Here is a 41,571-nt window from a genome sequence, read left to right as displayed (position 1 = left end):
GGCCCGCCATCTGTCGGGGCGGCGTGGCCTCGGCGGTGTGGGTGTTGCTCGGTCGTACGCAGGGTGTAACGACCCCGCCCCGGCCACGATTCCGCCCCCACGATGCCCCCGGTCACACCCCCAAACCGGACATCCCACCATCCGGTGACCCCGACGAGCACAGACCGGGCCGCAGCGAACGTGCCGATGGGCCACCGACCCTGCGGCGAGGCCCCATCCGGACGCCGCGGCCTGCACCGGACGCCACCCGCGGACGCCTCATCGGCGGCGCGGACGCCTCATCGGCGGCGCGGACGCCTCGTCGGCGGCGCGGAGACCTTGGCAGATTCGGGCCCCTGGCGGGGCCTGTTCCTTCCAAGATCGGCTAGTGGCCGGCCGGAGGCGCAGGCGGACGGATCCGAGCCCGACCAGGATCGGCGAGTGGGCGGACGGAGGCGCAGCGGACGGATGTGAGTGCAGGGACGCCGGCGGCCCGGTCACCGGTGGAACACCATGGGTGTCTCGCGGCCCCGGTGACACCCATGGTGTTCCACCGGCGCCCCGGACGACAGCGCGAGCCCGGGCGGGAAGGTGGTCTCGTGAACGGGGCAGCTCGACAGGGCCCCAGGTGGTCACCCACGACAAGACGCTGCGCCGGCTGCGGCCGCACCGGCAGACCGCATGCGGGGCGTCGTCGGCGTGGACGCGACCGCCGGACCGGATGCGGGCGTCGTCGGCGTGGACGCGACCGGCCGGCCCCCGAGGCGGGGACCGGCCGGTGTCACGCGGGTGTCACCAGAGCTGGGAGACGATGTCCGCCGCCTGCTCCTCCCACTGCGCGTACGCGAAGGGGTAGGCCGAGACCTGCACCGTCTGCGCGGCGGAGGTCAGCGGCAAGTCCTGCCAGCCGCCCACGTTCTTGAGCGCGCTGAAGAACGCCTGCGAGGCGTACTCGGGGTCGGTGATCTGGTCGGGCGAACCCCAACCCGACGACGGACGCTGCTGGAACAGGCCCTGCGAGTCGTGGTCGTTGTACGCGCCCAGGTGGCCGAGGTTGTAGAGCTTCGACTCCTGCAGCGAGGTGGCGATCCCGATGACGGCGCCCCGCTCCCCCACGCCGGTCTCCTTGGCCTCCTCGATGATGGCCTTGGCGTTGGCGAGCTGCGCGTCGTCGAGCGGGATGCGCGACTGGGCGCCCTGCACGCCGTGCGGGACCAGCTCCTCGCGGCTGGGCTTGTCGGCGGACGGCTTGGTGGTGGTGCCGCCCGTGGTCAGAGCCGACTCCTCGGCCGCGCCCGGCCTGCCCTTACCGGTGGCCTGCTCGATCGCCGCCACGGCGCCCTCGTGGGGCGCGGTGGTGACCGGGGCGGCCACGGCCGTCGGCCCGAGGGCCAGGCCGCCGAGGGCGGCGACACCCACCACGCTCAGCGCGACCTTGCGGTTCGAGTCCTTCGAGTCCTTCGCGATGGCCGGGAGCCATCGAGTGAAGTCGTACTTCACGATGGTTGCCCTTTCGGTCAGGCGAAGCGCTCCCTGGATGAGCACTCCTTCGGGGGAAACTTCCGCGCCGGACGGGGTTTCGGTTCCGGCGGTACGGGGGACACAACCAGCCCGCCCTGTCGGTCATTCCGGATATGAGCGGGTGCTGGTCGGCTGCGACCCGGGTCACTCGACACTCGTGACGGGCAGGCACGGGCGATGGCGCCCCGGAGGCTCACCGTGCAACCGGACGGCCGGAGACGATCCACCGGTCGAGGCGGCGGCTCACCCGACGACAGACGCCGACGGTCCGGCTGGCCGACCCGACAGCCGCCGATGGTCCGGCTGGTCACCCGACGACAGACGCCGACGGTCCGGCTGGCCGAGCGGCCCGTCCGGGCCCCGACGACGGGCCCGCCAGCTCCGGGGGTCCGCTCGTCCTAGGCGTCGCGGGGGCGCCCGAAGCGCACGAGGCTAGGCGTCGCGGGGGGCGCCGAAGCGCACGAGGACGTGCCAGAGCTGCTTGAGGTGTTGGAGGGTGACCTCCGTCGGCCCACGGTCGGCCCAGCGGGAGGGCTCCGTGACCAGCGAGACCGCCGCGCGGCCGATCAGGGCGGCGTCGACCAGGTCGCCCGGCCGGGCGAACTCGGCGTGCACCCGGGCGGCCAGCGGCGGGATGGCCGGCCCCCGGAACTCCGCGTCGATCCGGTCGACGGGCAGCGCGAATCCGGCGTGCCAGCGCAGCGCGAAGCCGTGCCGCTGGGCGAGCGCGGCGAGCGTCGCCCCGGTCTCGGTGCCCCGGAAGGACGGGTCGACGACCATCGCCTCCACGTCCCGGGCGAGGCTGAGCTCGCCGTGGACCTGCGCCTCGATGTAGTCGTCGAGGGCGCGACCCGCCGCGCCGGGGGCCCACGCGGCGTCTTCGCGCCGGCGCAGCAGCGCCCGGGTCAGGGTCACGACGTCGCCCGGCACGCCGAGGCTGACCCCGGTGCCGTCGGTCGCGGCCAGCAGGGCCGCCAGCACCGGTTCGAAGACGTCCACGGTGCCCAGGTCGCGGGGCCCGAGGTGGCTGTCGCCGAAGCAGAACGTGGCCCGCGCCAGCACCTGCGGACGCAGCCGCAGGTGGCAGGAGCCGAACCGGGGGCACGCGCCGTCCGGGTGGTCGAGCAGGTTCAGGCCGCCGTACTTCGGCCGGTCGGCGGGGCGTACGCCGGCCGTCTGGTAGGCGCCGCCGAAGAGCGTCTCCTCCCAGCGGTCCCGGTCGCCGCCGGGGAAGGCCGTCAGGCCGCCGTTGGAGATGCCGGTCTCGAACTGGCTACGGTAGACGCCCTCGGCGGTGAGGGCGTCGACGACCGTACGCCCGTCGGCGAGCAGCCGGTCCGGGTGGAAGTTCAGGGTGAGCCGCCCGTTCGCGCCGACCGCCGCGATCAGGTGCTCCGGCCCGTGGGCGACGCCCGAGCCGGCGAGCGCCCGGGCGATGGCGGCCAGGGCGGCGGGGCGCTCGCGCAGCGCCGCCTCGCGTACGTGGGCGAGGGCGGCGCGTTGGGCGGGGGTGAGTGCCGGCGACGCGTGCGTGGCGGCCGGTTCGGTGGTGGGTCGCACGGCGACGAATCTCCCCCATCAGCGGGCCGGGACGCACCCCGTTTTCGGGTGCCGGAGGGCGACGCGTCGCGGCTGTCGTCCACCCGCGAAGGCCACCCGGAGGTCGCCACCGGACGCGATCGTGACCCGTGGTCCACGGCCGTGGGCGGGCGGTGCCCGGCCCGTGCCGGGCCGGATGGGCGGCGGCGTTCACCCGGTGGGCCGGCACCCGGACCGGCGATTACAGTGGGGCCCGAAGCGGAAGGCGACGGATGACTGGTGGTGCGGTGGTCGAGCAGATGCCCCGCCGGATGGGCGCGTGGTGCCGCCACCACCGGCGGCCGCGCGAGACCGGGTCCGCCACCACCCCGGGACAGCCGGCATGACCGGGGCGCGGCACGCGCGGGCGGCGGGCGCCTTCGTGCACGAGGGGCTCTTCTACCACGACCGGGAGGGTCTGCTCGCGGGCACGGTGCCGTTCATCACCGACGGTCTCGCCGCCGGGGAGCCGGTGCTGGTCGCGATGCCCGGCGCGAACCTGCGGCTGGTCCGCGACGCCGTCGGCCCCACGGACGCGGTGCGCTGGGCGGACATGTCGGAGGCCGGCCGGAACCCGGGACGGATCATCCCCTGGGTGTTGCAGGCGTTCATCGACCAGCATGCCGGCCGCCGCGCACGGATCATCGGCGAGCCGATCTGGGCCGGGCGCAGCGACACGGAGTATCCGGCGTGCGCCCAGCACGAGGCGCTGATCAACATGGCGTTCGCCGGCCGCGAGGCGACCATCCTCTGCCCGTACGACGTCGCCAGGCTCGACGCCGACGTGCTCGCCGACGCGTACGCCACGCACCCGATCCTCGTCGACGACGCCGGGCGGCGGCCGAGTGCCCATTACGCCCCGGCGGACGTGGTCGCCCGCTACAACAAGCCCCTGGCCAGCCCGACGGAGCCCGTCTCGGCGCTGGTCTACGAGGTCGACACGCTGTCCGCCGTGCGCCGGTTCGTGGCCGGGCACGGCGCGGCCGTGGGACTGGACGAGGACCGGCTGGCCGATCTGCAGATCGCGGTGACCGAGCTGGCGACGAACAGCGTCGCGCACGCCGGCGGCACCGGCGTGCTGCGCGTGTGGCGTACCGCCGAGCACCTGGTCTGCGAGATCCGCGACGACGGCTGGCTGGCCGACCCGCTGGCCGGGCGGCTCACCCCGGCCGCGAACGGCATCGGCGGCCGGGGGCTGGTGATCGTGCAGGCGCTGTGCGACCTGGTCCGCGTGCACACCACCGCCACCGGGACGACCGTCCGGATGTACGTGCGGCACCCGGCGTGACCTTCGCTCGACGGCGTCACCCCGGCAGGTGACCGGGAGAGCGCCGGCGTGACCGCACGCGGCGACGCCGGCCGCGAAGCGGCCCCGGACAGTCGCTGAGCGGCTGCCGGGACCGCTGATGGCTGGGCGCGCGCAGGTCAGTGTCCGCGGGCCAGCCACTCGTCGAGGTGGGGAGCCTCCGCGCCGACGGTGGTGCTCTCCCCGTGCCCGGTGTGCACGACCGTCTCCGGCGGGAGGGTGAGCAGCCGGTCCCGGATCGAGGCGACGATCGTGCCGAAGTCGCTGTACGAGCGTCCCGTCGCCCCCGGCCCGCCGGCGAAGAGCGTGTCGCCGGTGAACACGACGCCGAGCTGCGGCGCGTGGAAGCTGCACGCCCCGGGGCTGTGGCCGGGCGTGTGCAGCACGGTCAGCGCGGTGCCGGCCACCTCGACGGTCTGCCCGTCGCGCAGCTCCCCGCCCGGCGCCTCGTCGGGGTGCACCATGTCCCACAGCACCCGGTCGGCGGGGTGCAGCAGCACCGGAGCGCCGGTGGCCCGGGCCAGCGCCGGGGCCACCCGGACGTGGTCGTCGTGCGCGTGGGTGGCGAGGATCGCCCGGACCCGTCGGTCGCCGACGGCGGCCAGGATCGCGTCGACGTCGTGCGGGGCGTCGACGACGACGCACTCGGTGTCGTCGCCGAGCACCCACACGTTGTTGTCGACGTCGAAGGTCTGGCCGTCGAGGGAGAACGTGCCGGAGGTGACGGCGTGGTCGACGCGGGCCGCCATCAGAGGACCACCACCGAGCGCAGCACGTCGCCCCGGTGCATCCGGGCGAACGCCTCCTCGACCTGGTCCAGGGCGATCTCCTCGGTGACGAAGGCGTCCAGGTCGAGCCGGCCCTGCAGGTAGAGCTCGGTGAGCATGGGGAAGTCGCGGCTGGGCAGGCAGTCGCCGTACCAGCTCGACTTGAGCGCGCCGCCGCGGCCGAAGACGTCGAGCAGCGGCAGGTCGACGGTCATCTCCGGGGTCGGCACGCCGACCAGTACGACGGTGCCGGCCAGGTCGCGGGCGTAGAAGGCCTGCTTCCAGGTCTCGGGGCGGCCGACCGCGTCGATCACCACGTCGGCGCCGAAGCCGCCGGTGGCGGCGCGGATCGCCTCGACCGGGTCGTCGTCGCGGGCGTTGACAATGTGCGTGGCCCCGAACTTGCGGGCCCAGTCGAGCTTGCGGGGGTCGGTGTCCACCGCGACGATCGTCGTCGCACCGGCCAGCACGGCGCCGGCCACCGCCGCGTCCCCGACGCCGCCGCAGCCGATCACGGCCACCGAGTCGCCCCGGGTGACTCCGCCGGTGTTCATGGCGGCACCGAGACCGGCCATCACGCCGCAGCCGAGCAGTCCGACGGCGGCGGGCCGGGCCGCCGGGTCGACCTTGGTGCACTGCCCGGCGTGGACCAGGGTCTTCTCCGCGAAGGCACCGATGCCCAGCGCGGGCGTGAGCTCGGTGCCGTCGGTGAGGGTCATCTTCTGCGCCGCGTTGTGGGTGGCGAAGCAGTACCACGGGCGGCCCCGGCGGCAGGCGCGGCACACGCCGCAGACGGCCCGCCAGTTGAGCACCACGAAGTCGCCCGGCGCGACGCCGTCGACGCCCGGCCCGACCTGCTCGACGACGCCGGCGGCCTCGTGGCCGAGTAGGAACGGGTAGTCGTCGTTGATGCCGCCCTCCCGGTAGTGCAGGTCGGTGTGGCAGACCCCGCAGGACTGGATCCGTACGATCGCCTCGCCCGGCCCCGGGTCGGGCAGCACGATCGTGGTCACCTCGACCGGCGCGCCCTTGCTGCGGGAGATGACTCCCCTGACCTCCTGGCTCACGCTTCCTCCTGCTCCACGCCGACGCGTCGCGCCGCCGTCCGTCGGTGCCCTGACGCGGCACCCGATCACGGTCCTCGGGCCGAACCTACTCCCGATCGTCGCGGACGACCGGGGCCGGGCGGGCGGTTATCGCGGGCGGCGAGGGGTAGGCGGGGGCACGGTTCGACGCTCGGACGGGAGTGCGCCATGAGGATCAGCCATCTGCCGCTGCGGGTCAGCATCGGCGCGTTCGTCCTCAACTCGGGGATGGGCAAGCGGTCGCTGGAGGGGGAGGCCGCGCAGGGCGTGCACGGGATGGCCGTGGGCGCCGTCCCGCAGCTCGGCAAGCTCGATCCGGACCGGTTCGCCCGGCTGCTCTCCCGGGCCGAGATCGCCCTGGGCGCCGCGCTGCTCGCCCCGTTCGTACCGTCGGCGCTGGCCGGTCTGGGGCTCGCGGCGTTCGGCGCGGGCCTGGTGCAGCTCTACCTGAGGACGCCGGGCATGCGCGAGGCGGGCAGCCTGCGGCCCACCCAGCAGGGCATCGGCCTGGCCAAGGACGTCTGGCTGCTCGGGGCCGGCCTGACCCTGGTGCTGGACGACCTCACCCACGGCCGCCGGCGGCGCTGAGGTCCCGCGCCGGCGGCCGCCTCCACGCTTCGGGCCGCGACGCGCCGGAGACCACGCCCGCGCCGCGCCCCGGCCCGGGAGGCGGTGGGCGCCACGCGGCCGGCGTGGCGGTCAGGTCGGCGTCGCGGCGGGGGTCCGCGCGGCGAGCTCGCGGCGGGCCGCGTTGCGGTAGCGCAGCACCTGGACCGCGCCGAGCGCCCAGAGGACGTACTGCACGGCGAAGGCCCACCGGAAGGCCGTCAGGTCCGGGGTGGCCCGGCCGGCCGGGGTGGCCAGGTCGAGCACCACGCCGACGGCCAGCACCAGCACGATCGAGGCGACGAAGCCGCCGACGTTGACGACCCCGGTGGCGCTGCCGATCCGGTTGACCGGGTTGAAGCTGCGCGCGTAGTCGAAGCCGATGAGGGAGGCCGGGCCGTTGACCGCGAGCACCAGCACCAGCGTGACCAGCAGCCAGCCCGGCGCGCGTCCCGGCCAGGCCAGCACGACGGCCCAGACCACGGCGGTGGCGCCGGTGATCGCGAAGACCAGCACCGAGCGATGGAACGGGTGCCGGGCGCAGAGGTGCGCGACCACCGGCCCGGTCAGCAGCATGGCGGCGGTCATCAGGGTGAGCAGCGACGCCGCCGTGGTCGGGCTGAGCCCCTGCCCCTGCACCAGGAACGGGTACCCCCAGAGCAGGGCGAACACGGCGCCGGAGAACTGGGTGACGAAGTGCGTCCAGAGCCCCAGCCGGGTGCCCGGCTGGGCCCACGCGGCGGCGAGTTCCCGGCGGACGTCGGTGAGGGTGGGCGCCGCGCCGGCCGGGACGGGCCCGCCCGGGGTGTCCCGGACGGCGACGACGACCATCAGCAGTACGGTCGCCCCGACCGCCCCGGCGGTGAGGAAGGCCGGGGTCCAGCCCGCCGAGTGCAGCAGGGCCACCAGCGGTACGGCGCCGAGGATCGCCCCGAGCTGGCCGAGCGTGCCGGTGAGCTGGGTCATCATCGCGTAGCGCCGCCCCGGGAACCACAGCGCCACGATGCGCAGCACGCTGATGAACGTCATGGCGTCGCCGAGCCCGATCAGCACGCGGGCGCCGATCGCCAGGGGCACGTCTGTGGCCACGGCGAAGCAGAGCTGGCCGGCGACCATCAGCGCGCCGCCGGCGATGAGCAGTCGCCGGGACCCGAACCGGTCGAGCAGCACGCCGACCGGCACCTGCATCGCCGCGTACACGGCGAGCTGGGCGACGGAGAAGGTGGCCAGCGCCGAGGCGTTGACCTCGAAGCGGTGTGCCGCGTCGACGCCGGTGACGCCGAGCGAGCTGCGGTGGAACACGGCGGCCACGTACGCGGACACGGCCACGCCCCAGACGAGGCCGCCCGTCGAGCGGAGCGGGGCGGGCGGCGGGGTCAGCACCCTCACCGCAGGGACCGCAGCACGGCCGCGGCGTTGTCGATGTGCGCGGCGACGGCAGCGAGCCAGCGCCCGGGGTCGTCGGAGTCGAGGGCGGCGAGCTGGTCGGCGTGCTCGGTGAGCGCCGTCTCGGCCCAGCCGGGCGAGAGCCGGAAGCTGGCCTCCCCCATCCGCAGCTGCCGGTCGCGCAGCCGCTGGTACAGCTCGGCGAGGATCTCGTTGCCGGCGGCGTCCACGACGGTGGCGTGGAACGCCCGGTCGGCCTGCATCAGCGCGGCCAGGTCACCGGCGGTGTGCGCGTCCCGCATCTCGGCCAGCCGGGCGGCGAGGTCGCCCCGCAGCGCCGCGCGCCGGGGCCAGACCCGTTCGGCGGCGTGCAGCTCGACCAGCCGCCGCGCCTCGATCACGTCGGTGATCTCGCGGGCGGAGACCGGGCGGATCAGGGCGCCCCGCTTGGGATAGAGCCGGACCAGTCCTTCCGCCTCCAGGCGGAGCAGCGCCTCCCGGACCGGGGTGCGGGAGACCCCGGTGGCCTCGGCGATCTCCCCCTCGCTGACCAGCGCCCCGCCCGGGTGGATCTGCTCCAGGATCTCGCGCTTGAGGTGCCGGTAGGCGCGTTCGGCGGCCGAGGGCGTGGCCGTCCGGCCCGACGGGGAGGGATGCGTCATGTATCTATGGTGGGCACCGCCTCCTCGCCGCGCCCCGCGCCCCCGCCGGGGGTGGCGCGGGCCACCGTCAGCGCGGGTGGAGCGTCAGCACCCCGTCGGCGTCGACGGCGAACCCGCGCGCGAACGGTGGGCCGAAGCCGCCGAGCAGCCCCGCCAGCCAGCCGGCCTCGTCGGGCGCGGCCCGCTCCAGCCGCATCCGGCGCATCCGTACCGGGGCCGCCCGCAGGCGCCGCAGCGCCCCGGTGGCCGCGTCGAGGGTCGGCAGCCAGAGCAGCCGCAGCTCCGGGCGGTACGCCGCCCGCCCGCCGATGCCCTCGTAGTCGTCGACGAGGTCGCCGCAGCCGTAGAGGATGAGCCGGTCGCGGTACACCTCGACGGGGCGGGGGTGGTGCGACGAGTGGCCGTGCACCACGTCCACGCCGGCGTCGACCAGCCGGTGGGCGAAGTCGACGTGCGCGGGCGGCACCTCGTACGCCCAGTTGGTGCCCCAGTGCACGGAGACCAGCACCCGGTCCCCCGGCCCGGCCACGGCGGCGATCCGTCCGGCCAACGCGTCCGCCGAGGCGGCCGAGACCTCCGGCAGGTACGCCACGCCGGGCGACCCGGCGGTGGCCGCCCAGGGCGGGGGCACCTCTTCCTCGGCGGCGACGTGATGACCGGCCGGGGCGTGGACGCGATCCTGCCCGCGCCGGGCCCGCCCGAGCTGCGGGAACCGGCGGTACGCGACGCCCGCGACTACGTCGACCTCGCCCGGGTCGCCAACGGCCCGGTTCCGCGCCCGGCGCCGCCGGCCTGGCCGTGGGGCGAGGCGCTGCACCTGCTCGACGAGCTGCGGCCCGACGCCCGCGTGGTCAACCTGGAGACCGCGGTGACCGGCCGGGGCGAGCACGCACCGGCCAAGGCGATCCACTACCGGATGCACCCGGGGAACCTGTCCTGCCTCGCCGCGGCCCGGCTCGACGTCTGCGCCCTGGCCAACAACCACAGCCTCGACTTCGGCCCGGTCGGGCTCACCGACACCCTCGACGCGCTGGCCGCCGCCGGCATCGCCACGGCCGGCGCCGGCCGGGACGCGGCGTCGGCCTGGCGACCCGCCCGGGTGCCGCTCGGCCGGGGCGGCCGGCTGCTCGTCTGGTCGGTGGCCGTACCGTCCAGCGGGGGGTCAGCTCGGGCACCCGGCCCGCTTTCCCCGTCGCGCCGCCGGCTCACCTGCCGGCGGCCTCCGCGCCGGCCTCGGCCCAGAAGTCGACGAGCAGGCGGTGGAACTCCTCGGCGCACTCGATCTGCGGCATGTGCCCGCAGTCGGCGAACAGGTGGGTGCGGGCGCGCGGCAGCCGGGACCGGGCGGCGTCGAGGTGCGCCGCCGGCAGGATCAGGTCCCGGTCGCCCCAGACGACCAGGGTGGGCACGTCGAGCCGTTCCATCTCGGCCAGCAGGTCCTCGCGCCACTGCGGGCTCACGCCCCGGAAGGTGCCGAGGCTGCGCGCGGTCTCCAGCATCACCCGGGCGGCGTACGGCTGGCGGGCGACCGCCAGGGCGTGGGCGACGCGTTCGGCGGTGGCGAGGGCCGGGTCGTGGAAGAGCGACAGCTCGGCGCGGCGGGCGGCCCAGCGGGTGGGCCGCAGCAGCAGCCGGCCCAGCGGGCGCAGCGCCAGCAGCCGCAGCGCGATGGTCACCTCCCGGCCGAAGCCGGCGCTGTTGACCAGCGTCAGGCTGGCCACCCGGGCCGGCTCGGACGCCGCGAGGCGCATGGCGACCGCACCGCCGAGGGAGTTGCCGACCACGTGCGCCGGCTCCTCGACGCCGACGGCGTCGAGGTAGTGGGCGGCGAACTCCCCCAGCGCCGGCAGGGTGCAGGGGCGGGCCATCGGCAGCGAACCGCCGTAGCCGGGCAGGTCGACGCTGTGCACCCGGAACCGCCCGGCGAGCAGTTCGTGCAGCTCGGTGAAGTCGCGCAGGGTGCGGCCGATGCCGTGCAGCAGCAGCACCGGCGGCCCGTCGCCGTCGACGCGGTGGCACACCCGCCGGCCGTCCACGCTCACGTGCCGGCGTCCGGCCGGGGCGCTCACGCCGGCTCCCCGGCCGGGTCGGCCGCCGGGGGCGCCTCGGGCTGCCGCTGCGCCGGGGCGGGCGACCCGGTGGTGAGCCGGCGGGTGGCGTCGCCCGCGACGCGGTCGAGCGCGAAGGCCAGGACCCGCTGGTACGACACGGGCGCCACCCGGGCCAGCAGGTCGGGCAGCTTCGCCGACCAGCCGATCAGCACCCGGCCCCGGCGGCGGTGCACGCCGCGCAGGATCACCTCGGCGGCCCGGGCGGGGTCGATGGTCAGCAGCTTCTCGAACTGCCGGCGGCCGGTCTCGAACTCCTCGGCGGGCACGCCGGCGCCCACCCGGGCGTTCTGCGCGATCCGGGTGCGGATGCCCCCCGGATGCACGCAGGTCACCCCGATCCCCTCGCCGGCCAGCTCCTGGCGCAGCGCCTCGGTGAAGCCGCGGACGGCGAACTTGCTGGCCGAGTAGGCCGTCTGCCCGGCCGGGGCGATGATGCCGAAGAGGCTGGAGACGTTGACCAGGTGCGCGCCCGGCTCGACCCGCAGGGTGGGCAGCAGCGCGTGGGTCAGCTGCGCCACGGCCCGGAAGTTGACGTCGACGACCCAGCTGAACTCGTCCAGGCTCACCTGGTCGAACCGGCCGCCCAGCGCCACCCCCGCGTTGTTGACCAGCAGTCGCAGCGCCGGGTGCCGCCGGCGGATCTCCTCGGCCACCCGGGCGGTGGCGGCGGCGTCGGCCAGGTCGACCACGTAGGCGGTGAGCTGCCGGTCGGGGTGCGCGGCGCGGACCGCCGCGACGACGGCGTCGAGGCGCCCGGCGTCGCGGTCGACAAGCACCAGGTCGCTGCCCCGGCGGGCCAGCCCGTGTACGAGGGCCTCGCCGATCCCGCTGGCGGCGCCGGTCACCACGGCCGTGCCGCCGGTGAAGACGAACCTACGCACGGGCGGTCCTCCGTTCCGGTGTGCCGGCGCGGGAGAACCGCACGCCGGGGTCGGTGAGCCGGCCGTGCCGCATCAGCAGGACGTCCCGGGGATAGTTCTGGTGCAGCCGCCACGGCGCCCGGGCGCCCTGCTTGGGCAGGGCGTCGACGCTGCGCAGCACGTAGCCGGCCGTCAGGTCGATGATCGGCTCCAGCTCGCCGTCGGGCGGCGGCAGCGGGGTGACGACCTGCTGGCCGGTGCGGTCCAGGTGCCGCAGCAGCCGGCAGACGTAGGTGGCCACCAGGTCGGCCTTCAACGTCCACGAGGCGTTGGTGTAGCCGAGGGTCATCGCGAAGTTCGGCACCCCGGAGAGCATCATCCCCTTGTAGGCGACGGTGTCGGGCAGCTCCACCTCGGCGCCGTCCACGCTCAGCGTCATGCCGCCGAGGGCGAGCAGGTTGAGCCCGGTGGCGGTGACGACGACGTCCGCGGCCAACTCCTCGCCGGAGCCGAGCCGGACGCCCCGCTCGGTGAAGGTGTCGACGGTGTCGGTGACCACCGACGCCCTCCCCCGCGCCACCGCGGTGAACAGGTCGCCGTCGGGCACCACGCACAGCCGCTGGTCCCAGGGGTCGTAGCGGGGCGAGAAGTGCCGGTCGACGTCGTAGCCGGCCGGCAGCCGGCCCCGGGCGGCGCGCAGCAGCAACCGCCGGACCAACGCGGGCGCCCGCCGGCTGAGCTGGAAGTTGGCGGTGGAGAGCAGGACGTTCTTCCAGCGCACCACCGGATACGCGGCCTTCGCGGGCAGCCAGCGCCGCAGCGCGTCGGCCAGCACGTCGCGCGACGGCAGCGCCAGGACGTACGTGGGTGAGCGCTGGAGCATGGTGACGTGGGCGGCCCGCTCGGCCATCGCGGGCACCAGGGTCACAGCGGTGGCGCCGCTGCCGATCACCACCACCCGCTTGCCGGTGTGGTCGAGGTCGGCGGGCCAGTGCTGCGGGTGCACGATCCGCCCCGCGAACCGTTCGGTGCCGGGGAACCTCGGGGCGTACCCGGCGTCGTAGCGGTAGTAGCCGGCGCAGGTGAACAGGAAGGCACAGGTCAGCACGACCGTCTCGCCGGTGTCGTCGCGCTGGGCGTGCACCGTCCAGCGGGCGCTTGCGCTGTCCCAGTCGGCCCGCAGCACCCGGTGCCGGAAGCGGATGTGGTCGGTGACGCCGTACTCGTCGGCGGTGCGGCGGACGTAGTCGCGGATCGCGTCGCCGTCGGCGATGGCCTTCGGGTCGGTCCACGGCTTGAAGGAGTAGCCGAGGGTGAACATGTCGGAGTCCGACCGGACGCCGGGATAACGGAACAGGTCCCAGGTGCCACCGATCGCGGCGCGGGACTCCAGCACCGCGTACGTCTTCTCCGGGCAGTTGCGGCGCAGGTGGCAGGCGGCACCCACGCCGGACAGGCCGGCGCCGACGATGAGCACGTCGACGTGTTCGGTGGCCATCTCGTCTCCGTCCGCCGGTGTGACCGGACACTAGCCACGGCTGTCGAGGCTCGTCAACACCCTGTCGAGTCGGATCGACACAGTGTTGATCCGGTGTAGAGTCACCCGGCATGACACCCGCCCGTACGGCCACCGGAAACGCGACCGGGCGCGGACGGCGCGCGGCGCGCTCCGTCGGCGACGAGCGGGAGCTGGCCATCCTGGCGACCGCCGAGCTGCTGCTGGGGCAGCGGGCCTTCGCCGACATCTCCATCGACGACCTGGCGCGCGGGGCGGGCATCTCCCGGCCCACCTTCTACTTCTACTTCCCGTCCAAGGACGCGGTGCTGCTGACGCTGCTGGACCGGGTCATCGAAGAGGCCGACGCCGCCGCCGGGAACGTGCTGGAGCGGCTGGCCGAGGACCCGCCGGCGCGCTGGCGGGAGCTGATCGACCGGTTCCACGAGACGTTCGGCGCGCACCGCGCGGTGGTGCTGGCCTGCGCCCAGGTGCGCGGCACCAACGACGAGGTGCGCCGGCTCTGGGCAACCGTGCTGGAGCGCTGGGTGCACGCGATCGAGACCGCGATCGTTGCCGAGCGGCGGCGCGGGGCCGCCCCCGACGGCGTGCCGGCCCGCGACCTCGCCATCGCGCTGAACTCGATGAACGAGCGCGTCTGGTACGCCACCTTCGCCGGCGACGGGCCTGCGGTGGCCGAGCGCGACGTGGTCGACGTGCTGCGCGACGTGTGGCTGGCCGCGATCTACCGCGGCACCGCTCCCCCGCCGCCCTGACCGCGCCGGGCCGGCCGCGCCAGCGCCCACACCAACGGCACGGTGACCAGGCCCAGCAGGCCCCAGGGATAACGGGCCGCCTCGACGGTGAAGGCGACCGCCCCGCCGGACGGCTCGATCCGGCCGTGCAGTTCGTGCGGGCCCACGACGGTCACGTCGGTCGGGACGCGGATCCGGTACTCCCGGGTCTGCCCGGCCCCGATCGTGCCGAGCGGCGGCGCGTCGACGAGCGTGTGCACCCGACCGGGGCGGCCGAACAGCAGCGCGAACGGCGGGTCGACCGCGTCGGTGGGGCCGACGTTGCGCAGGGTGAGGTCCACGGTCAGGTCTCCCGGCACACCGAACCAGCCCGGCACACCGGACCGGTCGGCGGCCCGCAGCCCGGCGACGACCAGCCCCGCGGCGCCGACCGGCGCGGGGGCGGGCGGCGCGCTCACGCCGGCCAGCGGCAGGTCGACGCTGGCCCGGGTGCCGCCGGTGGGCGTGCGGGCCCGCACCAGGCAGGGGCAGCCGACCGGCGGGGCGGCGAGCACCACCGGCAGGGTGGCCGCCCCCGACGACGGCACCTGTCCGTGCCCGGCCCTGCTGGTCGCGCAGTCGAGCGCGCCGCGTCGCCCCCCGTTGCCGCAGACCTCGATCTGCACGGTGCCGGCCGGCCAGCCGACGAGGGTGACCAGGATCTGGTCGCCGACCCGGAACGTGCCGGCCGGCACGGCGATCCGCGGCGGTGCGGCGGCGGGCGCGGACGTGGGGGCGACGACGGGCGCGGGCACCGGGGAGGCCAGCGCGAGCAGCGCGGCGGCGACCGGCAGGAGCCGGGTCACGGCGTGCCGCTTGCCGGGCCGGCGACCGGGCGGGCGGCGGGTGAGCCGGCCGGGCGGCCCGGATCCGCCGCCGCGTCCCGCGCGGACGCCTCGCCGGCGCCCCGCCTGGCGAGGGCACGGCGGCGCAGGCGGTCATGCTGGCCGCGCCCTGCCTGGCGGTCGGTCTCGGTGTCGCGTACGCCGACGCCCGCCGGCTCGACCTGCTCGCCCTCGGCGAGCCCGCCGCCCGCCACCTCGGAGTCGACGTGGAGCGGCTGCGGATCCGCATGATCGTGGTCACCGCGCTGCTCGGCGCGGCGGCCGTGGCCTTCACCGGCATCATCAGCTTCATCGGTCTGGTGGTGCCGCACCTGGTCCGGATGGTCGCCGGCCCGGGGCACCGCGTGCTGCTGCCGGCCAGCGCGCTGGGCGGCGCGGTCGTGGTGATCGCCGCCGACCTCGCCGCCCGCACCCTGGTCGAGCACCAGGAACTCCCGCTCGGCGTGCTCACCGCGGTCGTCGGCGGGCCGGCCTTCTTCTGGCTGCTGCGCCGCACCCGGGACCGGGCCGGAGGCTGGGGATGAGCCCTCCGGGCAGCTGGATGACGCGCGCCCCGCGGCGATGGGCGACGCCCCGCGTGCCGACGCCGGCGCCGGCCGGGACGACCCGGGTACGCGTCGCCGGCCTGCGCGTCGCCCGTGCGGGGCGGCCGGTGCTGGACGGCGTCGACCTGCTGATCCGGGCCGGCGAGGTGCACGCCCTCGTCGGGCCGAACGGGGCGGGCAAGTCCACCCTGCTCGCGGCCGTCAGCGGCGACCTGCCCGCCGTGGCCGGCACCGTGGAGATCGACGGCTCGCCCCCGGCCGGCTGGACGCCGGTGGAGCTGGCGATGCGCCGGGCCGTGCTCCCGCAGCGCAGCACGCTGAGCTTCCCGTTCACCGTCGACGAGGTGGTGCGGATGGGACGGGCGCCGTGGGCCGGGCGGCCGGAACAGGAGCGCGACGACGCGGTCGTCGCCGACGTCCTGCGGCGCTGCGACGCGACCCGGTTCGCCGACCGGCCGTATCCGGCGCTGTCGGGCGGCGAGCAGGCGCGCGTCGCGCTGGCCCGGGCGCTGGCGCAGCAGGCCGCCGTGCTGTTGCTCGACGAACCGACCGCGGCCCTCGACCTGGGTCACCAGGAGCTGGTCATGCGCGTCGCGCGGGACCGGGCGCGGGCCGGCGACGCCGTGGTGGCGGTGCTGCACGACCTGACCCTCGCCGGCGCGTACGCCGACACCGTCACCCTCCTCAACGCCGGGCGGGTACGCGCCGCCGGGCCGCCGGCGGAGGTCTTCACCGCTCCCCTGCTCAGCGAGGTGTATGGGCACGACATCGAGGTCGTGCCCCATCCACGCACCCGACTACCCTTGATCGTTCCCCGACGGCGGCTCACCCGGCCGTCCGTCACCCTGGAGGAGACATGAGCCCGACCAGCACCCCGTTCTCGGCCGAACTGCGGGCCGCCAGCCAGGAGGCCCACCAGGGCGCGGAGTCCCAGCGGTACGTCTCCGCCCTGGTGGGCGGCGAGCTGGACCGCGCCGGTTACGCCGCGCTGGTGGTGCAGCACCACGTGATCTACGAGGCGCTGGAAGGCGCCGCCGAGGCGATGCGCCACGACCCGCTCGCCGGCCCGTTCGTCGACGACGCGCTGACCCGGCTGCCCGCCCTCGCCGCGGACCTGGAGTTCCTGCTCGGGCCCGACTGGCGCCGACGGATCGACCCGACCCCGGCGACGGTCGCCTACGCCGGGCGCCTCGGCGCGGTCTGCGCCAGCTCGCCGGAACGGTTCGTCGCCCACCACTACACCCGCTACCTCGGCGACCTCTCCGGCGGACTGCACATCGGACGGTCCCTCGCCCGGCACTACGGGCTGACCGGGGACGCCGGGGCGGCGTTCTACCGGTTCGACCGGATCCCCAGCCCGAAGGCGTACAAGGACGCCTACCGGGCCAGGCTGGACGCCCTCCCGCTCGACGAGGTGGGTCGGGCCGCGCTGCGGGCCGAGGTGCTCGTGGCGTACCGGCACAACACCGAGGTCCTCGCCGCCCTGTCCCACCTCGTGCCGGCCACGGACGCGGAGGTGGCCGCGTGACCGCCCCGTTCGGCGCCGACGTGGTCGCCGCCGTCTGCCGGCACATGAACGACGACCACGCCGGGGACTCGCTGCTCATCTGCCGCACGCTCGGCGGGCAGCCGGCGGCCACCCGGGCCCGCGCCACCGGCCTGGACGCCGAGGGGATGGAGTTCGCCGTGACCGTGGACGACATCGAGGTCCCGGTGCGGGTGCCGTTCGCCCACCGGCTGACCGAACGCGCCCAGATCCGGCAGGAGGTGGTGCGGATGTACCGGGAGGCGTGCCAGCGGTCCGGTCTCCCGCCGCGCCCGGCCGGCTGACCGACCGGCGGTCGCGCCGGCGCGATGTGGCGCGGCGGCGCGACGCCGCCGGCACCGACCGGCCGCCGCACCCGGTGGGCGATCCCGACCCGGGACCCCACGCCGCCGCTCCACAGGGGACGGCGAGGGGACGCCGGTCGTCGCCGGATTGTGCGACCCTGGGACCGACTGCCCGGGTCACCGGAGGTGATGGCCACGTTACGACTGTGCGAGCTCGTCGCCGTGCCCGGCGCCGCCGCGGTGACCCTCGACGTCGCCGCCGGCGCCACGGCCGCCCTGGCCGCCGCGCCGCCGATCGGCACCGCCGTCGCCCGGGTGGTGAGCGGGCTGGCCGCCCCGGTCGCCGGCCGGGTCCTGGTCGGCGACCGGGAGGTGACCGCCCTGCCGCCGTCGCAGCGCCGCATCGCCTACGTGCCGGCCGGCGGCGCACTGCTGCCCCATCTGACGGTGCGCCGCAACATCGCCTACGGCCAGCGCCGGCGGGAACGGGTGCGGGAGATGGCCGACGCGTGGACGGCGACGGTGGTCGACCGGCTGGAGCTGGCCCCGACGCTGGAGCTGCGACCGCACCTGCTGTCGGAGGCGCAGCGGTTCCGGGTGGCGCTCGCCCGGGCGGTGGCCTGCCTGCCCGAGGTGCTGGTGATCGACCTGCCGACCGGGCCGGCCGGTGGTGGGCGGCTGACCGACCTGGTCGGCAGGCTCTCCCCGGCGAACACGCCAGGGGTGGCGGTGCTGGTGTGCACGGCCGACCCGGGCTCGCTGGCCGACGTGCCGGTCGTCGCCGAGGTGGGCCGGTGACGCCGGTGGGCCGGGCCGCGCCGGCCGCGCGGCTGAGCCGCCGTACCCTGCTGCGGGCCACCGCCGCGCTCACCGCGACCGCCGGCGCGGGCTGCGCCGCCACGCCGCCGGCGGTCCAGGTCGCGGTCGTGTGGAGCGGCGGCGAGCTGGCCCGTTTCCGCGAGGTCGTGGGCAACTACGGCGCCGAGGTGCAGGTGATCAGCGCCGGCAACGACATCGACGCGTTCCTGCGCGCCCGCCAACTGGCCGGCACCAGCCCCGACGTCGCGATCCTGCCCCGGTCGGGGCTGGTCGTCGAGTACGCCCGGCGCGGCTGGCTACGCGAGCTGACCCCCGCCACCAGCTACGCCCTCCCGCCCGGCATGGCCGACCTGCTCTCCGCCGACGGGCGCCGCTACGGCGTCTGGGTCAAGGCGGCCCACAAGTCGCTGTTCTGGTACTTCCCGTCGATGCTCCCCGAGCCGCCGCGCACCTGGGACCAGCTCGTGACGCTCACCCGGCGGCTCGGCGCGCGGGCCCGGTCGGACGACGGCCCGGCGCCGCTGGCCGTCGGCGCGGCCGACGGCTGGGTGCTCACCGACTGGTTCGAGAACGTGCTCGCCGACGTGGCCCCACCCGGCCACTACGAGGCGCTGGCGCGCGGCGAGGCCGACTGGCGGAGCCCGTCGGTGCACACGGCGCTGGACCGGCTCGCCGAGCTGTGGGGCGTCGACGGCGCGTTCCCCGGCGGCGGTCGCCGGGCCCTGCTCACCCAGTACGAGGAGTCGGTGATCCAGGTGGTGCACCACCGGCGGGCGACGATGCTCTTCGAAGCCGACTTCGTCGACGACGTCAGTCGCCGGTTCCGCCGGGGCCCGGAGCAGCCGGAGACCTTCCGCTTCCCGGGCGCCCTGGTGGCCGGCGGCCCGCTGATCGTCGGCGGTGACGCCGCCGTGGCGTTCGCCGGCTCGGCCCGTGGGGCGGAGCTGGTGCGCTGGCTCAGCGGCGGCTCCGCCTTCCAGCCGTGGCTGCGCGCCGGCGGCTACCTCTCCCCCAACGTGTCCGTGCCGCTGGGCGACTACCACGATCCCGTCCGCCGCCGCCTCGCCGCCGAGCTGCGCACGGCCGCGGCGGTGCGCTTCGACCTGTCCGACCGGCTGCCGGGCCCGTTCACCGGCTCCGACGGGGTGGGCATCTGGCGGATCATGCAGGACTTCTTCGCCGACGTCACCGACGGGGTCCCCGCCGGCAGGGCGACCCGCCGGGCCGTCGGGCAACTGGCGGCGGCGGCCCGGTCGGCGGGCGGCGGCCGATGAGCCGGGTCCTGGGCGAGCTGGCGGTCCTCGACGACGTCGGGCCGCCCCGGCGCGGGCGGGCCTACCCGGCGGCGGGGGCCACCTCGGCGCTGCTGCTGCCCGCCCTGCTGCTGCTCGGCGGGCTGGTGGCGTGGCCGGTGCTGCGTACGCTGCACGCCAGCGTCACCACCGACGGCCGGTGGGTGGGCGCGGAGCACTTCCGCACCGCGCTGGCCGCGCCCGGCACCGGCGCCGTGGTGGGACGCACGCTGCTCTGGGCGCTGCTGGTGCCGGCGGTGGTCACCGTCCTGGGCTACCTGCTCGCCGCCGCCTCGCGCCGCTCGCAGGAGGGCGGGCTGGTCCGCCTCATCCTGGTGGTGCCCACCGCGCTGCCGCTGGTGGTCACCGGGGTCACCTTCCGGCTGATGTACGACCCGGACCCGGAACGCGGCCTGGCCACGCTCGTCGCCGCGACGCTGACCGGCCGGCCGGCGGCCGACGCCCCGCAACTGCTCGGCCCCGGCCTGGTCACGGTGGCGCTGATGTCGGCGTTCGTGTGGGCGTGGGTCGGGCTGGCCGTGCTGGTGTTCCGGGCCGCCCTCGACGCGGTGCCGCCCAGCCTCGCCGACGCGGTACGCGCCTACGGCGGCAACCGCCGCGACGTGCTCTGGGACGCGCAGTGGCGGCCACTGCTGCTGCGCACCGTGGCGGTGGTGTTCACCCTGGCGGCGCTCGGCACCGCCCGGACCTTCGACCTGATCCTGGTGATGACGCCCGGCTCGGTGCGCGACGAGGCGTCGGTGCTCGCCCTGCGGGTCTGGCAGACCTCCAACGGCGCCACCACCGGCGAGGGCGCCGCGCTCGGCGTGGTGTGGCTGGTGGCGGTGGCCGCCGGCATGCTGGTCGCCGCGCTGTTCGTGCGGCAGGCGTGGCCGCCGCCCCGCGACCCGGTGCCCGTCGCGCCCGAACCGGTGGCGCCCGCGCCACGCCGGACGACCCGGCTGCTGGTGGCGGGCGCGGCGGTCGCCTGGCTGGTGCCGCTCGGGGTGCTGCTCGCCACCTCGCTGCACGGCACGGTGGACGCGGCGGCCCGGGGCTGGTGGTGGAGCCCGCCCGGCCTCGACTCCTACCGGGAGCTGCTGACCGGCGCCGAGCTGTGGCGCACGCTGGGCTTCACGCTGGTGCTGGCGACCGTGGTCACCGCCGTGGTGCTGGGCGTCGCGCTACTCGCCGCGTACCCGCTGGCCTGGCTGACCGGGCCACCCGCCCAGGCCACCGGGCTGCTGCTGATGGCCGCCAGCATCGTGCCGGTGCAGGTGATCGCCGGGCCGGTCAACGAGGTGCTCGGCGTGGTGCTCTCCTCGGGCACGGCGCGTGGCCTGGCGCTGGTGCACGTCGCGCTGGGCGTGCCGTTCGCCGTGCTGGTGCTGCGCAACGCGTTCGCGGACCTGCCCGCCGAGCAGGTGCGGGCGGCCCGGGTGGGCGGGCGGCACTGGTGGGGCACCCTGCGGCTGCTCGCCCGGCACAACCGCCCGGCCGTGGTGGCGGTCGCGGTGCTGGAGTTCGTGCAGGTGTGGAACGACCTGGTGGTGGGCCTGCTGTTCAGCGGCCCGGGGGCGCTGCCGCTGGGGCTGTTCCTCGCCGGCCAGACCCGGGGCTTCGCGGCCAACAGCGGGGCGCTCGCCGCCGGCTCGGTCATCGCCTCCGTCCTGCCGGTGCTGCTGGTGGTGCTGGCGCGCCGCCAGCTCGTCGCCGGTCTGGTCGCCGGGGGCGTGCGGTGACAGGGCCGGGACCGGCCCGCCGCTCGCGGCGGCCCCGGCGGCTGAGCCTGCTGCTCGCGATCGGCGGCGTGGTCGGCGGCACGGTCAGCGCGGTGCTCGGCAACGTCACCGGCAACCTGCTCTCCGAGCTGTCCGTCGCCCAGCTCGGCTCGGCGAGCGCCGGGGTGATCGTGCTCGGCCTCGCCGCCGCGATGATCGTGGAATGGCGCCGCCAGCGGCAGCAGGCCGCGACCCCGGACGACACCGAGCCGCCGCCCGTCGCCGGCGCGCCCACCCTGCCGTGGCCGGCCGGGTTCACGGGGCGGGCGGGGCACGTCGACGCGATCATCGACCTGTTGGAGAAGGAGCACGCGGTCGCGGTGGTCGGCCGGCGGGCCGTCGGCACGTCGGCCTGCGCGATCCAGGCCGCCAACCTGTGCCGGGACGACTTCCCGGACGGCCAGTACTACCTGGACCTGCGCCGGGGCGGCCGGCGGCACGACGCCCGGCAGGTGCTGACCGCGCTGGCCCGGATCCTCGGCACCCGGCCGCCGGCGTCGGGACGCGCCGACGACCTCGCCGACGCCGTCGACGAGCTGAGCGGCCAGCTCGACGGCCGGGCGGTCCTCGTGGTGCTGGACAACGTGGACGACCCGGCCCAGGTCCGGCCGCTGCTGCCGCCGACCGCGCGGACGTGCCGCCTGCTGCTGGCCGGCACGGGAGCGCTGGCCGCGGTGGACGGGGTGGTGGCGCACGGGCTCGCCGAGCCGGACGCCGCCGACGCCGTCGAGCTGTTCGCCGCCGCCGGCGCCGCCGCACCCGTCGCCCGGCCGCACCGCCCGGACCCGCGTACCGACCCGGCGGTACGCGACCTCGTCGAACTCTGCGGGCGGCAGCCCCGCACGGTCGCGGAGCTCGGCCGGCGTACGGCGCAGCACGGGTGGCGGCACACCGACGTGCTCGACGCGCTGCGCCGCGCCGTCGACACGCCCCCGCACCAGCACGTCGCCGCCTCCCCGGCGACCCTGCTGGTGACCGCGCGGGACACCGCGTACCACGCGCTGGGCGGCGAGGCAGGGCGGTTGTGGCGGCTGATGTCGCTCAGCCCGGTGCCGCTGGACCGGCCGACGATCGGGGCGTTGGCCGGCCGCCGCCCGGACCGGGTTGCCGCCCTGCTGCACGAGCTGGCCGCCGGCGGGTTCGTCACCGGCGCGCCCGGTGACCGCTACGAGGTGCGCCCACTGCTGGCCCCGTACGCCCGGATGCACCTGCGCGACGCGGAGCCGGCGCGGCGGCGGGTCGCCGCGCAGGCCCGGCTCACCCGGCACCTGGCCCGGCGGGCCGAGCGGCACGCCGCGAGCCTCGCCGTGGTCGGCTCGCCGCCGGACCGGGAGCCGACGCTGGCGCTGGACGACGACCCGTACGGCTGGTTCGACCTGCACCAGGAGCTGCTGCTGGCCGTGGTCAGGGTGCCGGCGGGCGCGGCGGAGACCCTGCCGCGCCGGGTTCGCCGCTGGTGGTTCCGCCTGGCGGTGGCGCTGTGCGGCTGGCTCGCCCACGCCGAGCGCCTCGACGAGTGGGCGGAGGTGTGCCGCACGGTGCTCGCCACGCCCACCGCCGACGACCGGCCGGAGATCGCCGGCTGGGCCCACAACGAACTGGGGGTGCTACGCCGCCGCCGGGGCGACCCGCAGGCAGCGGCGACGGCGCTCAGCCTCGCGGTGGCGGAGCGGGGCCGGCGCGGCACCGCGCAGGCGCGGATGAACCTGGGCCTGGTGCTGCTGGACCTGGGGCAGTTCGACGACGCGGTGGAGCACCTGGAGCTGTCGCGGCGGCACCGCTCCGCGGCGGACCGGGCCGGGCACGCGCTGACCGATCTGGGCCTGGGCGCCGCCCGGCTGGCCCGGGGGGAGTTGGAGGTCGCACACCGCCACCTGGTCCGCGCGGCGAACGCCTTCCGCGCGCTCGGCGACGCCCGGGGCTACGCGGCGGCGCTGACCAACCTGGTGCTGGTGCACGCCGGGCTCGGCGAGCACCTCGACGCGGCGCAGTCGTGGCGGGCGGCGCTGCGGGAGTACGACTCCGTGGCCGATCCGACCAACCGGGCCGCCGCGCTGCTCAACGCGGGTGCCGCGCTGTTGTCCACCACGCCGGCCCAGGCCCGGCAGGCGTACGAGATGCTGGCGGAGAGCCTGCGGCTGCGCGACGGGCGGCCGACGGCCGGCCTGGGGCGGACCCTGCTGCACCTGGGCGACGCGGCGGCGGCCCTCGACGACGCCGACGAGGCCCGGCGGCACTGGGCGGACGCGGCGGGCGTGTGCGAGGAGGCGGGGGACGTCGACGGTCAGGCGGCGGCCGACGCCCGTCTGGTGGGCAGCGACGCGCCGGCCTGAGCGGGGCCGCCGTTGAGGGTCCCGCACGCACGGCGGCGGCGCGGCTCAGCCGTCCAGGCGGCGCACCATGTTCATGATCGTCTCCAGCTGGGCGCCGCCCTTGATCGGGTAGTTGGTCGCGCCCAGGTAACCCCACCAGTCCCAGCAGCCGTTCGGGTTCGTGGCGGCGGTGCTCGCCTGCGGGTACAGCACGATCAGGTCGTTGGTGTCGGCGTACTGGTTGAGGTTTGCCCGGTCCACGAAGGCGGTGCCGACCGCGCCGTGGCCCTGGAGGCAGCCGTGCAGGGCGACGAGCAGCCGGCACGACCGTCCGGCGGCGCAGGAGGCCGGCACGTAGGCGAACCCGTCGGCGCCCATGCTCAGCCCGGGTGCCCAGCCGTTGACCGCGTACGTGTGCTGGCTGAACCGGATCAGGCTGCCGCCCAGCGGGCCGGTGTTCGGGGCCCGCACGCTGCCGAGGAGCTTGCGCAGCAGGGCGTTCTGCGGGTCGGTGCCACAGTCGGCCAGGAACGGCGACGCGGTGACGGCGCACCCGAGGGTTCCGTACGGGGTGACCCAGGCGTGGCCGGCCGGCGAGCCGCTGTCGTACTGCACGCTGGCACCGAAGTGCTGGTAGTAGCGGACCAGGTCGTCGGTGACGGACTTCCTGACCACGGTGTCGCCGTTGCCGTGGAAGACGTACACGGGATCGCCGGACAGGTTGCCCACCGGGTCGACCCAGCCGTACGAGGCCCACGTCCGGGTGTACGCCTGGAGGGCGGGGACGTTCGTCGGGTACACGTTGTCGCCGCAGCCGTCGAGCGCCTGGGCGACGTTGTTCTGCGCGCAGTAGTACGGCCCCGCGGCGAAGACCGCCGCGCCCCGGATCCGGGACGAGTAGGCGACGTGGAGCTGGGTGGCCATGTAGCCACCGGAGGAGACGCCGGCGACGTACACGCCGGAGACGTCGTAGGGGCGCAGGGTGCCGGCGACCGGCGCCTTGGTGGCCGGGGTGGCGGCCTGTGCGGGGGCCGCGGTGGTGAGGACGAGCAGCAGGGCGGTGACGAGGGCGGCGGTGGCCTTCAGCGGTGCGGTCATGGCGCTCTCCTGTCCGCCAGCGGGGGCGTCGTGCCGGCGTGCGCAGACGCTAACGTGACGCCGGGCACAGTGGACATGAGTGCCGTCGACACCTCGGGCGACGCCGGAGTGTCCCGGACCGACACACGGCCTACTCGGCGCGCCAGACGGCCTCGCGGGGCGGGCCGGGTTCGGCCCAGCACAGCCCGCCCTTCGCCGCCACCCCCGGCACCCCCTCGACCAGGCGGCTGATGTCCACGAGCGACGCCAGCGACACCACGACGTCGTTGCGCAGGTCCGCCACCGCCGTCTCCAGGTCGTCCTCCTCCGCCGCCCAGTCGATGTCCGCCGCCCGCAGGTCGGCCACCGCGTGGTCGGTGAGCACCTGCGGATCGGTCACGGCCACCGTGAGCCGGCAATAGACGTTGAGGGTGAGCGGTTCCGGGGCGCCGACGTCGGTCATGCCCTCAGCATGACCCACCCGGGAGGATCGGGACCAGCCACCTTCACTTAGGGCTTGACCTAAGTGTTCGGGGCGGGCATACTTAGGTGCATGCCTAAGCAATCGGGCGGCGGAGCCGGAAGCGACGACGGGACCCTGGACGGCGTGTTCCACGCGCTGTCGGACCCGACCCGCCGCCGGGTCGTCGAGCTGCTCGGCCGGGGGCCCGCGACAACCAGCGAGCTCGCTCGTCCGTTTGACATGGCACTGCCGTCGTTCACCCAGCACCTGGGCGTCCTCGAGCGCTCCGGCCTGGTGACGTCGGAGAAGAAGGGGCGCGTGCGGACCTACCGGCTCGCCCCCCAGCCGCTCGAGCACGTCGACACCTGGCTCGCCGGTCAGCGCGCGACATGGTCCCGGCGCCTCGACCAGCTCGACTCGTTTCTCCACGACCTGAAGGAGCAGCAGCCATGACCGCCTACCCGAGCGTGAACCCGAATCTCGACCTCGTCCTGGAGCGCACCGTCGACGTCGCGCCCGAGCTGGTCTGGAAGGCCTGGACCACGCCCGAGCTAATCGTGCAGTGGTTCGCCCCGCGACCGTGGTCGACCTCGTCCTGCGAGATCGACCTCCAGCCCGGCGGCAGGTTCAACACGGTGATGCGCTCGCCCGAGGGCGAGGAGTACCCGAGCACCGGCTGCATCCTGGTCGTCGAGGAGGGCTCGACGCTGATCTTCACCTCGGGGCTGGGCCCCGGCTTCCGCCCCCAGGTCAGCGACGGCTTCCCGTTCACCGCGATCATCAAGCTCGAGCCCACCGGTAACGGCACGAAGTACACGGCCACCGCGATCCACGCCGACGCCTCGGCGAAGAAGTCGCACGAGGAGATGGGCTTTCTCGAGGGCTGGAGCGCCGCGCTGGACCAGCTGGTCGAGGTCGTCAAGGGCCGCTGACGGACGCGGCGGCGGATGAGGGCCCAGCCGTGCGGACCGGTCGCCGAGCCGGCGCCCACGACCGGCTGAACCCTCGTCCCGCCGCCCCGCCCGGGACGGCCGAAAAGCCGACAGGCGGCGGCCCACAGCGGCGGCGGCCGGACGGTGGCCGTCAGATGTTGGAGGAGTCGATCGGCACGTCGGTCGGCAGTGCGGGTGCGCCGGCCAGCGGGGCCTCGGTAGGGCAGGACGACCCCACCGTGTAGGCGGTCATCGACAGCGACCCGTACGCGTACCCGTCCACCAGCACCTCCGCGCCGTTGCCCGCGGCGCCGGCCAGGCCGGCGAGGTAGAGCAGCGGGATGAAGTGGTCCGGCGTCGGCACGGCCCGGCCGAAGTCGCGGTGGGCGTCCAGCGTGGCCGCCTCGGTCGGCTCGCCGAGCATGACGCCCTTCGCCGCCTCGTCGAACCGCCGCGCCCAGTCGAAGCCCTCGTCGACCATGCGCGGGTCCACCCCCCGCAGGTTGTGCACCACGTTGCCGCTGGTCACGACGAGCACTCCGCGCTCGCGCAACGGGGCGAGCCGCGCGCCCAGGTCCAGGTGGTAATCCAGGCCCTTGAACGCGTTGATGCTCAACTGGACGACCGGGACGTCCGCGTCGGGAAACGCGTGGGTGAGCACCGACCAGGTGCCGTGGTCGATCCCCCACGAGTCGACGTCCGCCCCCACCCAGGTGGGACGGACCACGTCGGCGATCTCCTCCGCCAGCTCCGGCAGGCCGGGCGCCGGGTAGTCGACGTCGAACAGCTCCGGCGGGAAGCCGTAGAAGTCGTGGATCGTCCTCGGCCGGGGCATCGCGGTGACGGCGGTGGCGCCGATGTACCAGTGGGCCGACACGACCAGGATCGCCCGGGGCCGCGGGACCGCCCGCCCGAAGGCGCGCCACGCCTGCGTGTAGCGGTTGAGTTCCAGCGCGTTCATCGGGCTGCCGTGGCCGATGAACGCGGCCGGCATCACCGCCGGGACGGTCTCGCTGCTCATGTTGCTCCCCCCGGGCTCACGGTGAGGCGAGCGTAACCGCTGTCGCGGGGGGCGGCCCGGTCATCGCCGTCAGTCGGACACCTCGCGCCAGGCGGGGTGGTTGCCACGCCATGCACCGGCGAGGATGACCGCGGACGTCCGGCCAGGGCATTCCTGCACCCGGGAGCGGCCGGACTCGCCGCCGATTCGTACCTGCACGTCCCAACGCTGCCCATCGGTGCGGATGTACACGTCCCGACGCCCGCGTTGCGACGTGTCACCGTTCCACCAGTGTTCTTCGACCCTCACCCAGCGACCGTATAGCAGTTGGTCCGCGGACGACACGGCCGGTGGCGGTGGAGATCGCCGCCGGGCGGGGGTCGCCGGTCAGGCGGACTCCCCCGGCGCCAGGTGACGGTAGCCGGGCACGGTCTCGGCGAACCAGCCGTTGACGCTGGTCAGGCCGCGTTCGTTGAGCTGGGCGTCGTGGATCGGGAACACCCGCTCAGCCCCGACGGCACCGGCGAAGTCGATCGCCTCGGTGAGCTTCAGCCAGGAGGCCTGCGCCGGGACCAGCAGCGTCTCCACCGGCCGGTCCGGCCGGTGCAGCGAGTCGCCCGGGTGGTAGACCGCGTCGCCGACGAGGTAGCCCAGGTTGGCGCAGTCGGGCTGGCCGCCGTGGATGGTGGCGTGCCGACCGCCGAGCGCGGTCACGGTGAGGCCGGCGGCGGTGAACCGCTCGCCGGCGCCGACCCTGGTCACGGACAGCGGCGCCAGGTCGGGCAGGACGGCGCCCTGCGGGGCGAAGACCGGCACGCCGAGACCCGCCAACCGGAGCACGTCGACGTGGTCGGTGTGCTCGTGGGTGACCAGGACGGCGTCCGCGCCGGCCAGGGCCCGCGGCTCGCTCCAGGTGCCGGGGTCGATGACCAGCACGCCGCCGTCGTGCTCCAGCCGGACACAGGAGTGGGTGAACTTCGTGATCCGCATCCGGCCGACCGTACGCCGGTGGCAGCGCCCCGTGTGCCCGGCGGCGACGGGCGGCACGGGCCGTGCCGGAGGGTGGCGCCGGCCCGCCTTCCCGGCCGGTTTCGCCGGACGGCCCGGGGACCGCCCCGGGCCGCGTGAGAGGCTGCGGGGCGGAAGGGAGTACCGAGATGGGCGACTACGGCCACCCGCTGACCTTCGGGGCGTTCCTGACGCCCGGCAACGCCGAGCCCGGGCGGGTGGTGGGCCTCGCCGTGCTGGCCGAGCAGGTCGGCTTCGACCTGGTCACCTTCCAGGACCACCCGTACCAGCCCGCGTTCCTCGACACGTGGACGCTGATGAGCTTCGTGGCGGCCCGGACCGGCACGGTGCGGCTGGCGGCCAACGTGACGAACCTGCCGCTGCGCCCGCCGGCCGTCCTGGCCCGCAGCGTGGCGAGTCTCGACCTGCTCAGCGGTGGCCGGGTGGAGCTCGGCCTGGGCGCCGGCGCGTTCTGGGAGGCCATCGAGGCGATGGGCGGGCGCCGGCTCTCCCCCGGGCAGGGCGTACGGGCCCTGACCGAGGCCATCGACGTCATCCGCCAGGTCTGGGACGTCGGGGCGCGCGGCGGCGTCCGGGTCGACGGCGAGTTCCACCGGGTGGTGGGCGCGAAGCGGGGCCCCGCGCCCGCCCACGACGTGGGCATCTGGCTCGGCGCGTACAAGCCGCGGATGCTGGCGTTGACCGGGAGCCGGGCCGACGGGTGGCTGCCGTCGCTGGGCTACCTGCAACCCGGCGACCTGGACAGGGGCAACACGATCATCGACGACGCCGCGTGGGAGGCCGGCCGCGACCCGGCCGACGTGCGCCGCCTGCTCAACGTCACCGGCCGCTTCGCCACCGTCGGCCGGGGACCGCTGGACGGCCCCGCCGAGCAGTGGGCCGAGGAACTGGCCGACCTCGCGCTCAGCGACGGGATCAGCACCTTCATCCTGGGCAGCGACGACCCGGAGGACCTGCGACGCTTCGCGGCCGAGGTCGCCCCCGCCGTACGCGAACTCGTGGCCGGCGAGCGCGCGGCCGGCGCCGCTGCCGCCGTGACCCCGGCGGCGCCGGAAGCCGTCGGGGCGCGGGCGACACCCGGGGGCGCCGGGGCGCCGCCGTCGCCCGCTCCCCGCCCGCCCGCCGGCGCGGGGTCCTTCGCCGTCGTCCCGACGCCCGACGACGGCGTGCGCCGCAGCGCGATCCGGGTCTGGGACGAGGCCACCCGCCCCACCGGCCCCGCGCCCGACCCGGCGCGCACCTACACGCCGCACGACCAGGCCGGCGCGCAGCACCTCATCGACGTGCACGACGGGCTGCGCGCCGAGCTGACCCGGCTGTACGACCTCGTGGAGCAGGTGGGGGCCGGGCTGGTCGACGCGGGCACGGCCCGCTCCCACATCAACACCATGACCATCCGGCAGAACAAGTGGACCCTGGGCACGTACTGCGAGTCGTACTGCCGGGTCGTCACCACCCACCACACCCTGGAGGACCGGGGGATCTTCCCGCACCTGCGCCGGGGCGACGCCCGCCTCGCCCCGGTGCTGGACCGGCTGGAGCAGGAGCACCACGCCATCCACGACGTGCTGGAACGCGTCGACCGGGCGCTGGTCGCGTTCGTCTCCGTCGCCGACGGGATGGCCGAGCTGCGCGCGGCGGTCGACCTGCTCAGCGACACCCTGCTGTCCCACCTCGCCTACGAGGAACGCGAACTGGTCGAGCCCATCGCCCGGCTCGGCCTGAACTGAACCCCGCCGTCGCGCGGCGTGCCGGCGGACCGGAACCGAGCCCGCCGTCGCGCGGCGTGCCGGAGGATCGGGGCATGCCGCGACCACCCGGGCGGGGGCACCGCCGCCTGCCGCACACCGCCGACGTCCGCATCGAGGCGTGGGCGCCGAGCCGGGAGGAGTGCGTCGCCGAGGCGGTCGCCGCGCTGGTCGGCACGTTCGTCGACCCCGGCGGGACGCCCCCAGGCCCGCGGCGGGAGTTCCGCGCGCCGGCCGGGGACGACGACGCGGACCTGCTGGTGGGCGTACTCGACGAGGTGATCTTCCGGATGGAGACGGCGGGTGAGCTGCCGCTGCGCACCGACGTGGCCGACGACGGCGCCGGCGGCCTGGTGGTGCGCTGGCGCACGGCGGACACCGACGCCGTCGAGCTGGTCGGCGCGGTGCCGAAGGCCGTCTCCCTGCACGGGCTGCGCTTCGGCCCCGACGGCGAGGGCTGGTGCTGCGCGGTGACGCTGGACGTGTGAGCCCCCGCGCCCGGTCCTACCCGCGCCGCCCGCTCAGCCCTTGACCACGCCGAGCGGGACCAGGCGGGCCACCTTGCGGCACAGTCCGGCGCCCTCGGCGGCGGCCACCACCGCCGAGACGTCCTTGTACGCCGCCGGCATCTCCTCGGCCAGGCCGCGCCGGGACGCCCCGCGCACCGCGATGTCCCGCGCCGCCAACTGGGCACGCGGGTCCAGCCCGCGCTCCGACCGCACGGCCTGCTTGCGGCTCTGCACCCGGCCGGCCCCGTGGCAGGTGGACGCGAAGGCCGGTGCCCCCGGCACGCCGGTGAGCACGTACGAGCCGGTGCCCATGGAGCCGGGAATCAGCACCGGCTGGCCCACGTCCCGCAGGTCGTCGGGCAGGTCGTCGTGGCCGGGCGGCAGCGCGCGGGTGGCCCCCTTGCGGTGCACGCACAGCGCGCGGCGCTCGCCGTCGACGCCGTGCGTCTCGATCTTCGCGAGGTTGTGCGAGATGTCGTAGACCAGGTCGAGCCGGCTGCCGGTGACCCGGGCGAAGACCTTCCGGGCGGCGTCGGCCAGCAGTTGCCGGTTGGCCCGGGCGTAGTTCGCGGCGGCGGCCATCGCGCCCAGGTAGGCGCGGCCCTCGGCGGAGGTGACCGGGGCGCAGGCGAGCTGGCGGTCCGGCACCTCGATGCCGTGGCGGGCCATCACCTGCTCCATCTTCCGCACGTAGTCGGTGCAGATCTGGTGACCCAGCCCCCGGGAGCCGCAGTGGATCATCACGCAGACCTGGCCGGGGCGCAGCCCGAAGGCGGTGGCGGCGGTGTCGTCGTACACCTCCTCGACGGCCTGGACCTCCAGGAAGTGGTTGCCGGAGCCGAGGCTGCCGACCTGGCGCGCGCCGCGCTCGATCGCCCGCTCGCTGACCCGCGCCGGATCGGCGTCGCCGACGGCCCCGGCGTCCTCGCAGCGGTGCAGGTCCCGCTCGACGCCGAAGCCGCGCTCCACCGCGTACCGGGAGCCGCCGCGCAGCACCGCGTCGAGTTCCGCGCGATCCGACAGGTGCCACACCGCGCCCCTGCCCATCCCGCGCGGGGTGGCCTCGCCCAGCCCGTCCATCAGCGCGTCGAGGCGGGGCCGCAGCCCGTCGCGGTCGAGGTCGGCGGCGAGCAGCCGGACGCCGCAGGAGATGTCGAAGCCCACCCCGCCGGGCGAGACCACGCCGCCGTTCGCGACGTCGGTGGCGGCCACCCCGCCGATCGGGAACCCGTAGCCCCAGTGCACGTCGGGCATGGCGTACGAGGCGTCGACGATGCCGGGCAAGGTGGCGACGTTCGCGACCTGCTCCAGCGACCTGTCCTCACCGGCGTCGGGCAGCAGGGACCGGGACGCGAACACCACCCCCGGCACCCGCATCGGGTCGTGCCGGTCGATCCGGAAGCGGTACGGCGACTCCTCGACCAGCTCCATTCCCGGCGGCTACCCGGGCGGACGGCCCTTACACCCGCCCGCCGGCGGCCGGCCGCCGCATCGCCCAGACGTCGGGCCCGCCGTCGGGCACCCGGGCCTGGCCGGTGACCGCGAAGCCCAGCCGCCGGTAGAAGCGCACGTTCGGCTCCGACGAGGTCTCCAACACGGCGGGCAGGCCGGCCCGGTCGGCCTCGGCCAGGCCCGGCCGCAGCACCCGGGCGCCCAGCCCCCGGCCCTGGCCGGTCCGGCGCACGCCGACGGTGGCGAGCAGGAACGCCGGCTCGGCCGACCGCAGGGAGGCGCAGGCCGCGTCGGCGGCGTGCAGCGCCGACTGCCGGTCGCCGGCCAGCTCGGCGTTGCGGGCCGCGACGCCGCCCCAGACCTCGTCCGGCACCGGCCGGTCCGGGGGCAGCCAGACCGCCACCGCCGCCAGCCGGCCGTCGGCGTCCACCGCCGCCCAGACGTCGCCGTAGGGCAGCCCGACGGCGGCGACGGTGCCGGCGAACATCGCCGCCAGTCGCTCCCGGTGCCGGTCGGCGGCCACCGTCCAGGCCATCCAGGGGTACCCGTCGAAGGCGTCGGCGAGCACGTCGGCCGCCTCGGCGGTCGACTCCGGGCCGATGCGGCGTACGTCGAACTCCATGCCGTCCTCCTCGCGCGCCGCCGCTTGGCCGGCGCAGTGCGCGATCATGCCACGGCCCCGGGGCCGGCGCCCGGGATTATCGGGTGCTCAGAGCCGGTAGAACGCCCGGTAGCGGCGGATCAGCCGCCACTGCACCAGCACCGCCGCCACGGTCAGCAGGATCATCACCAGGGTCGCGGCGGCGGCGTAGCCGTAGCGCAGGTACTCGAAGCCGGTGCGGTAGACGAACAGCGACAGGTAGGTGGTGGCGTACGGGGGTGGGCCGCCGTCGGTCACCACGAAGGCCGGCACGAAGGTGAAGTGCAGGCTCTGGATGGCGTCGCGCACCGCCAGCAGCCCCAGCACGGGCGCCATCAGCGGCAGCGTGACCCGGCGGAACACGTCCCAGCCGGTGGCGTCCTCGAGCGCCGCCATCTCGTAGACGTCGCGGGGCAGCGCGCGGCGGGCGGCCAGCAGCACCACGAAGGTCTCGCCGATGGTGAACAGGCTCATCAGAATGATCGCCGCGCGGGCGTCGGTCGGGTCGGTGAGCCACTGCGGCGGGGTGCGTCCCAGCGCGGTCAGCCCGTTCTCCCCGCCCGTGCGCAGCAGCTGGTTGATCGGGCCGTAGAGCGGGTTGAGCAGCCACAGCCAGAGCAGCCCGTAGGCGATCTCCGGCACCGCGGTCGGCAGCACCGCCGCGGTGCGGGCGCCGCCGACGCCGACCGCGCGGCGGTGCAGCAGCAGCGCCAGGCCGAGGGCGAAGAGCACCCGCAGCGGTACGGCCACCAGCGCGAAGACCAGCGAGTTGGTCAGCGACACCCGGAACACCGGGTCGTCCAGCAGCGCCGCGAAGTTGTCCAGCCCCACCCAGCGTGGCGGGCGCAGCAGGTCGTACTCGGTGAAGGCCAGCGCCAGGGTGACGGCCGCGGGCAGCAGCACGAGCCCGACCAGCCCGACCAGGTACGGCGTGAGCATCAGCGCCAACTGCCGGCGCGAGCGGCGGTCGGTCGTCGTCACGGGGCGTACCGGCGGCCGGAGGCGGCGTGGAAGACGTGCACGTCGGCCCAGCGCACCCCGACGCGTACCGGCGCGCCCCTGCCGGGCCGGCGGACGGCGGGCACCCGGGCGACGACGGGATGCCCGCCGGCGAGCCTCAGGTACGCGTACGCGTCCTCGCCCACCACCTCGACCCGGTCGACGGTGGCGTCCGTTCCGTCGGTCGCGCCCAGGACGACCGCCTCGGGCCGGAAGCCGATCTCCATCCCGTCGTGGTCCGCCCCCGGGGCGGGGGCGCCGTCGGGGCGCAGCGGACCGTCGGCCGGGAGCAGGTTCATCGCGGGGGAACCGACGAAGCGGGCGACGAAGGTGGTGGCCGGGGTGCGCCAGACCTCGTCGGGGGTGCCGACCTGCTCGATGCGCCCGTCGCGCAGCACGGCGATCCGGTCGGCGAGCACCAGCGCCTCGGTCTGGTCGTGGGTGACGTGCACCATCGTCGCGCCCAGCCGGTCGTGCAGGGCCCGCAGCTCGGCGCGCATCTGCACCCGCAGCGCCTGGTCGAGGTTGGACAGCGGCTCGTCGAGCAGGAACACGTCCGGTTCGCGCACCAGCGCCCGGGCCAGCGCCACCCGCTGCCGTTCGCCGCCGGAGAGCTGCCCGGGCCGCCGGTCCAGCAGCCCGGCGCAGCCGACAGTCTCCGCCGCCGCCCGCGCGCGTTCGCGGGCCGCCGCGCGGGGCGTGTCGCGTACCTCCAGGCCGAAGGCGATGTTCTCCGCGACGCTCAGGTGCGGGAAGAGCGCGTACGACTGGAACACCATCGACACGTTGCGCCGGCCCGGACGCTCAGCGGTGACGTCGCGGCCGGCGATGCGGACCCGGCCGGCGGTGACCGGTTCCAGACCGGCGACGACCCGCAGCACTGTCGACTTGCCGGCCCCCGACGGGCCGAGCACCACCAGCAGCTCGCCCCGGGCGGCGGCCAGGTCCACCTCGTGCAGCACCGTCGCCCCCCGGTACGCGGCCGAGACGCCGGCCAGGGCGAGGCCCGGATCGCTCACCCGTGCTCCCCGCGGGCGAAGATCGGCCGGGTCTGCCGGTCGAGGTCGCGGATCACGTCGTCGAGCCGGTCGCCCCGGTGCATGGCGTTCTCCAGGATGCCGTAGGTGACGTCCTCGATCTCCGGCCAGGTGGAGACGGTCGGCAGCGCCCGGACGGTGGGGATCGCGTCGAGGAAGACCTTGGCGCTGCGCGGCGGCTGGGCCGGGCCGAGGAAGGCCGGAGACTGCGACACCCCGATGTGCGACGGGACGGTACGCCCGGTGGCCGCGATGATCCGCTGGCCCTCCTCGGCGATGGCGAACTCCAGGAACCGCCACGCGGCGTCCTTGTGCTTCGCGCCCCGGGTCATGCAGTACGCGTCGGAGTGCAGCACCCCGACCTGCTCCTGGTAGACGGGCAGCGGCGCCACGTCCCACTCGAAGCCGGTGATCGAGCGGAACGTGGTGGTGGAGCGGCGGGAACTCATCAGCATGGCGAGCCGGCCGTTGGCGAAGCGCGACTCGTCGTCCTCGGCCTCCACCTCCTCGTCGGTGGGCACCACCCCGTACGCCAGCCGCAGGTCCACGAGGTTCTTCAGCGCCTCCCGGGCGGCCGGGGTGTCCAGGGTCAGCCGGGTCGGTTTCGCCGGGTCGTCGACGATCTCGCCGCCGCCGGACCAGACGAACGGGGCGAGCCGGATGATCGACGGCTCGACGCCGAGGCCGTGCACGGCCGGGCGCAGTGCCGCGCCCTCGCTCTCGGTGGCCCTGACCACCACGCCCCGGGAGTCGCGGGTCATCGCGGTCGCGGTGGCGACCAGGTCGTTCCAGGTCCAGCCGGCCCTCGGCTCGGGCACGCCGTGCTTGGCGAACAGGGTGCGGTTGTAGTAGACGGCCAGGCTGGAGACGTTCTGCGGCAGGCAGAGCTGCCGGCCCTGCCACCGGAAGGCGTCCCAGGCCACCGGGTAGTAGTCGGCCGGGTCGACGGCCTCGGAGGCGGCCAGCCGGTCGTCGAGCGGCTCGATGACGTCCTTGGCGGCGAACTGGCCGTAGAAGCGGTAGTTCATCAGGAACGCATCCGGCGGGGCGCCGCCGGCCACCGAGGTGGCGAGCCGGGCCAGCAGGTCCTTGCGGTCGCTGGCCTCGACGAGCTGCACGTCGGCGCCGGGACGGGCCTTCTCGTACGCCTCGACGAGGGTGCGGTAGGCGGCGAGTTCCTCGGGGGCGCCGAAGACCAGCAGCCGCACCGGCCCGTCGGCGGACGACCCGGCGCCGGAGCCGCACCCGGTGGCGGCCAGCACGGCGGTGAGCAGCAGCGCGAGCAGCGCCTTCGGTCGCGTCGTCGGTCGCATCGTCAGTCTCGTCCCGTCGGGTCGTCGTGGTGGAGGAAGCGCCGCTGGGCGAGCACGAAGACGGCCAGCGCCGGCACCGTGGCCAGCACCGCGCCCGCCAGGAACACCGGGAAGTTCGTCGGGTCCAGCACCGACAGGGAGCGCAGCGCCAGCGGCAGGGTGAACAGGTCGCGGTCGTAGACGTAGACCAGCGGGTCGAGGAAGTTCGACCAGGTGAGCACGAAGGTCAGCGCGGTGAGGCCGGCGGTGACCGGGCGCACCAGCGGCAGGGCGACCCGCCACCAGGTGCGCAGCGGCGACAGGTCCGCCACCAGGCAGGCGTCGTAGAGATCGGTCGGCAGCGCCCGGAACGCCAGGTGGTAGACCAGGACGTAGAGCGGCGAGGTGCCCAGCAACGCCGGGGCGACCAGCGGCACCAGGGTGTCGGTCAGGCCGAGCATCCGGAAGATCGCGAAGCGGGGCACGAGCAGCGCCGTGGCCGGCACCATCAGCGCGACCAGGGAGGCCGCCACGACGACGCCGGTGACGCGCGGGGCGATCCGGGTCAGCGCGAAGCCCGCCAGGGAGGCGACGAGCACGCTCAGCGGCACGGCGACGACCGCTACCAGGACCGAGTTGAGCGAGGCGCGCAGCAGCCCGCCCAGCTCGACGGCCTGCCGGTAGCCGGTGGTGGAGACCGGCTCCGGCACGAGTTGCGGGGTGGGCGGCGGCGGCAGGCCCGGCTCGGTGAGCGAACCGGAGACCAGCAACAGCAGCGGCGGGACGAAGACGAGCAGGACGAAGGCCGCGCCGAGGGTCCGCCAGGCCCGCCCGGCCGCCCCGGGCAGCGGTGCGGGGCCGCGCGCGCGGCCCCGCACCCTGTCGTCGCCGATGGTCGCCTGCCTCAGAGCGTGAGCTGCCAGGCGCCGAGGCCGTGCGAGGCGGCGTAGAGCACCCGCTCGCCCGGCACGATGGTCAGCCCGGCCACCTCCACGTTCGGCATGCCCCGGGCCGCCTTCACCCAGGTCGTGGCGCCCTTGGCCAGCCGCAGCACGCCGAAGTCGGTGGCCGCGTAGAGGGTGCCCGTGACGTCGTCGCGGACCAGGTCGGTGATCGGCTGGTCGCCGAAGTCGTACGACCGGTCGGTCCAGGTCGCGCCCGCGCCCGCCAGCCGCACCTCGAACGCGTGCCCGAGGGTGGCCGGGGTGTTCGAGTTGAAGCCGCTGTAGGAGACCCACGCCCGCGCCGGGTCGGCCGGGTCGACGTGGACGCTGGTGACGAAGCGGTTCGGCGTGGCGGCGGTGTCGATGCGCGTCCAGGTGACCGCCGAGGCCGGCTCGGCGTCGACGTTGCGCGACACGAACACCCGGCCGGTGCTGGTGGCCGCGTACGCCGTGGACGAGTCGGAGGCGACACGCTCGACGACCGAGACGGCCCCGCCGGCCCGGTCGCCCCACGCGGCGTCGGTCAGGTTGACCGTGCCCAGCGGCGCGAAGTCGCCGCACTGCGCCTCGAAGGTGCCGGTCCAGGTGTTGCAGATCCGGTCGGCCTCGGCCAGGCTCCGGTCGCCCAGCCCGAACGTCTTCGTCCGGTAGACGGTGCGCGAGGTGCCGGCGAAGATCGTCCCGCTGACCTTCGGGTCGCTGACCACCGGGGCGTAGAACAGGGTGCCCGTCTGCCCGAAGACCGGGTCGGAGATCGAGATCCAGCTGCCCACGTCACCGTTGTTGAAGTTCACCTCGGGCGAGGCGTCGTAGAAGGTGTGGAAGCGGAACTCCGGCCTGCCGACGTCGAAGCCGGACGCGCCGCCGTCACCGATCATCGTGTTGACCCAGCGCCGGCGCTCGCCCTTGTTCTCCCAGGTGCCGTTGTCCTGGGTGCCACCCTGGAGCAGCCGGTGGTCGTGCGGGCTGGCCGAGAGGCTGATGAACTGCAACGTGTTCATGCCCTTGTTGATGCCGTCCAGCTTCGACGGGATCTTCGACAGCATCTGCCGGCAGCGGTCCTTCTGCGCCTGCGTGGTCAGGTTGCGGTCCGGGTTGTCGCACCAGGCCGACCGGTCCACGAACTGGCCGCTGGAGCGCATCACGCCGCCGTCGTTGGCCTCGAAGAACTGGTACGGGTTGCGCGGGTTGGTGACCAGGGCGTGCTGGTCGGGGTGCAGGCCGTTGGGGTGCAGCTCGTCGGTGCCGTCGAAGGTCATGTCGGTGCCGCTGACGCCGGCGTCGGTGGAGAGCACCACGGCCCGCTTGTGGGCGACTGTCTCGCCGTAGACGTACGAGCCGCCGGTGTAGACGATGTCCGGGTGCCCGGCCGGGGTGTGCACGAACACGTCGTACCAGCACTGGCCGGTGCACTGGTTGTAGGTGGCGTAGCCCGGGTCGGCCGGGTTGGCGCTGCTCAGGTCGGCGAACGCGGGGGCGCCGCCGGCCACGTCGTCGCTGCGGAACAGCCGCGAGTACGGGTTGCCGAGGTTGCCCTCGTAGACGTACATGCGGGTCTTGCCGTTCGGCAGGGCGGTCACGTCGATCGCGGCCCGGGTCTGGAAGACCGCCGGGTTGAGCGAGGGCTTGATCTGCGTCCAGGTGGCGCCGGCGTCCGTCGAGCGCCAGACGCCCCGGGCGTACGAGGAGGCGTAGACGGTGTCCGCGTCGCGCGGGTCGAGCTTGACGTAGCGCACGCCGCGCGGCGAGCAGGTGGCGGTGTTGCCGTACTCGGCGGCGCTGCCCGTGCACTGGGTGGCGTCGGCCGAGCCGTTGTGGATGAACTTCCAGTTCGCGCCGCCGTCGGTGGACTTGTAGAGGCCCCACTTCTCCGCGTCGGGCACGGGCCGGGTGACGCCCGTGCAGCAGGAGCCGGACATGCCGCGCAGGGCGGTGGTGGTGGCGACGTAGAGCGTCTTCGGGTCGCCGGGCTTGACGGTGATCTCGCCGATGCCCTTGCCGGCGAGGGCGTCCTTGCCCAGCGGGCCCTTCCAGGTGACGCCGCCGTTGGTGGACTTGTAGAGCCCGACGCCGGCGACGCAGCCGGAGGCGCAGGTGTTGGCCTCGCCGGTGCCGACGTAGATGGTCAGCCCCGTCCTGTCGTTGCGGTCGATCCTGACCGAGCCGGCCGCGTTGATGCCCAGCGGCCCGCCCAGGTAGAACCACTTGGGCTCGGCGGCCAGGACGTTGAGGGTGCCCCAGACGCCACCGCCGGCCGGCGTGACGTACGCCCGGCAGAGCAGGGCGTTGCAGTCCGGGGCGATGTCGATGGAGGTGACCCGGCCGCCCGCGACGTACGCGTTCGGCACATAGTTGCCGGCGTTGCGGAACTCGGTGAACGGGTAGAGCGCCTCGCTGGGGCCGATGTTCGTCCAGCCCCGGGTGCCGCCGGCGCGCCGCTCGGCGGCGGCGTACGCCGACTTGGAGCGGTCGACCTGGGCGATGCTGATCGTGTCGGCCGGGTACGCGCGCTCCAGGAACTCCTGCTGCGCGGCGTTGCCGGGCCCCTCCGGCGACATGCCGTCGCTGCCCGGCACGGCCTGGCGCAGCCGTTCCATGTGGGCGCCGAGCGCCCCCGGCATCTCCCCGTCGCCGGCCGCGGCGACGGGGGTCGGCACCTCGGCGCCGGCGAAGTGGATTCCGATGAGACCGGTCGACGCCACCAGGGCACCGACCGCCAGTCCTGCGAGCAGATGACGACGTCTGCGCTTCACGAGGTCCCTCCGGCAGATGACGGCGCCACTCAGCGCGACCCTCCGGATTGCCGACCGCCGCTGGCAGCGTCCACGGTGGAGAATGACAGAGCGCATCGACGCAGACAATCCTCTGCATGGACGGGGATCGACGCATGGTTGCATTCGCATGGAACGGGTAGTGCGCCGGCATGCCATCGCGTCACGAGAACTATCCGCGGATCGCCATCGTCACCGGCGCGGACTCCGGCATCGGCCGGGCCTGCGCCGTCGCCCTCGCGGAGGCCGGCTTCGACGTCGGCGTCACCTGGCACCGCGACGCCGGGGGCGCCGAGCGGACCGCCGCCGAGGTACGCGCCGCCGGCCGGCGCTGCGAGGTCGCCGAGCTGGACCTGACCCGGCTGCCGGGCGCCGACGCGGTCGTCGACGAGCTGGCCGACCGGCTCGGCGGTCTCGGCGTGCTCGTCAACAACGCCGGCACCGGGGCGTCCACGCCGTTCGTCGACACCGGCTGGGAGCAGTGGCGGGAGGTGCTCTCCGTCGACCTCGACGGGCCGTTCCTGTGCGGGCAGCGGGCCGCGCGGCGGATGCGGGCCGCAGGGCTGGGCGGACGGATCGTCAACATCACCAGCGTGCACGAGCACGCGCCCCGGGTCGGCTCGGCCGCGTACTGCGCCGCCAAGGGCGGGCTCGGTCTGCTGACGAAGGTGATGGCGCAGGAGCTGGCGGCGGACGGGATCACCGTCAACGCGGTCGCCCCGGGCGAGATCGCCACCCCGATGACCGGCCAGGAGGACGTCGACCCGTTCACCGAGGAGCGTCCCGGGGTGCCGGTCGGGCGGCCCGGCGACGCGCGGGAGGTGGCCGCCGTGGTCGCGCTGCTCGCCTCGCCCGCCGCCGCGTACGTCACCGGCGCGTCCTGGCCGGTGGACGGCGGCATGCTGCTGATGGGCCCGCAGGCCAACGCGCTGGAGTCGCACGACTGGCGCTCGGTACGGGAGTGAGGCACCGCCGCGCCGGGACGCCCCGGCGCGGCCCGCCCGCCGGGCGCGCAGCTCGGCACCCCGGCGCGGCCCCGCCCGCCGGGCGCGCAGCTCGGCACCCCGGCGCGGCCCCGCCCGCCGGGCGCGCACAGCTCGGCACCCCGGGGCCCGGTGACCGTCGCGGCGGCGGGACAATGGGAGCCTCCGCCCGCGAGGCCGCCGGCGGGATCCCCCCGATCGGCAGGAGAACGGTCAGCGTGTCGGAAACTCCCGGGACGACGTCGCCGGCGGACGGGCTGCGCGCCGACTGCGCCCGGTGCTTCGGGCTCTGCTGCGTCGCGCCGGCCTTCGCCGCGTCGGCCGACTTCGCCATCGACAAGCCCGCCGGGCGGCCCTGCCCCAACCTGCGGGCCGACTCGCGCTGCGGCATCCACGCCGACCTGCGCGACCGGGGCTTCCCCGGCTGCACCGTCTTCGACTGCTTCGGCGCCGGGCAGCGGGTGGCCCAGGTCACCTTCGGCGGGCGGGACTGGCGCGACGCCCCGGAGACCGCAGCGCGCATGTTCGACACGTTCGCGGTGATGCGGCCCCTGCACGAGCTGCTCTGGTACCTGACCGAGGCGCTCGCGACGCGCCCGCCGCAGCCGCTGCGCGACGAGTTGTCCGTCGCGCTCGACGAGACCGGGCGGCTGACCCGGGAGCCCGCCGACACGCTGCTGGGTCTCGACGTGGACGCGTACCGGGGGCGGGTCAACCCGCTGCTGTCGCGCGCCGGCGACGCGGCCCGGGCCCGGGGCGGCCGGCCCGGCGTGGACCGGCGGGGCGCCCACCTGTTCGGCGTCGACCTGCGCCGGACCGACCTGCGCCGGGCGAACCTGCGCGGGGCGCTGCTGATCGGCGCCGACCTGCGCGGCGTCGACCTCGGCCTGGCCGACCTCACCGGCGCCGACCTGCGCGGGGCCGACCTGCGCGGCGCGGACCTCTCCGGCGCCCTGTTCCTGCACCAGTCCCAGCTCGACGCGGCCCGGGGCGACCGGCACACCGCCCTGCCGCCCGCCCGGACGCGCCCCGGGCACTGGTCACCGCTGTCGCTCACCCCGCTGCCCCGCCCACCCCGCTCCCCTGCCCGCACCACCCGCCCACCACGCCCCCGCTGACCC

The 41,571-nt window shown here is 75.6% G+C and carries 40 protein-coding genes and 1 pseudogene; 18 read left to right on the top strand and 23 right to left on the bottom strand.

What is annotated here, in order from left to right; translation table 11 throughout:
• Positions 1-771: 771 nt before the first annotated feature.
• Together RM555_RS29015 and RM555_RS29010 are read right to left on the bottom strand one after the other, a co-directional pair.
• On the bottom strand, positions 772-1,479 hold the full coding sequence (locus tag RM555_RS29015) for a hypothetical protein (RefSeq protein WP_311414700.1): 708 nt from the start codon (positions 1,477-1,479) through the stop codon (positions 772-774).
• 453 nt (positions 1,480-1,932) lie between these two features.
• On the bottom strand, positions 1,933-3,060 hold the full coding sequence (locus tag RM555_RS29010) for a DUF3626 domain-containing protein (protein ID WP_311414699.1): 1,128 nt from the start codon (positions 3,058-3,060) through the stop codon (positions 1,933-1,935).
• 361 nt (positions 3,061-3,421) lie between these two features.
• Here RM555_RS29010 and RM555_RS29005 point away from each other — a divergent pair, with 361 nt between their 5' ends.
• Complete coding sequence (locus RM555_RS29005; protein WP_311414698.1) at positions 3,422-4,366, top strand: sensor histidine kinase; 945 nt, start codon at positions 3,422-3,424, stop codon at positions 4,364-4,366.
• 137 nt (positions 4,367-4,503) lie between these two features.
• Here the strand turns inward: RM555_RS29005 and RM555_RS29000 are convergent, their stop codons facing one another.
• Complete coding sequence (locus RM555_RS29000; RefSeq protein ID WP_311414697.1) at positions 4,504-5,133, bottom strand: MBL fold metallo-hydrolase; 630 nt, start codon at positions 5,131-5,133, stop codon at positions 4,504-4,506.
• A complete protein-coding gene (locus RM555_RS28995; RefSeq protein WP_311414696.1) occupies positions 5,133-6,218 on the bottom strand; it encodes an S-(hydroxymethyl)mycothiol dehydrogenase in 1,086 nt (361 codons plus the stop codon). Before RM555_RS28995 ends, RM555_RS29000 begins: the two co-directional genes overlap by 1 nt.
• A 186-nt stretch (positions 6,219-6,404) precedes the next feature.
• On the opposite strand from RM555_RS28995, the gene RM555_RS28990 reads away from it, so the two are divergent.
• On the top strand, positions 6,405-6,824 hold the full coding sequence (locus RM555_RS28990; RefSeq protein WP_311414695.1) for a hypothetical protein: 420 nt from the start codon (positions 6,405-6,407) through the stop codon (positions 6,822-6,824).
• A gap of 111 nt (positions 6,825-6,935) precedes the next feature.
• Here RM555_RS28990 and RM555_RS28985 read toward each other — a convergent pair whose 3' ends face one another.
• From RM555_RS28985 to RM555_RS28975, 3 genes are all read right to left on the bottom strand, one after another.
• Positions 6,936-8,231, bottom strand: a complete 1,296-nt coding sequence (locus RM555_RS28985) for an MFS transporter (protein WP_311414694.1) — start codon at positions 8,229-8,231, stop codon at positions 6,936-6,938.
• A complete protein-coding gene (locus RM555_RS28980; protein ID WP_311414693.1) occupies positions 8,228-8,890 on the bottom strand; it encodes a GntR family transcriptional regulator in 663 nt (220 codons plus the stop codon). Before RM555_RS28980 ends, RM555_RS28985 begins: the two co-directional genes overlap by 4 nt.
• Positions 8,891-8,957: 67 nt before the next feature.
• A complete protein-coding gene (locus tag RM555_RS28975; RefSeq protein WP_311414703.1) occupies positions 8,958-9,482 on the bottom strand; it encodes a CapA family protein in 525 nt (174 codons plus the stop codon).
• Positions 9,483-9,542: 60 nt separating this feature from the next.
• Here RM555_RS28975 and RM555_RS28970 point away from each other — a divergent pair.
• Positions 9,543-9,977, top strand: a pseudogene (locus RM555_RS28970) (CapA family protein); the annotation flags it as partial.
• Between the two features lie 118 nt (positions 9,978-10,095).
• On the opposite strand, the gene RM555_RS28965 reads toward RM555_RS28970, so the two are convergent.
• From RM555_RS28965 to RM555_RS28955, 3 genes are read right to left on the bottom strand one after another with little or no spacing between them, the layout of a single operon-like run.
• A complete protein-coding gene (locus RM555_RS28965; protein WP_311414692.1) occupies positions 10,096-10,959 on the bottom strand; it encodes an alpha/beta fold hydrolase in 864 nt (287 codons plus the stop codon).
• A complete protein-coding gene (locus tag RM555_RS28960) occupies positions 10,956-11,882 on the bottom strand; it encodes an SDR family NAD(P)-dependent oxidoreductase (protein WP_311414691.1) in 927 nt (308 codons plus the stop codon). Before RM555_RS28960 ends, RM555_RS28965 begins: the two co-directional genes overlap by 4 nt.
• Complete coding sequence (locus RM555_RS28955; RefSeq protein WP_311414690.1) at positions 11,875-13,359, bottom strand: flavin-containing monooxygenase; 1,485 nt, start codon at positions 13,357-13,359, stop codon at positions 11,875-11,877. The genes RM555_RS28960 and RM555_RS28955 overlap by 8 nt, the downstream gene beginning before the upstream one ends.
• 110 nt (positions 13,360-13,469) lie before the next feature.
• On the opposite strand from RM555_RS28955, the gene RM555_RS28950 reads away from it, so the two are divergent.
• Positions 13,470-14,132, top strand: a complete 663-nt coding sequence (locus RM555_RS28950) for a TetR/AcrR family transcriptional regulator (protein WP_396888864.1) — start codon at positions 13,470-13,472, stop codon at positions 14,130-14,132.
• Here RM555_RS28950 and RM555_RS31105 read toward each other — a convergent pair.
• A complete protein-coding gene (locus RM555_RS31105) occupies positions 14,102-14,956 on the bottom strand; it encodes a hypothetical protein (RefSeq protein WP_396888863.1) in 855 nt (284 codons plus the stop codon). The genes RM555_RS28950 and RM555_RS31105 overlap by 31 nt on opposite strands.
• 62 nt (positions 14,957-15,018) lie before the next feature.
• On the opposite strand from RM555_RS31105, the gene RM555_RS28945 reads away from it, so the two are divergent.
• The 8 genes from RM555_RS28945 (at position 15,019) to RM555_RS28910 (ending at position 23,595) form a co-directional block, all read left to right on the top strand.
• Positions 15,019-15,519 carry a FecCD family ABC transporter permease gene (locus RM555_RS28945; protein WP_311414702.1) on the top strand — a complete coding sequence of 167 codons (501 nt, stop codon included), beginning with the start codon at positions 15,019-15,021 and terminating at the stop codon, positions 15,517-15,519.
• Between the two features lie 53 nt (positions 15,520-15,572).
• Positions 15,573-16,400: a heme ABC transporter ATP-binding protein gene (locus RM555_RS28940; RefSeq protein WP_311414689.1), complete on the top strand. Its 828-nt coding sequence runs from the start codon at positions 15,573-15,575 to the stop codon at positions 16,398-16,400.
• On the top strand, positions 16,397-17,068 hold the full coding sequence (locus tag RM555_RS28935; protein ID WP_311414688.1) for a biliverdin-producing heme oxygenase: 672 nt from the start codon (positions 16,397-16,399) through the stop codon (positions 17,066-17,068). The genes RM555_RS28940 and RM555_RS28935 overlap by 4 nt, the downstream gene beginning before the upstream one ends.
• Entirely contained in the window at positions 17,065-17,370 is a 306-nt protein-coding gene (locus tag RM555_RS28930; protein WP_311414687.1) for a DUF2470 domain-containing protein, read from the top strand. Before RM555_RS28935 ends, RM555_RS28930 begins: the two co-directional genes overlap by 4 nt.
• A 189-nt stretch (positions 17,371-17,559) precedes the next feature.
• The gene (locus RM555_RS28925) at positions 17,560-18,168 is read left to right on the top strand and encodes an ATP-binding cassette domain-containing protein (protein ID WP_311414686.1); all 609 of its coding nucleotides are present in this window, start codon (positions 17,560-17,562) and stop codon (positions 18,166-18,168) included.
• Positions 18,165-19,463 carry an extracellular solute-binding protein gene (locus tag RM555_RS28920; protein ID WP_311414685.1) on the top strand — a complete coding sequence of 433 codons (1,299 nt, stop codon included), beginning with the start codon at positions 18,165-18,167 and terminating at the stop codon, positions 19,461-19,463. The genes RM555_RS28925 and RM555_RS28920 overlap by 4 nt, the downstream gene beginning before the upstream one ends.
• A complete protein-coding gene (locus tag RM555_RS28915) occupies positions 19,460-21,223 on the top strand; it encodes an ABC transporter permease (RefSeq protein WP_311414684.1) in 1,764 nt (587 codons plus the stop codon). Before RM555_RS28920 ends, RM555_RS28915 begins: the two co-directional genes overlap by 4 nt.
• Positions 21,220-23,595, top strand: coding sequence for a tetratricopeptide repeat protein (locus tag RM555_RS28910; RefSeq protein ID WP_311414683.1), 2,376 nt, complete (start codon positions 21,220-21,222; stop codon positions 23,593-23,595). Before RM555_RS28915 ends, RM555_RS28910 begins: the two co-directional genes overlap by 4 nt.
• A 45-nt stretch (positions 23,596-23,640) precedes the next feature.
• On the opposite strand, the gene RM555_RS28905 is transcribed toward RM555_RS28910, so the two are convergent.
• Positions 23,641-24,672, bottom strand: coding sequence for an extracellular catalytic domain type 2 short-chain-length polyhydroxyalkanoate depolymerase (locus tag RM555_RS28905; protein ID WP_121398412.1), 1,032 nt, complete (start codon positions 24,670-24,672; stop codon positions 23,641-23,643).
• A 130-nt stretch (positions 24,673-24,802) separates the two neighbouring features.
• Entirely contained in the window at positions 24,803-25,114 is a 312-nt protein-coding gene (locus RM555_RS28900) for a hypothetical protein (protein ID WP_311414682.1), read from the bottom strand.
• A gap of 144 nt (positions 25,115-25,258) precedes the next feature.
• Between RM555_RS28900 and RM555_RS28895 the strand changes: the two genes are divergently transcribed.
• Positions 25,259-25,567 carry an ArsR/SmtB family transcription factor gene (locus RM555_RS28895; protein ID WP_311414681.1) on the top strand — a complete coding sequence of 103 codons (309 nt, stop codon included), beginning with the start codon at positions 25,259-25,261 and terminating at the stop codon, positions 25,565-25,567.
• Positions 25,564-26,046, top strand: a complete 483-nt coding sequence (locus RM555_RS28890) for an SRPBCC family protein (RefSeq protein ID WP_311414680.1) — start codon at positions 25,564-25,566, stop codon at positions 26,044-26,046. Before RM555_RS28895 ends, RM555_RS28890 begins: the two co-directional genes overlap by 4 nt.
• A 151-nt stretch (positions 26,047-26,197) precedes the next feature.
• Here RM555_RS28890 and ygiD read toward each other — a convergent pair whose 3' ends face one another.
• From ygiD to RM555_RS28875, 3 genes are all read right to left on the bottom strand, one after another.
• Complete coding sequence (ygiD, locus tag RM555_RS28885; RefSeq protein ID WP_311414679.1) at positions 26,198-27,067, bottom strand: 4,5-DOPA-extradiol-dioxygenase; 870 nt, start codon at positions 27,065-27,067, stop codon at positions 26,198-26,200.
• A gap of 69 nt (positions 27,068-27,136) precedes the next feature.
• The gene (locus RM555_RS28880) at positions 27,137-27,355 is read right to left on the bottom strand and encodes a hypothetical protein (RefSeq protein ID WP_089000245.1); all 219 of its coding nucleotides are present in this window, start codon (positions 27,353-27,355) and stop codon (positions 27,137-27,139) included.
• 78 nt (positions 27,356-27,433) lie between these two features.
• Complete coding sequence (locus tag RM555_RS28875; RefSeq protein WP_311414678.1) at positions 27,434-28,036, bottom strand: MBL fold metallo-hydrolase; 603 nt, start codon at positions 28,034-28,036, stop codon at positions 27,434-27,436.
• 167 nt (positions 28,037-28,203) lie between these two features.
• Here RM555_RS28875 and RM555_RS28870 point away from each other — a divergent pair, with 167 nt between their 5' ends.
• Together RM555_RS28870 and RM555_RS28865 are read left to right on the top strand one after the other, a co-directional pair.
• A complete protein-coding gene (locus RM555_RS28870) occupies positions 28,204-29,805 on the top strand; it encodes an LLM class flavin-dependent oxidoreductase (protein ID WP_311414677.1) in 1,602 nt (533 codons plus the stop codon).
• Between the two features lie 74 nt (positions 29,806-29,879).
• A complete protein-coding gene (locus RM555_RS28865) occupies positions 29,880-30,311 on the top strand; it encodes an archease (RefSeq protein WP_311414676.1) in 432 nt (143 codons plus the stop codon).
• Positions 30,312-30,344: 33 nt separating this feature from the next.
• On the opposite strand, the gene RM555_RS28860 is transcribed toward RM555_RS28865, so the two are convergent.
• The 7 genes from RM555_RS28860 to RM555_RS28830 all read right to left on the bottom strand — a co-directional run bounded on the left by RM555_RS28860 (position 30,345) and on the right by RM555_RS28830 (position 39,449).
• Positions 30,345-31,763, bottom strand: coding sequence for an RtcB family protein (locus RM555_RS28860; protein ID WP_311414675.1), 1,419 nt, complete (start codon positions 31,761-31,763; stop codon positions 30,345-30,347).
• 28 nt (positions 31,764-31,791) lie between these two features.
• Positions 31,792-32,406, bottom strand: a complete 615-nt coding sequence (locus RM555_RS28855; protein WP_311414674.1) for a GNAT family N-acetyltransferase — start codon at positions 32,404-32,406, stop codon at positions 31,792-31,794.
• Positions 32,407-32,493: 87 nt separating this feature from the next.
• Entirely contained in the window at positions 32,494-33,363 is an 870-nt protein-coding gene (locus RM555_RS28850; protein WP_311414701.1) for a carbohydrate ABC transporter permease, read from the bottom strand.
• A gap of 38 nt (positions 33,364-33,401) precedes the next feature.
• Positions 33,402-34,442 (bottom strand): ABC transporter ATP-binding protein, encoded by a 1,041-nt coding sequence (locus tag RM555_RS28845; protein ID WP_311414673.1) that lies wholly within the window; start codon positions 34,440-34,442, stop codon positions 33,402-33,404.
• A complete protein-coding gene (locus RM555_RS28840) occupies positions 34,439-35,773 on the bottom strand; it encodes an ABC transporter substrate-binding protein (RefSeq protein ID WP_311414672.1) in 1,335 nt (444 codons plus the stop codon). Before RM555_RS28840 ends, RM555_RS28845 begins: the two co-directional genes overlap by 4 nt.
• Positions 35,774-35,775: 2 nt before the next feature.
• A complete protein-coding gene (locus RM555_RS28835) occupies positions 35,776-36,630 on the bottom strand; it encodes a carbohydrate ABC transporter permease (RefSeq protein ID WP_311414671.1) in 855 nt (284 codons plus the stop codon).
• A gap of 26 nt (positions 36,631-36,656) precedes the next feature.
• Complete coding sequence (locus RM555_RS28830; RefSeq protein WP_311414670.1) at positions 36,657-39,449, bottom strand: sialidase family protein; 2,793 nt, start codon at positions 39,447-39,449, stop codon at positions 36,657-36,659.
• Positions 39,450-39,619: 170 nt separating this feature from the next.
• Here RM555_RS28830 and RM555_RS28825 point away from each other — a divergent pair, with 170 nt between their 5' ends.
• Together RM555_RS28825 and RM555_RS28820 are read left to right on the top strand one after the other, a co-directional pair.
• On the top strand, positions 39,620-40,432 hold the full coding sequence (locus tag RM555_RS28825) for an SDR family oxidoreductase (RefSeq protein WP_311414669.1): 813 nt from the start codon (positions 39,620-39,622) through the stop codon (positions 40,430-40,432).
• 236 nt (positions 40,433-40,668) lie between these two features.
• Positions 40,669-41,568 (top strand): pentapeptide repeat-containing protein, encoded by a 900-nt coding sequence (locus RM555_RS28820; protein ID WP_311414668.1) that lies wholly within the window; start codon positions 40,669-40,671, stop codon positions 41,566-41,568.
• Positions 41,569-41,571: the final 3 nt, after the last annotated feature.

Source organism: Micromonospora reichwaldensis (assembly GCF_031845925.1).
In the GTDB taxonomy this organism is placed as follows: domain Bacteria; phylum Actinomycetota; class Actinomycetes; order Mycobacteriales; family Micromonosporaceae; genus Micromonospora; species Micromonospora reichwaldensis.
This window is presented reverse-complemented; position numbering and strand designations above follow the sequence as displayed.

Coding starts and splice junctions, on each gene's coding strand:
- RM555_RS29005 (WP_311414698.1), top strand. CDS start 3,422: ATGACCGGGGCGCGGCACGCGCGGGCGGCGGGCGCCTTCGTGCACGAG.
- RM555_RS29000 (WP_311414697.1), bottom strand. CDS start 5,133: ATGGCGGCCCGCGTCGACCACGCCGTCACCTCCGGCACGTTCTCCCTC.
- RM555_RS28990 (WP_311414695.1), top strand. CDS start 6,405: ATGAGGATCAGCCATCTGCCGCTGCGGGTCAGCATCGGCGCGTTCGTC.
- RM555_RS28980 (WP_311414693.1), bottom strand. CDS start 8,890: ATGACGCATCCCTCCCCGTCGGGCCGGACGGCCACGCCCTCGGCCGCC.
- RM555_RS28955 (WP_311414690.1), bottom strand. CDS start 13,359: ATGGCCACCGAACACGTCGACGTGCTCATCGTCGGCGCCGGCCTGTCC.
- RM555_RS28950 (WP_396888864.1), top strand. CDS start 13,470: ATGACACCCGCCCGTACGGCCACCGGAAACGCGACCGGGCGCGGACGG.
- RM555_RS28935 (WP_311414688.1), top strand. CDS start 16,397: ATGAGCCCGACCAGCACCCCGTTCTCGGCCGAACTGCGGGCCGCCAGC.
- RM555_RS28925 (WP_311414686.1), top strand. CDS start 17,560: ATGGCCACGTTACGACTGTGCGAGCTCGTCGCCGTGCCCGGCGCCGCC.
- RM555_RS28915 (WP_311414684.1), top strand. CDS start 19,460: ATGAGCCGGGTCCTGGGCGAGCTGGCGGTCCTCGACGACGTCGGGCCG.
- RM555_RS28905 (WP_121398412.1), bottom strand. CDS start 24,672: ATGACCGCACCGCTGAAGGCCACCGCCGCCCTCGTCACCGCCCTGCTG.
- RM555_RS28900 (WP_311414682.1), bottom strand. CDS start 25,114: ATGACCGACGTCGGCGCCCCGGAACCGCTCACCCTCAACGTCTATTGC.
- RM555_RS28890 (WP_311414680.1), top strand. CDS start 25,564: ATGACCGCCTACCCGAGCGTGAACCCGAATCTCGACCTCGTCCTGGAG.
- ygiD (WP_311414679.1), bottom strand. CDS start 27,067: ATGAGCAGCGAGACCGTCCCGGCGGTGATGCCGGCCGCGTTCATCGGC.
- RM555_RS28875 (WP_311414678.1), bottom strand. CDS start 28,036: ATGCGGATCACGAAGTTCACCCACTCCTGTGTCCGGCTGGAGCACGAC.
- RM555_RS28870 (WP_311414677.1), top strand. CDS start 28,204: ATGGGCGACTACGGCCACCCGCTGACCTTCGGGGCGTTCCTGACGCCC.
- RM555_RS28865 (WP_311414676.1), top strand. CDS start 29,880: ATGCCGCGACCACCCGGGCGGGGGCACCGCCGCCTGCCGCACACCGCC.
- RM555_RS28860 (WP_311414675.1), bottom strand. CDS start 31,763: ATGGAGCTGGTCGAGGAGTCGCCGTACCGCTTCCGGATCGACCGGCAC.
- RM555_RS28855 (WP_311414674.1), bottom strand. CDS start 32,406: ATGGAGTTCGACGTACGCCGCATCGGCCCGGAGTCGACCGCCGAGGCG.
- RM555_RS28850 (WP_311414701.1), bottom strand. CDS start 33,363: ATGCTCACGCCGTACCTGGTCGGGCTGGTCGGGCTCGTGCTGCTGCCC.
- RM555_RS28840 (WP_311414672.1), bottom strand. CDS start 35,773: ATGCGACCGACGACGCGACCGAAGGCGCTGCTCGCGCTGCTGCTCACC.
- RM555_RS28825 (WP_311414669.1), top strand. CDS start 39,620: ATGCCATCGCGTCACGAGAACTATCCGCGGATCGCCATCGTCACCGGC.